58 protein-coding genes (2 of these 58 cut by a window edge) are annotated in these 55,390 nt (G+C 62.6%); 33 read left to right on the top strand and 25 right to left on the bottom strand.

Annotated features, from left to right (window positions below):
- A protein-coding gene (gene pstS / locus ISS99_RS18230; protein WP_284343694.1) for a phosphate ABC transporter substrate-binding protein PstS crosses the window boundary here: on the bottom strand, positions 1–851 show its 5' portion. 184 nt of this gene lie to the left of the window's left edge; the window shows 851 of its 1,035 coding nt (coding positions 1–851); the start codon lies at positions 849–851; the stop codon falls past the left edge of the window.
- Positions 852–976: 125 nt separating this feature from the next.
- Positions 977–1,639, bottom strand: coding sequence for a ribonuclease T (rnt, locus tag ISS99_RS18225; protein WP_204633970.1), 663 nt, complete (start codon positions 1,637–1,639; stop codon positions 977–979).
- 361 nt (positions 1,640–2,000) lie between these two features.
- Here rnt and ISS99_RS18220 point away from each other — a divergent pair, with 361 nt between their 5' ends.
- The 4 genes from ISS99_RS18220 to ISS99_RS18205 all read left to right on the top strand — a co-directional run bounded on the left by ISS99_RS18220 (position 2,001) and on the right by ISS99_RS18205 (position 6,629).
- Positions 2,001–3,692 (top strand): hypothetical protein, encoded by a 1,692-nt coding sequence (locus ISS99_RS18220; RefSeq protein ID WP_204633034.1) that lies wholly within the window; start codon positions 2,001–2,003, stop codon positions 3,690–3,692.
- A 127-nt stretch (positions 3,693–3,819) separates the two neighbouring features.
- Positions 3,820–4,263 (top strand): hypothetical protein, encoded by a 444-nt coding sequence (locus tag ISS99_RS18215; RefSeq protein ID WP_204633033.1) that lies wholly within the window; start codon positions 3,820–3,822, stop codon positions 4,261–4,263.
- A gap of 157 nt (positions 4,264–4,420) precedes the next feature.
- Complete coding sequence (locus tag ISS99_RS18210) at positions 4,421–5,104, top strand: carbonic anhydrase (RefSeq protein WP_204633032.1); 684 nt, start codon at positions 4,421–4,423, stop codon at positions 5,102–5,104.
- Positions 5,105–5,117: 13 nt separating this feature from the next.
- Positions 5,118–6,629: a SulP family inorganic anion transporter gene (locus tag ISS99_RS18205; protein ID WP_284343707.1), complete on the top strand. Its 1,512-nt coding sequence runs from the start codon at positions 5,118–5,120 to the stop codon at positions 6,627–6,629.
- A gap of 105 nt (positions 6,630–6,734) precedes the next feature.
- Here ISS99_RS18205 and nth read toward each other — a convergent pair whose 3' ends face one another.
- The 3 genes from nth to metG form a co-directional block, all read right to left on the bottom strand.
- Complete coding sequence (gene nth, locus ISS99_RS18200; protein ID WP_204633030.1) at positions 6,735–7,373, bottom strand: endonuclease III; 639 nt, start codon at positions 7,371–7,373, stop codon at positions 6,735–6,737.
- Entirely contained in the window at positions 7,370–7,981 is a 612-nt protein-coding gene (locus ISS99_RS18195; protein WP_204633029.1) for an RnfABCDGE type electron transport complex subunit B, read from the bottom strand. The genes nth and ISS99_RS18195 overlap by 4 nt, the downstream gene beginning before the upstream one ends.
- Positions 7,982–8,147: 166 nt before the next feature.
- Complete coding sequence (metG, locus tag ISS99_RS18190; RefSeq protein WP_204633028.1) at positions 8,148–10,247, bottom strand: methionine--tRNA ligase; 2,100 nt, start codon at positions 10,245–10,247, stop codon at positions 8,148–8,150.
- Between the two features lie 149 nt (positions 10,248–10,396).
- On the opposite strand from metG, the gene ISS99_RS18185 reads away from it, so the two are divergent.
- Genes ISS99_RS18185 through ISS99_RS18175 form a run of 3 tightly spaced genes read left to right on the top strand, consistent with a single transcriptional unit; the run spans position 10,397 to position 13,009 of the window.
- Positions 10,397–11,575, top strand: coding sequence for an MFS transporter (locus tag ISS99_RS18185; RefSeq protein ID WP_284343695.1), 1,179 nt, complete (start codon positions 10,397–10,399; stop codon positions 11,573–11,575).
- Positions 11,572–12,210, top strand: a complete 639-nt coding sequence (locus ISS99_RS18180; RefSeq protein WP_204633027.1) for an HAD family hydrolase — start codon at positions 11,572–11,574, stop codon at positions 12,208–12,210. The genes ISS99_RS18185 and ISS99_RS18180 overlap by 4 nt, the downstream gene beginning before the upstream one ends.
- Positions 12,203–13,009, top strand: coding sequence for a DeoR/GlpR family DNA-binding transcription regulator (locus ISS99_RS18175; RefSeq protein WP_204633026.1), 807 nt, complete (start codon positions 12,203–12,205; stop codon positions 13,007–13,009). The genes ISS99_RS18180 and ISS99_RS18175 overlap by 8 nt, the downstream gene beginning before the upstream one ends.
- A gap of 92 nt (positions 13,010–13,101) precedes the next feature.
- Here ISS99_RS18175 and ISS99_RS18170 read toward each other — a convergent pair whose 3' ends face one another.
- Both ISS99_RS18170 and ISS99_RS18165 read right to left on the bottom strand, forming a co-directional pair.
- Complete coding sequence (locus tag ISS99_RS18170) at positions 13,102–14,904, bottom strand: alkaline phosphatase family protein (protein WP_204633025.1); 1,803 nt, start codon at positions 14,902–14,904, stop codon at positions 13,102–13,104.
- Positions 14,905–15,211: 307 nt separating this feature from the next.
- Positions 15,212–15,676: a DUF2147 domain-containing protein gene (locus tag ISS99_RS18165; protein WP_204633024.1), complete on the bottom strand. Its 465-nt coding sequence runs from the start codon at positions 15,674–15,676 to the stop codon at positions 15,212–15,214.
- Between the two features lie 177 nt (positions 15,677–15,853).
- Here ISS99_RS18165 and apbC point away from each other — a divergent pair, with 177 nt between their 5' ends.
- The 4 genes from apbC to ISS99_RS18145 all read left to right on the top strand — a co-directional run bounded on the left by apbC (position 15,854) and on the right by ISS99_RS18145 (position 18,741).
- The gene (gene apbC, locus ISS99_RS18160) at positions 15,854–16,948 is read left to right on the top strand and encodes an iron-sulfur cluster carrier protein ApbC (protein ID WP_204633023.1); all 1,095 of its coding nucleotides are present in this window, start codon (positions 15,854–15,856) and stop codon (positions 16,946–16,948) included.
- The gene (locus tag ISS99_RS18155; protein ID WP_204633022.1) at positions 16,945–17,487 is read left to right on the top strand and encodes an NADPH-dependent FMN reductase; all 543 of its coding nucleotides are present in this window, start codon (positions 16,945–16,947) and stop codon (positions 17,485–17,487) included. Before apbC ends, ISS99_RS18155 begins: the two co-directional genes overlap by 4 nt.
- Positions 17,488–17,576: 89 nt before the next feature.
- Positions 17,577–18,143: a dCTP deaminase gene (dcd, locus tag ISS99_RS18150; RefSeq protein ID WP_204633021.1), complete on the top strand. Its 567-nt coding sequence runs from the start codon at positions 17,577–17,579 to the stop codon at positions 18,141–18,143.
- 85 nt (positions 18,144–18,228) lie between these two features.
- Positions 18,229–18,741 (top strand): hypothetical protein, encoded by a 513-nt coding sequence (locus ISS99_RS18145; protein ID WP_204633020.1) that lies wholly within the window; start codon positions 18,229–18,231, stop codon positions 18,739–18,741.
- A 55-nt stretch (positions 18,742–18,796) separates the two neighbouring features.
- On the opposite strand, the gene ISS99_RS18140 is transcribed toward ISS99_RS18145, so the two are convergent.
- Together ISS99_RS18140 and ISS99_RS18135 are read right to left on the bottom strand one after the other, a co-directional pair.
- Complete coding sequence (locus ISS99_RS18140) at positions 18,797–19,222, bottom strand: HIT domain-containing protein (RefSeq protein WP_204633019.1); 426 nt, start codon at positions 19,220–19,222, stop codon at positions 18,797–18,799.
- Complete coding sequence (locus ISS99_RS18135) at positions 19,219–19,893, bottom strand: dienelactone hydrolase family protein (protein WP_204633018.1); 675 nt, start codon at positions 19,891–19,893, stop codon at positions 19,219–19,221. Before ISS99_RS18135 ends, ISS99_RS18140 begins: the two co-directional genes overlap by 4 nt.
- Positions 19,894–20,080: 187 nt before the next feature.
- On the opposite strand from ISS99_RS18135, the gene ISS99_RS18130 reads away from it, so the two are divergent.
- The 4 genes from ISS99_RS18130 (at position 20,081) to ISS99_RS18115 (ending at position 23,561) form a co-directional block, all read left to right on the top strand.
- Positions 20,081–20,425, top strand: coding sequence for a nuclear transport factor 2 family protein (locus ISS99_RS18130; RefSeq protein WP_284343696.1), 345 nt, complete (start codon positions 20,081–20,083; stop codon positions 20,423–20,425).
- A 148-nt stretch (positions 20,426–20,573) separates the two neighbouring features.
- A complete protein-coding gene (locus tag ISS99_RS18125) occupies positions 20,574–21,233 on the top strand; it encodes a hypothetical protein (RefSeq protein ID WP_204633017.1) in 660 nt (219 codons plus the stop codon).
- Between the two features lie 182 nt (positions 21,234–21,415).
- On the top strand, positions 21,416–22,735 hold the full coding sequence (gene rimO, locus ISS99_RS18120) for a 30S ribosomal protein S12 methylthiotransferase RimO (RefSeq protein WP_204633016.1): 1,320 nt from the start codon (positions 21,416–21,418) through the stop codon (positions 22,733–22,735).
- Between the two features lie 13 nt (positions 22,736–22,748).
- Complete coding sequence (locus ISS99_RS18115; RefSeq protein ID WP_204633015.1) at positions 22,749–23,561, top strand: DUF3025 domain-containing protein; 813 nt, start codon at positions 22,749–22,751, stop codon at positions 23,559–23,561.
- A gap of 4 nt (positions 23,562–23,565) precedes the next feature.
- Here ISS99_RS18115 and ISS99_RS18110 read toward each other — a convergent pair whose 3' ends face one another.
- Entirely contained in the window at positions 23,566–24,534 is a 969-nt protein-coding gene (locus ISS99_RS18110; protein WP_204633014.1) for a sulfotransferase family protein, read from the bottom strand.
- A 106-nt stretch (positions 24,535–24,640) separates the two neighbouring features.
- Positions 24,641–25,144 (bottom strand): transcription elongation factor GreB, encoded by a 504-nt coding sequence (greB, locus tag ISS99_RS18105; protein ID WP_204633013.1) that lies wholly within the window; start codon positions 25,142–25,144, stop codon positions 24,641–24,643.
- A 158-nt stretch (positions 25,145–25,302) separates the two neighbouring features.
- On the opposite strand from greB, the gene ISS99_RS18100 reads away from it, so the two are divergent.
- A complete protein-coding gene (locus tag ISS99_RS18100; protein WP_204633012.1) occupies positions 25,303–26,787 on the top strand; it encodes a transglycosylase SLT domain-containing protein in 1,485 nt (494 codons plus the stop codon).
- Between the two features lie 11 nt (positions 26,788–26,798).
- Here the strand turns inward: ISS99_RS18100 and ISS99_RS18095 are convergent, their stop codons facing one another.
- The gene (locus ISS99_RS18095) at positions 26,799–27,236 is read right to left on the bottom strand and encodes a hypothetical protein (RefSeq protein ID WP_204633011.1); all 438 of its coding nucleotides are present in this window, start codon (positions 27,234–27,236) and stop codon (positions 26,799–26,801) included.
- A 152-nt stretch (positions 27,237–27,388) separates the two neighbouring features.
- Positions 27,389–28,234, bottom strand: a complete 846-nt coding sequence (gene asd, locus ISS99_RS18090) for an archaetidylserine decarboxylase (RefSeq protein ID WP_204633010.1) — start codon at positions 28,232–28,234, stop codon at positions 27,389–27,391.
- Positions 28,235–28,301: 67 nt separating this feature from the next.
- Here asd and ISS99_RS18085 point away from each other — a divergent pair, with 67 nt between their 5' ends.
- From ISS99_RS18085 to ISS99_RS18040, 10 genes are all read left to right on the top strand, one after another.
- On the top strand, positions 28,302–28,628 hold the full coding sequence (locus ISS99_RS18085) for a cupin domain-containing protein (protein WP_204633009.1): 327 nt from the start codon (positions 28,302–28,304) through the stop codon (positions 28,626–28,628).
- Positions 28,629–28,706: 78 nt separating this feature from the next.
- Positions 28,707–29,627 carry a 50S ribosomal protein L3 N(5)-glutamine methyltransferase gene (gene prmB / locus ISS99_RS18080; protein ID WP_284343697.1) on the top strand — a complete coding sequence of 307 codons (921 nt, stop codon included), beginning with the start codon at positions 28,707–28,709 and terminating at the stop codon, positions 29,625–29,627.
- Between the two features lie 55 nt (positions 29,628–29,682).
- On the top strand, positions 29,683–30,240 hold the full coding sequence (locus ISS99_RS18075; protein WP_204633007.1) for a GNAT family N-acetyltransferase: 558 nt from the start codon (positions 29,683–29,685) through the stop codon (positions 30,238–30,240).
- 99 nt (positions 30,241–30,339) lie between these two features.
- Positions 30,340–31,428, top strand: a complete 1,089-nt coding sequence (aroC, locus tag ISS99_RS18070; protein WP_204633006.1) for a chorismate synthase — start codon at positions 30,340–30,342, stop codon at positions 31,426–31,428.
- Positions 31,429–31,485: 57 nt separating this feature from the next.
- Entirely contained in the window at positions 31,486–32,493 is a 1,008-nt protein-coding gene (locus ISS99_RS18065; RefSeq protein ID WP_204633005.1) for a 2-hydroxyacid dehydrogenase, read from the top strand.
- Positions 32,494–32,622: 129 nt separating this feature from the next.
- Positions 32,623–33,651, top strand: coding sequence for an aspartate-semialdehyde dehydrogenase (locus ISS99_RS18060; protein WP_204633004.1), 1,029 nt, complete (start codon positions 32,623–32,625; stop codon positions 33,649–33,651).
- Positions 33,651–33,932 (top strand): chorismate mutase family protein, encoded by a 282-nt coding sequence (locus ISS99_RS18055; protein WP_239538169.1) that lies wholly within the window; start codon positions 33,651–33,653, stop codon positions 33,930–33,932. The genes ISS99_RS18060 and ISS99_RS18055 overlap by 1 nt, the downstream gene beginning before the upstream one ends.
- Positions 33,933–34,100: 168 nt before the next feature.
- Positions 34,101–36,428 carry a motility hub landmark protein FimV gene (locus ISS99_RS18050; RefSeq protein ID WP_204633003.1) on the top strand — a complete coding sequence of 776 codons (2,328 nt, stop codon included), beginning with the start codon at positions 34,101–34,103 and terminating at the stop codon, positions 36,426–36,428.
- A 121-nt stretch (positions 36,429–36,549) separates the two neighbouring features.
- Positions 36,550–37,317, top strand: coding sequence for a tRNA pseudouridine(38-40) synthase TruA (truA, locus tag ISS99_RS18045; protein ID WP_204633002.1), 768 nt, complete (start codon positions 36,550–36,552; stop codon positions 37,315–37,317).
- On the top strand, positions 37,314–37,958 hold the full coding sequence (locus tag ISS99_RS18040) for a phosphoribosylanthranilate isomerase (RefSeq protein WP_204633001.1): 645 nt from the start codon (positions 37,314–37,316) through the stop codon (positions 37,956–37,958). Before truA ends, ISS99_RS18040 begins: the two co-directional genes overlap by 4 nt.
- Before the next feature lie 88 nt (positions 37,959–38,046).
- Here ISS99_RS18040 and ISS99_RS18035 read toward each other — a convergent pair whose 3' ends face one another.
- Positions 38,047–38,448: an H-NS histone family protein gene (locus ISS99_RS18035; RefSeq protein ID WP_204633000.1), complete on the bottom strand. Its 402-nt coding sequence runs from the start codon at positions 38,446–38,448 to the stop codon at positions 38,047–38,049.
- Positions 38,449–38,875: 427 nt separating this feature from the next.
- Here ISS99_RS18035 and ISS99_RS18030 point away from each other — a divergent pair, with 427 nt between their 5' ends.
- Positions 38,876–39,502, top strand: a complete 627-nt coding sequence (locus tag ISS99_RS18030) for a hypothetical protein (protein WP_204632999.1) — start codon at positions 38,876–38,878, stop codon at positions 39,500–39,502.
- A 13-nt stretch (positions 39,503–39,515) separates the two neighbouring features.
- On the opposite strand, the gene ISS99_RS18025 is transcribed toward ISS99_RS18030, so the two are convergent.
- A complete protein-coding gene (locus ISS99_RS18025; RefSeq protein WP_204632998.1) occupies positions 39,516–41,165 on the bottom strand; it encodes an MASE1 domain-containing protein in 1,650 nt (549 codons plus the stop codon).
- 294 nt (positions 41,166–41,459) lie between these two features.
- Here ISS99_RS18025 and ISS99_RS18020 point away from each other — a divergent pair, with 294 nt between their 5' ends.
- Positions 41,460–41,753: a 2-hydroxyacyl-CoA dehydratase gene (locus ISS99_RS18020; protein WP_204632997.1), complete on the top strand. Its 294-nt coding sequence runs from the start codon at positions 41,460–41,462 to the stop codon at positions 41,751–41,753.
- A gap of 3 nt (positions 41,754–41,756) precedes the next feature.
- On the opposite strand, the gene ISS99_RS18015 is transcribed toward ISS99_RS18020, so the two are convergent.
- Positions 41,757–42,725, bottom strand: a complete 969-nt coding sequence (locus tag ISS99_RS18015) for a quinone oxidoreductase family protein (protein ID WP_204632996.1) — start codon at positions 42,723–42,725, stop codon at positions 41,757–41,759.
- A gap of 161 nt (positions 42,726–42,886) precedes the next feature.
- Between ISS99_RS18015 and ISS99_RS18010 the strand changes: the two genes are divergently transcribed.
- Positions 42,887–43,552: a response regulator gene (locus ISS99_RS18010; protein ID WP_204632995.1), complete on the top strand. Its 666-nt coding sequence runs from the start codon at positions 42,887–42,889 to the stop codon at positions 43,550–43,552.
- Positions 43,549–44,979: a sensor histidine kinase gene (locus ISS99_RS18005; RefSeq protein ID WP_284343698.1), complete on the top strand. Its 1,431-nt coding sequence runs from the start codon at positions 43,549–43,551 to the stop codon at positions 44,977–44,979. Before ISS99_RS18010 ends, ISS99_RS18005 begins: the two co-directional genes overlap by 4 nt.
- Before the next feature lie 45 nt (positions 44,980–45,024).
- On the opposite strand, the gene ISS99_RS18000 is transcribed toward ISS99_RS18005, so the two are convergent.
- The 5 genes from ISS99_RS18000 to ISS99_RS17980 form a co-directional block, all read right to left on the bottom strand.
- A complete protein-coding gene (locus ISS99_RS18000) occupies positions 45,025–46,059 on the bottom strand; it encodes a YncE family protein (RefSeq protein ID WP_204632994.1) in 1,035 nt (344 codons plus the stop codon).
- Between the two features lie 150 nt (positions 46,060–46,209).
- Entirely contained in the window at positions 46,210–48,384 is a 2,175-nt protein-coding gene (locus ISS99_RS17995) for a TonB-dependent siderophore receptor (RefSeq protein ID WP_204632993.1), read from the bottom strand.
- 65 nt (positions 48,385–48,449) lie between these two features.
- Positions 48,450–50,012, bottom strand: a complete 1,563-nt coding sequence (locus ISS99_RS17990; RefSeq protein ID WP_204632992.1) for a PepSY-associated TM helix domain-containing protein — start codon at positions 50,010–50,012, stop codon at positions 48,450–48,452.
- Positions 50,013–50,021: 9 nt separating this feature from the next.
- Complete coding sequence (locus ISS99_RS17985) at positions 50,022–50,276, bottom strand: hypothetical protein (RefSeq protein WP_204632991.1); 255 nt, start codon at positions 50,274–50,276, stop codon at positions 50,022–50,024.
- Positions 50,273–50,578, bottom strand: a complete 306-nt coding sequence (locus ISS99_RS17980) for a hypothetical protein (RefSeq protein ID WP_204632990.1) — start codon at positions 50,576–50,578, stop codon at positions 50,273–50,275. The genes ISS99_RS17985 and ISS99_RS17980 overlap by 4 nt, the downstream gene beginning before the upstream one ends.
- A gap of 165 nt (positions 50,579–50,743) precedes the next feature.
- Between ISS99_RS17980 and ISS99_RS17975 the strand changes: the two genes are divergently transcribed.
- Positions 50,744–51,124 carry a hypothetical protein gene (locus tag ISS99_RS17975; RefSeq protein WP_204632989.1) on the top strand — a complete coding sequence of 127 codons (381 nt, stop codon included), beginning with the start codon at positions 50,744–50,746 and terminating at the stop codon, positions 51,122–51,124.
- Here the strand turns inward: ISS99_RS17975 and msrA are convergent.
- From msrA to ISS99_RS17955, 4 genes are all read right to left on the bottom strand, one after another.
- The gene (gene msrA, locus ISS99_RS17970; RefSeq protein ID WP_204632988.1) at positions 51,121–51,804 is read right to left on the bottom strand and encodes a peptide-methionine (S)-S-oxide reductase MsrA; all 684 of its coding nucleotides are present in this window, start codon (positions 51,802–51,804) and stop codon (positions 51,121–51,123) included. The genes ISS99_RS17975 and msrA overlap by 4 nt on opposite strands.
- An 80-nt stretch (positions 51,805–51,884) precedes the next feature.
- On the bottom strand, positions 51,885–52,106 hold the full coding sequence (locus ISS99_RS17965; protein WP_204632987.1) for an RNA-binding S4 domain-containing protein: 222 nt from the start codon (positions 52,104–52,106) through the stop codon (positions 51,885–51,887).
- Position 52,107: 1 nt separating this feature from the next.
- Complete coding sequence (locus tag ISS99_RS17960) at positions 52,108–52,551, bottom strand: barstar family protein (RefSeq protein WP_204632986.1); 444 nt, start codon at positions 52,549–52,551, stop codon at positions 52,108–52,110.
- Entirely contained in the window at positions 52,548–52,982 is a 435-nt protein-coding gene (locus ISS99_RS17955; protein WP_204632985.1) for a guanyl-specific ribonuclease, read from the bottom strand. Before ISS99_RS17955 ends, ISS99_RS17960 begins: the two co-directional genes overlap by 4 nt.
- A 205-nt stretch (positions 52,983–53,187) precedes the next feature.
- Here ISS99_RS17955 and ISS99_RS17950 point away from each other — a divergent pair, with 205 nt between their 5' ends.
- Positions 53,188–54,858, top strand: coding sequence for a serine hydrolase (locus tag ISS99_RS17950; protein WP_204632984.1), 1,671 nt, complete (start codon positions 53,188–53,190; stop codon positions 54,856–54,858).
- A 52-nt stretch (positions 54,859–54,910) separates the two neighbouring features.
- Positions 54,911–55,390, top strand: partial view of an alpha/beta hydrolase gene (locus ISS99_RS17945; RefSeq protein WP_204632983.1) — the beginning only. The gene runs 1,152 nt beyond the window's last position; the window shows 480 of its 1,632 coding nt (coding positions 1–480); its start codon is at positions 54,911–54,913; its stop codon lies off the right edge, out of view.

The following is a 55,390-nucleotide window of genomic DNA, read 5'->3' as shown; positions in this document are numbered from 1 at the left end:
GCGGTGATCGGCCATGCCTGGGCGCCCGGGGCATTGGTCATCAGCACGTTGAAGTCCTTCGCGCTCTTCCAGTCAGCCGTATCGGCTGCGGCCTGGAAGGTGGCGGTGGTGGGCTCCACGACGTTGCCGGCCGCGTTCTTCATCTTCGCGTAGCCGAGCTTGTTGGTCACGGCGTAGGCGTATTCCACGTAGCCGATCGAGTTCGGGATCTGGTGGATATAGGCCGAGACGCCTTCGTTGCCCTTGCCGCCGATACCGGCCGGCCACTGCACGGCGGTGCCTTCACCGACCTTGCTCTTCCATTCGGGGCTGATCTTGGACAGATAGTCGGTGAAGTTGAAGCTGGTGCCCGAACCATCCGAACGATGCACCACGGTGATGCGCGAGCTCGGCAGGTGCACGCTCGGGTTGAGCTTGACGATGGCCGGGTCGTTCCAGGTGGTGATCTTGCCCAGATAGATGTCGGCCAGGGTCGAACCGTCCAGCACCAGCGCGCCCGGGGCGACGCCGGCGATGTTGAAGGCCGGCACGATGCCGCCGATCACGTCCGGGAACTGGCCGAGGCCGAACTTGGCGAGGTCTTCAGCCTTCAGCGGCATGTCGGACGCACCGAAATCGACGGTGCCGGCCTTGATCTGCGCAATGCCGCCGCCCGAACCGATCGACTGGTAGTTGATGTGGTTGCCGGTCTTCTCGGCATAGGCCGCCGACCACTTGGAGATGACCGGATACACGAAGCTGGAGCCGGCACCGGTGATGTCGGTGGCCTGGGCCGTCATACCGAACATCGACGCAGCGATCGCGAAGGCGAGCGTGCCGAGGCGGGACGGAAGTTTGAATGAGGTCAACACAGAGGCTCCTTTGGGAGGGTTAGCGGCAAGTGAACGTCTTGATTGCCGCTATTGCAGAGGCTGCGTGTTGCAATGAGATGAGATGAATGTTGCGGTTTGATGACAGTCGCAAATTCTTGAGGCCGTCAGGGCGGCAGCATCGCGCCCACGCGCTCCAGTTCCAGCACTTCCAGCGTCCGTAAACGATTGACGATACGGCAGAAAAGCAGGGCAGTACGCTCCGCGTCGTAGACCGCCGAATGGGCTTCGCGCGAATCGAAGGTGAAACCGGCAGCCAGCACCGCCTTGCTCAGCACGGTCTGCCCGTAGGCCAGTCCGCTCAGCGTGGCGGTGTCGAAGCAACTGAACGGATGAAAGGGATTGCGCTTGTGGGCAACGCGGCGCACCGCGGCGTTGAGAAAGCCCAGATCGAAAGCGGCATTGTGGCCGACGAGGACCGCGCGCTGGCAGTCGTTCTGTTTTACGGCCACGCGCACGGCCTGAAAGATGTGGTCAAGCGCAGAGCGTTCGTCCAGTGCGCCACGCAGTGGATTGCCTGGATCGATGCCGGTGATTTCCAGCGCCCGCGGATCGATGTTGGCGCCTTCGAAGGGTTCCACGTGGGTGGACACGGCAGGGTGGGGGTAGAGATTCCCTTCCTGATCCATGCCGACGGCGACTGCGGCGATTTCCAGCAGCGCATCGCGCTCGGAGTCGAAGCCACCGGTTTCCACGTCCACGATGACAGGCAGGAAGCCGCGGAAACGTTCGGCCATTCGGGCCGCGAGACTGTTGTTGAGTTGCTCCATCGGGGAAGCATACATAGAGCGGGGAACGGGGAACAGGGAACGGGGAACGTTTAGGTTGTTGGGGGCTGAGGCGTTTCGCTTCGCGGGGAACGTGTGTTGAAAAAAGCTGGATGACGGGTGTGCAGGTGGGATGCTCTTCCCTGTTCCCCGTTCCCCGTTCCCCGTTCCCCGTTCCCCGTTCCCCGTTCCCCGTTCCCCGTTCCCCGTTCCCCGTTGATGACGACCCACGTGTCTTGTCGTCGTTCTGTCACATAACATCCATCTAACGGTAAAGCTCCCGCCCGATGATGCGCGCATCCCGTCGGCCCTCCAGGGGAAATCTCGAGGACCGGTGGATTCATCAATAAAGCGGAGACATTACATGCGTTCCAAGATGCTCACGGTGGCCATTGCTGCCGGTTTGGGCTTGACCAGCGTTACCGCTGTGTCTGCTCAGGCTACCTCCAAGAAAGTCACCGTCAGCGCCGCTGAACTGGCGCAGATGAAGGCCGAGATCGCAGCACTGGAGCAGAAGGTTTCGGATCTGGAGTCGCAGTCGGCCGCACAGACGCAGGCACAGGCTCAGACGGCCCAGGCCGTGCAGACCACGCAGGCGCAGGTTCAGGCTACGCAGGCTCAAGTGGTGCAGGCTCAGCAGCAGGCTTCGACCAAGCTTGGCGACACCTTGGGCGGCTCCGGCGGCGTGAAGTGGACCTTCGGCGGCTTCCTCGCGGCTGAATCGGCGTACCGTTCGCGCGACACGGGCGATGACGTGGCCACCAAGTTCACGGCCATTCCGTTCCAGGGCGGCACCAGCAGCGCGCCGATCAACACCACCAGCGGCGCCACCACCAGCTACCCGGTGACCAACGCCAAGAACGACCAGTTCCTGTACAGCGCTCGCCAGAGCCGCCTGACCATCAAGGCGGAAGGCGACATCAACGACTCCACGCACGTCACCGGCTACTACGAGACTGACTTCCTCGGTGGCGCCCAGACTGCCAACATGAACGAGAGCAACTCGTTCAACATGCGCGTCCGCCAGTTGTGGACGTCGATCGATTGGAACGACCTGGGCCTGCACGCATTGGCCGGCCAGGCCTGGTCGCTGCTGACGCTGGACAGCGTCGGTATCACCCCGGGCAAGGAAGTGCTGCCTCCCACCATCGACGCTCAGTACGCCGTGGGCTTCACCTGGGCTCGCCAGACCCAGCTGCGCCTCGTGAAGGACTGGGACAAGATGTGGTGGTTGGGTATCTCGGTGGAAAATCCGCAGACCGCCGGCGTTGGCGCCGTGGCGGGTCCGGGCACCAAGGGCTACTCGGCGACGACCGCGACGATCGGTGCCGGCAGCCTGTATGACTCGCTCAACTCGGTGTCCCTCAACAGCGTTCCGGACGTGCTCGTGAAGTTCGCGGCCGATCCGGGTTGGGGTCACTACGAACTGTTCGGCATCTCGCGTGAATTCACCACCCGCGTCACGCCGACCACCGCCAATGGCGGCCCCGGCGCGACCAGCAACGCGACCGCGCACGGCGGCGGCTTTGGTATCGGCATGCTGTTGCCGCTGGTTCCGAAGGTGCTGGATCTGCAGGTTTCGGGCATGGCCGGCAAGGGCATTGGCCGTTACGGCACGGCTGGCTTGAACGACATTACGTACAACCCGAACGGCGGCCCGCATCCGCTGAAGGAAAACATGGCGCTGGCCACGTTGACCTGGCATGCCACCGACGCCCTCGACGTGTACGCCGCTGGCGGCCGCGAGCAGCAGGACAGCTACGTAACCAACGGCGCGAACGGCAAGGCGTTCGGCTACGGTTCGCCGCTGCTCGGCTACAACAACAGCGACTGCCTGGTCTACGGTTCGGCTTCCGATTGCACGGGTCAGACCCGTCAGGTTTCCGAGCAGACGATCGGCTTCTGGTGGAAGTTCTACCAGGGCAAGTTCGGCAAGGTGCAGTTCGGTACACAGTTCTCGCATGCTTCGCGCCAGCTGTTTGTCGACAGCAAGGGCAATGCACCGAGCGCTTCGGACAACATGTTCTTCACCAGCTTGCGCTACTACCCGTTCTAATCGGCTGGAAGCAAAGAGCTGGACTGGTTATCAGAAGGGAGTTCGACCTAGGGATGGAAAAACGGCGGGCCTATGCCCGCCGTTTGCTTTTTGCATTTCCCCGAAATGTGGGCGGCAATGTGAATGGATGATCAGCATTGCGATCGTCATTCGTGCAGTTTCGACTTGCGGCGCAGCACGCAATTCCGATAGCTTTACCCGCATGTTTTTGCGCAGCCGCTCTCGTTCCGTCTTCACTATGCTGTGCGCGTTCGTCGCGCTGTGGCTGGCGAGTGGCTGTATCACCGGGGTGCAGGCGCGAGCGAATGCACCCGCGCAGGGCATCGAGTTATCGGTGACGCTAGATGCCGGCAGTGCTTCCGCGCATAGCGGCTGGCAACCTGTTTCCGTTGAAGTTCCGGCCAGCCATGGCGTTGCGCTCGTCGACGACGATGCCGACGAAGAAATGGCCTTGCTTTCGGCTGCGCACGTCCATCTGGACTATCTCCCTTCGCGTGCTCCACGAGGCGTGAGCGCTTCGCCGCGCCCAGCGCCAGCCGCAGCCTTGTTGCGTCCTCCGCGCATCGCCTGATGCGCTCGGCGGCCTGCCAGCCGCCCGTCTTTCGATTCAAACGACAAGCGTATTGCGCACGCCCGGCGCACGTCGGCATGCACGCGCTTGCGGCATCGCATTCCTAATTTGAACGGCGGCCCGAACCGCCGCGACATCTTGCATCGTGAGGTTTTCCATGAAACGTCTGATTCGTGGTTTCGAACATTTTCGTGAACAGGTCTTTCCGCATCAGCGCGACGTGTTCCAGAAGCTGGCGTCCGGCCAGAGTCCCAGCATCATGTTCATCACCTGCGCCGATTCGCGCGTGATGCCCGAACTGATGTTCACCACTCAGCCGGGCGAATTGTTCGTCTACCGCAATATTGGCAACATCGTGCCGCCTTATGCCCAGCACGTAAGCGGCGTGGTAGCGGCCATCGAATACGCAGTAAGGGTGCTGAAGGTGGAGCACATCGTGATCTGCGGCCACTCCGATTGCGGCGCGATGAAGGCGTTGCGCAAGCCGGAGCTGGTGCAGAGCATGCCGTCGGTCGCGGCATGGTTGAAGCATGCCGACGTAGCACGCTACGTCGTGGAGCAGAACAGCGTCGGCTTGTCGGATGAGGAATGCGTGGCGTGTCTCACCCGCGAGAACGTCGTGGGCCAGCTTGAACATCTGCGCACCCTGCCGGCGGTCGCCGCGGCCCTTGCCAGCGGCAGCCTGAGCATTCATGGCTGGGTGTACGACATCGCCCATGCGGAACTGCAGGCATTTGATGCGCAACGAGGTTGCTTCGTGCTGATCGAGCCGGGCAACGATGAATTGCCCGAAGCTACCCCGCACGTGCGCTTTGCCACGGCCGTGGCTTCGGCTGCATGAGGAGTGCATCGTGATACGAGGATATTTTTCGCAAGGCCTGTTCGGCCGTGACTTGCTCGGTTCGATCGTGGTGTTCCTGGTGGCGTTGCCCTTGTGCATGGGCATCGCGATCGCGTCGGGGATGCCGCCGGCAGCCGGCCTGATCACCGGCATCGTCGGCGGCATCGTGGTGGGGGCGATCTGCGGATCGCCCTTGCAGGTCAGCGGGCCTGCCGCGGGCCTGGCCGTGTTGGTATTCGAGCTGGTGCGCGAGCACGGTGTGGCCGCGCTAGGGCCGGTGGTGGCGCTCGCCGGACTGATCCAGGTCGTTGCCGGCCTGAGCCGGCTCGGCGTGTGGTTCCGCATGATTTCGCCGGCCGTGGTGGCCGGCATGCTGTCGGGTATCGGCATCCTGATCGTTGCATCCCAATTGCACGTATTGATCGATGCCGTCCCCAAGGCGCGCGGACTGGAAAATTTTGCCGCGCTGCCGGCCGCGTTGCATGACGCAATCAGCGGCGGAGGCGGGAATCTGGCGGCTTTGCTGGTGGGCGTCAGTACCATCGCGATCATGCTCGCCTGGGAAAAGTTGCGCCCGGCATCGTTGCGCTTCGTGCCCGGTGCCTTGCTTGCCGTGGTCGCGGTCACGGCAGCGGTGCAATGGCTGGGCACGAGCGTGAACAAGGTGGAGGTGCCATCGAATCTTTGGGCGACCGTAACGTTGCCGGCGTTCGATAGCCTGGGCGGCTTGCTGCAGCCGTACACGTTGGTGGCTGCCTTCACCTTTGCCTTGATCGCGAGTGCGGAAACGTTGCTGTCGGCGGCAGCCGTCGATCGTATGCACAGCGGCGTGCGCACTCGCTACGATCGTGAACTGGCAGCGCAAGGCGTGGGCAACCTGATCTGCGGCGTACTGGGTGCTTTGCCGATGACCGGCGTGATCGTGCGCAGCGCGGCGAATGTGCAGGCAGGATCCGCGACGCGCGTGGCAACCATCCTGCACGGCGGCTGGATCCTCGTGTTTGCGACGCTGTTGCCGTGGCTGATGCGCATGACGCCGGTGGCGTGCCTCGCCGGCATCCTGGTCTATACCGGCATCAAGATGGTGAACCTCAAGCAGATAAAAAGCCTGGCCGTCTATGGCCGCGGCACCGCGCTGATCTATGTGGCCACGACACTGGCCATCGTGGCGACGGATTTGCTGGCCGGCGTGCTGATCGGTTTTGCTCTGTCGCTGTTGCGGCTGGCGATTCAATCGTCGCGGCTGAAAGTGGGCCTGGACGCGCACCATGAGTCGGGCACTCAGTTGCTGCAACTCGACGGTTCCGCCACCTTCCTAAAGGTGCCTGCATTGGCACGAACGCTGGAACGCGTGCCGCCCAATACGCGGGTATTGCTCGAAGTGGATCGCCTTCGTCACGTCGATCAAGCATGCCTGGAATTGCTGACCGACTGGGGGCGCAATGCGCCGGTACGCGGCTGCGAGCTGGTGGTGGATTGGCACGCGCTGCACCGGCGCGTTGAGGGTGTGCGCAAGGCAGCCTAGCGAGCTGTCGCGCTGTCTCATTTCGCCGTCCCGGAGCAGGCCGGGGCGGCGTTTTTTTATGGGATGAAAAAATAGAAGTCGCCGACTCCTTCGCGTCGCGACGGGTTATTTTTCCGGCGTCTTGTCTTTATATCGGCACAGATCCCTGATCACGCATTGCGGGCAATCGGGCTTGCGCGCCTTGCATACATAGCGGCCGTGCAGGATCAGCCAATGATGCGCGTCCTGCTTGAATTCCGCCGGGATGACCTTTTCCAGTTTGTCCTCGACCGCGCGCACATCCTTGCCCGGCGCCAGCCCGGTGCGGTTTGCAACGCGAAAGATGTGCGTGTCCACGGCAATCGTCGGATGGCCGAAGGCGGTGTTGAGCACCACGTTGGCGGTCTTGCGGCCGACACCCGGCAGGGCTTCCAATGCTTCGCGGGTGTCCGGCACGTTGCCGTCGTATTGATCGACCAGGATGCGGCACAGCGCCATGACGTTCTTGGCCTTGGCATTGAACAGGCCGATCGTGCTGATGTAGCGCTTGAGCTTTTCTTCGCCCAGGTCGAGGATCGCCTGCGCCGTATTGGCAACGGGGTAGAGCTTGCGGGTGGCCTTGTTGACGCCGACGTCGGTGGCCTGGGCGGAAAGCACCACGGCCACCAGCAATTCGAAGGGCGTGGTGTAGGCCAATTCGGTGGTGGGGTGCGGATTGAGCTCGCGCAGGCGGGTGAACAGGTCGACGACGTCCGCTTTCTTCACGCTTTGGGTTCCTGTTTTTTGGCGCGTGCGCGTGCCAGTGCATCGAGCACGCTTTGGCTGGAGCCTTGCGCGTGCACCTGTGCTTTGCGTGTCGCCAGTTCGGCTTCGCGCTGGGTTTGCTGGGCGGCCAAGCGTGCTTCGCGACGCACGAAGTGCTGGCGTGCGGCGTCCACGTGCGCCGGATCGTCGGCCTGTGCCGGCGACATGGGTTCGAGCACGATGCAGTCGACTGGACAGGCCGGCACGCAGCGCTCGCAACCGGTGCAGTCGTCGGCGATCACGGTATGCATCAGTTTGTTGGCGCCGACGATCGCATCGACCGGGCAGACCTGGATGCATTTGGTGCAGCCGATGCAATCGGCTTCGACGATGCGAGCGAGCGTGCGCGGCTTTTCGACGCCGTTGTCCGGGTTCAATGGCAGCGGTGCGCGGCCGAGCAGGGCGGCGAGTTTGGCAATGCCTTCGCTGCCGCCCGGAGGGCATTGGTTGATCTGGGCTTCGCCGTTGGCGACGGCTTCCGCGTAGGGGCGGCAGCCGTGGTAGCCGCATTGCTCGCACTGCGTTTGCGGAAGCAATGCGTCAATGCGGTCAGTGAGCGAAGTGGTCACAGCCGCACCTGCTCCCTCTCCCCTCGGGGGAGAGGGCTGGGGTGAGGGGGTGTTCTGGCAGTGATCTCCACGGTCACCTGAGGCATTCGATCGCAGTCTTTAAATCTTTCGCGAGGTTGGCCCCTCACCCCAACCCTCTCCCCCGAGGGGAGAGGGAGTAAATACATCAACGTACGGTGGCGCCCGGCTTCGCTCCCTGGTCGGCGTCGAGCAGGAACAGGTCGCTGCCGCCGTCGCCGGCCGAAAGAATCATGCCTTCGGACAGGCCGAAGCGCATCTTGCGCGGAGCCAGGTTGGCGATGAACACCACGTTGCGGCCGATCAGCTTTTCCGGTTCGCCGTAGGCGGCGCGAATGCCGGAGAAGATCTGGCGCTTGCCCAGCGGGCCGGCGTCCAGTTCGAAACGCAGCAGCTTGTCCGAGCCGTCGATGAACTCGCAGGCGAGCACTTTGCCCACGCGCAGGTCGAGCTTGGCGAAATCGTCGATACCGATGACGGCGGCATCTTGCGTGGCGGTGGCGGCAGTGTTTTCGGTCATGGGCTTGCTGTCTTTCTTGGCAGGTTTCTTGGTATTGGTTTCAGCTTCTGGCGCGGCGCCCAGCGATTCCTTCGAGGCTTCGACCATCGCTTCGATGCGCTTGGGATCGATGCGCGAAAGCAACGGTTCGAATGCCTGGATACTGTGGTTGTGCAGCGTTGCCGTGGCGGCATCGAAGTCGGCGATGGGAGCAGCCAGGAATTGCTCGGCTGCTTCCACCGTCGCCGGCAGCACCGGCTTGAGCAGGCCGCCGAGCAGGCGGAAGGCCGCCAGCGAGAACGAGCACACCTGGTGCAGTTCCTCGCGCTGGCTTTCGTTCTTTGCCATCAACCACGGCGCCTTTGTGGCGATGTGGCCGTTGACCAGGTCGGCGATCAGCACGAAACGGCGCATGGCCTCGGCGAACTCACCGCTTTCATACAGCGCCGGCACGCCTTCGTAATGCGAGATCAGCACGCGCCACAGTTCGTTCTGCTCTGCCGAGAACTGCGCGGCCAGGCGGCCGTCGAAAAACTTGTGCACGAAGCCCGCGGTGCGGCTGGCAATGTTTACCCACTTGCCGACCAGGTGCGAGTTGACGCGCTCTTCGAAGGCTTTCAGGTCCAGGTCCACGTCCACCGGCGTGTCGCTCAGCATGGTGGCGAAGTAGTAGCGCAGGAATTCCGGATGCAGTCCGGCGTCCAGGTAGGTGCGGGCCTGGATGAAGGTGCCGCGCGACTTGGACATCTTCGCGCCGTTCACGGTGAGATAGCCGTTGACGTGCAGTGCGGTCGGTGTGCGCATTTGCGCACCGTGCAGCATGGCGGGCCAGAACAGGCCGTGGAAATTGATGATGTCTTTGCCGATGAAGTGATGCATTTCGGCTTCGCTGTCCGCCGACAGGAAGGCATCGAACTTCAGCCCGGTCTTGTTGCACAGGTTGAGGAAGCTCGCCAGATAACCCACCGGCGCATCCAGCCACACATAGAAGAACTTGCCTGGGGCGTCGGGAATGGGAAAGCCGAAGTAGGGCGCGTCGCGGGAGATGTCCCAATCCTTCAGGCCGCCGTCCAGCCACTCCTTCAATTTCGCCACCACGCCCGGGTTGGCGACCGGCGCACCCTTGGTCAGCTTGCCGCCGAACCAGTCGCGCAGTAGCGATTCGAACTTGCTCAGTTCGAAGAAGTAATGTTCCGAATCGCGCAGCACCGGGGTAGCTCCCGATACCACCGAATACGGGTTGATCAGGTCGGTAGGAGCGTAAGTGGCGCCGCAGTTTTCGCAGTTGTCGCCATATTGATCGGGGGTGCCGCACTTCGGGCAGGTGCCCTTGATGTAGCGATCCGGCAGGAACATCTGCTTGTCCGGATCGAACAGCTGCTGGATGTCGCGCTTGGCGATATAGCCGTTGTCGCGCAGGCGCGCATAGATCAGCGACGCCAGCTCGCGGTTCTCGTCCGAGTGCGTGGTGTGGTAGTTGTCGTAGCTGAAGTGGAAGTCGGCAAAGTCGGCTTCGTGGCCGGCACGGATGCCCTTGATAAAGGCCTCCGGCGACAGGCCGGCTTTTTCGGCGGCCAGCATGATCGGCGTGCCGTGTGCGTCATCCGCGGCGACGAAATGCACTTCGCTGCCCATCATCCGCTGCGCACGAACCCAGATATCGGTCTGGATATAGCCCAGCATGTGGCCCAGGTGCAGCGGGCCGTTGGCATAGGGCAGGGCATGGGTGACGAGTAGGCGTCGGCTCATGGATCGCGGATGCTCCAGGTGGGCCGTGCATTATGGCACGCGGCGTCGGCTGTGCTTGGCGAAGGACTGCACGGCCGGGCGGATGCCGATTTGCACGTTTGTGCACGTTTATGTATATTTATTCGTGTTGTATGCAAGGCAGGCGACACGTGAAAACGACTTACGAATCCGCGGCTGTCGGCGGGAGCATCGCTTCGCTCTCCGCTGCGCGCTGGTCGACGCGGCTGATCTTTCTGGTTTCAGGCATGTCCATGTCGGCGTGGGCGCCGATGGTGCCGTACGTCAAGGCTCGTCTGCAGTTGGACGATGGGCAGTTGGGTACGGCGCTGCTGGCATTCGGCGGCGGCTCCATGCTGTCGATGCCTTTTGTGGGCTGGCTGACCCACCGGTTCGGCAGCCGCACGGTGATCGTGGCCGCCGGCTTGTCGATGTGCCTGGCATTGCCGGCGCTTGCGCAGGTGTCCGACATCACGATGCTGATGGCGACACTGTTTTATTTCGGAGTGATGCTGGGCGCCGTGGACGTGGCCATGAATGCCTACGCCGTCGAAGTGGAGCACCGAAGCAACGATCGGCTGATGTCCGGGTTCCACGGTCTTTTCAGCGTGGGCGGCTTGTCGGGAGCGGTTGTGCTGAGTGCCTTGCTGGCGCTGGGCCTGGGCCTGACCGGTGCCGCCATCGCGATTGCCGTCACCCTCGCGTCGATCGTGCTGTGCCTGCGTAACGGGTTGCGTGGCGAGGCATTCCCGGTCGACGCCGATACCGCCCCGGAGAAAAGCCGGCTCAGCATGCCGCACGCACGCGCGTGGTTGCTGGGCCTGATGTGTTTTGCGAGTTTTCTCGCCGAAGGATCGATGCTGGATTGGAGTGCAGTGTTCCTGCGCGACATACGCGGCATGGCACCGGCGTCGGCCGGCGTGGGTTATGCCTGCTTTTCGGTGGCGATGGCGATGGGGCGGTTTTCCGGCGATCGCCTGATTGCGCGTCGTGGCCCTGCATGGGCGGTGCGCGTGGGGGCGGGGCTTGCGGTGGCGGGTTTTCTGCTGCTGGCGTGCATACCGCTGACCTTGGCGGCGTTGTCGGGTTTCGTGCTGATCGGGCTTGGCGCCTCCAATATTGTGCCGGTGATGTTCAGCGCCGCCGGACGCCTCGCCGGCACGCCGCCAGCGGTGGCCATCGCTACCGCCACCACGCTGGGCTACGTGGGTCTGCTGAGCGGTCCGGCCTTGATCGGTTTCGTGGCGCGCGCCAGCAGCCTGCCCGCGGCTTTCGTCGCGGTGGCAGGATTGCTGGTGCTGGTAGGTTTGTCGGCGAGGGTGGTGCGATGACGGGTGTTGATACGGTCATTTTCGATCTCGGGAACGTGCTGATCGGCTGGGATCCGCGGCATCTGTATCGCCGGCTGATCGACGATGAAGCACAGATGGAATGGTTCCTGCGCGAAGTGTGCAGCAGCGAATGGAACGAACGTCAGGATGCGGGGCGTCCATGGGCCGAAGCCACGGCATTGCTGCGCGCGCAATTCCCCGAGCACGCCGACTGGATTGATGCGTATCACCTGCGCTGGCAGGAAACGCTGCTTGGCCCGATCGAAGGCAGCGTGACGCTGCTGGCGGAGCTGAAGGCGCGTGGAGTGCGCCTGCTGGCGCTTACCAACTGGTCGCACGAGACCTTTCCGATCGCACGACGGCTTTACCCGTTTCTGCAATGGTTCGAAGGCATCGTGGTGTCGGGCGAGGAGCAGTTGGTGAAACCCGATCCGCGGATCTATCGACGCTTGCTGGAGCGCTACGCGGTCGAGCCGGCGTCGGCGCTCTACATCGATGACTCCGCTCGCAACGTGGCAACCGCCGAAGCATTGGGCATGCGCGGCTGGTGGTTTCGCGACCCGCCAGGCTTGCGCCGTCATTTGGTGGAACTCGGCTTGCTGGAACGTCACGCGCAGGTGGCGAACGATGGTTAAGTCAGCCCCTCCCGCCGACGATCGCAACGTACTGCCGGAAGAGCGGCAGCAGCGGATCCTTGCACGGTTGCGCAGCGAAGGGCGCGTCGTGGCAGTCGAGCTTGCCGAGGTGTTCGAAGTATCGGAGGACTCGATCCGGCGCGACCTGCGTGAACTGGCAGCACGCGGCCTGTGCAAACGCGTATACGGCGGTGCGCTGCTGCCTGCGGTGACGCTGACGCCACTCAAGCAGCGGCGCACCGAGCATCCTCTGCGCAAGCAGGCGCTTGCACGCCAGGCCGTTGGCCTGGTGAAACCGGGGCAAACGCTGTTGATCGATGCGGGCACCACCAACGCCGCCATCGCTGCGGCATTGCCGGCGGGCAGCGGGCTCAGCGTCATCACCAATGCTCCGCACATTGCGCAATTGCTGTTGGATCGCGAGGGGTTCGAGGTGCTGCTGATCGGCGGCCGCATCAGCGCTTCGATCGGCGGCGCCGTGGGTACGCAAGCGGTGGAGCAGGTACGAAGGCTGCGCGCGGATCTGTGTTTTCCCGGTGCCTGCGCCATCGATGCCGCACGTGGCTTGTGGGGTTTCGACAGCGAAGAATCGCTGTTCAAGCGCGCCATGATCGAAGCCAGCGACGAAACCGTGGTCGTGGCTACCGATGACAAACTGGGTGCCGTGGCCACCTACCAGGTGGCTGAGCTCGCACGCGTTCAACACCTGGTGGTCGAGCATTCGGCCGACCGCGCCACGCGCGCGGCGTTCTCCGTGCATGGCGTGCTGGTGCATCGTGCGGACGCTGTGCCGGGTTGATGATCGGCGGCACGACGACTCCATCCGTGGAGTCGAAGCGCACTTTTGTCAGTGTGTTGACGTGCCGTCGCTGACGGTACGTCGCTTGCCTCTTATGGGCTGGTGATGGTGAGCGTCACCGGTCCGGCCAGCTCGGTGTAGCCGTTGTCATAGCAGTACCAGACGCTATAAGTGCCAGGGGCGAGGCTGGAGGTGTCGAAGGTCACCGTGCCGCTGCCGTTCGGTGTCGCCTGCCAGGTGGCCGACGAACCGTTGCCCGGGCTGCTGCCTGCCGCGTAGATGCCGATCCAGTTGGTGGCATTGAGCTGGCTGGCCGGCGTGGCGTAGTCGAAATGCACATAGGTGCCCTGGCTCACGCTGGGCATGCTGCTGGTCAGCACGGGTGTGCTGGTCGCCGTGCCGGCGATGAAGGCATCATTGATCGGTTGCGCGTATTGATCGTTCTGCGTAAGCGGAGCGAGACCCAGCGCATTTTCGACGGTGCGGCCGGTGCTGTAGTGGTTGTAGCTCACGTTACTGACAGTGCCCGACTGCACCGTTCCCGGAGAGCCGATCAGGATGGTGGCGAGATGGTTGCCGGTTTCCGACGCCGATTCGTCCCAGGTCAGCACGATCAGCGATTTCTGCTCCGTCCACGCCGGCGAATTCATGATCGGCTGCAGGGTTTGCTGCAGCCAGCCGTTCTGCACTTGCAGGCTGGTGGACGAACCGTCGCCGGAGGATTCGCCGTCGTAGTAGTCGTCCGCAGCTATCCAGGCGAAGTTGGGCGTGGTCGCGGCCGATTGCAGATCGGTGGTCAACTGCGTGGTGTCGAACAGGTGCGCCGCGCAGCGCGTGGGGTTGGAGGCGATATCGGTGAAGTTGATGAAGGGCGCGTCGTCCGGCTCGTAGTAGCTGTCGTTGTTGTTGCTGGTGTTGCAGGGTGTGCCCATGCCTTGCTCGTAGGCTTTCCAGGTTTTTCCTGCGGCTTCCAGTTCATCGCCGATGTTCTGCGCGGTGACGTGGATGTTCGGGTAATAGACCGCGCCCTGCACGAAGGTATTGCCGCCGGCGATCGCCAGGTAGTTTTCGTCGCTGGGGTGATAAACACCGCTGTAGTTGTCCAGCAGCACACCCTGGTTGGCGAGGCTGTTGATGAACGGCGCATCGGTGGTATCGCCGATCACCTGGCTGTAGTCGGTGTTTTCCATCATCACCACGAAGACGTGGTCGAAGGCCGGCACGCTGGAAGCGGGCGCCTGCAAAGTAGGCGCAGTGACCGGGGTGGATAGCGTCAGCGAGAGGTTGTCGGCATAACCGATGTTGTAGGACGCGCTGGTATCGGTAAATTGCAGCAGCACCGAAATCGAGCGCGTGCCGGCGGGTACGTTGCCGGTGGCCGTTTTTGCGACGAAGCCGCTCTCGTCGCTGCGCGCCGAGGCGTTGACGCCGGCCAGCTGCGCCGAGGTACCGAGCGGATGGCCGTTTGCATCCAGGAAGGTGGCCGTGACCACGGCCTGGCCGTTGTAGACGGTGTAACCGCCAAGCCAGCCCGACAGGTCATAAGTGACGTGGCCGCCATCGATGGCCGTGGCCGCGCTCGAGACATCCACATTCTGGCGCAACGCCGAATCGCCGTAAGGACCGTCGGCGATGAATGCATTGCCGCCGGAGCCGCCGGCCGGTTTGTTGAAACTTGCGATGCTGTAGCAGACGATCGACGGGCTGCCTTGGGTCACCGTCCAGCCCGGCACGGTGTTGACCGCCGACCAGTCGGCGGTGCAAGTGCCCGATTCGCCATTGCCATCCATCAGCAGATTGCCGCTGTCGGCAGCAAATGCCGTTGACGCAAGCAAGCCGCCAAGACACGCGGCCGCCAGTGTTCCCAACAGCATCGATTCACGCTTAGTGCGCATACGCATACTCCCTCCGCCCCAGGTTGGTTGTGAAAGGGCGGAAAGATGCAGCGTGCTGATTGCTGGGGCACGACGATTAGATGACAGTGCAGGCCCGCACGTGCGAAATGCGATGGCACGCGTTGCGAGAAGTGCGACGCGTGCGTGAGTGCTGCGTGAAATGCACGGATTGGTGAAGACGTCGCGCAGACATCCGTGATGTGTGGCTGCGTGTCATGTGCATCACGGATGTCGCAATGTTATCGATTGCAACGCGGCTGATTGCATCGACGATCGATGGCAACGATATCGATATCGTTGCAGAAGCTTACTGCTGGCGGATCCAGATTTGACTACGGCCGAGCAGCGCGAATCCCACGTAGCCGTGCACGTCCAGTTTCTGTCCGCCATCGGCCATGCTCAGTTTCACCTTGTAGACGGTGCCGCTTTGCGGGTCGAGGATCTTGCCGCCGTCCCAGGTGTCGCCATCGGCGCGTACGCCCCACATGATGGTCATGCCTTCGATGGGCTGGTCTTTCTTGTCGCCATCGCATTTCTTGCAGACCGGATGCGGGCCGTCGTCGGAAATCAGAACCTGTTGCACTTTGCCTTGCAGCTCGCCGCCGTTGTCGGTGATCTGGATGATCGATTTCACCTTGCCGGTCTTGTCGTCGACCTGCTGCCAGGTACCCACCGGCGTATCGTTGGCCGCGGCCCAGGCGATTGCCGAGCTCAGCAGCAGGCACGCTGCCAGGGCGAAATGAGGCAGACCCGGTTTCGACAGGTATTTCATCGTGAAGCACTCCCTACGTTGGCGTATGGAGAGCCTGCCCAGCCGCCCAGGGCGGGGTCAAGCTGCAATGCGCAAAGTCGTGTCGTTCACATTTGCGCCGAACGCGAGGCCCAGGCGCATCGGCATACGCGCGGGTACTGGCATAATTGACGACCTCCCCAGCCAAGCCTTTCTTCCATGACGCAGGCGAATGAAGCTCTGGTACGCCGGATTCTCGGCGACCTCATCGATAGCCACACCGGCGGCCCGCTGGCCGACGCCATTCGCGCGGTGGGCGTGGATGGCGCCAGGGTTTCGGTGGATATCCAGCTTGGCTACCCGGCAGCCGGAGCGGCAGAAGCTCTGGCGGCGCAGGCAAAGCAGGCGCTGGAAGCCGACCCGACGATCGACGCGGCGGCCGTGTCCATCGGCAGCCGCATTCACGCACACAAAGTGCAGGGCACCCTGGCGCCCCTGGGCAACGTAAAAAACATCATCGCCGTGGCGTCGGGCAAGGGCGGGGTGGGCAAGTCGACGGTGTCCGCCAATCTGGCCCTGGCGCTGGCTGCGGAAGGCGCCAAGGTCGGCATTCTGGATGCCGATATCTATGGCCCCAGCCAGCCGCGCATGCTGGGCATTCAAGGGCGGCCCGAGTCGCCCGACGGCAAAAGCATCACGCCGATGAGTGCGCACGGCTTGCAGGCGATGTCGATCGGTTTTCTGGTGGATGAGGAAACGCCGATGATCTGGCGCGGCCCGATGGTCACCCAGGCCATGATGCAACTGCTCGGCGATACCCGCTGGGACATGCTCGATTATTTGATCGTCGACCTGCCGCCGGGTACCGGCGACATCCAGCTCACGCTGTCGCAGAAGGTGCCGGTGGCGGGTGCGGTGATCGTTACCACGCCGCAGGACATCGCGCTGCTCGACGCGCGCAAGGCGCTAAAGATGTTCGAGAAGGTGGATGTGCCGGTGCTGGGCATCGTGGAAAACATGGCCACTCACGTGTGCACGAACTGCGGGCACGAAGAACACATCTTCGGTGCGGGCGGCGGCGAGCGCATGGCCGAGCAATACCACGTGCCTCATCTGGGTTCGCTGCCGCTGGACATCCGCATTCGCGAGCAGGCCGATGGCGGCACGCCGACGGTAGCCGCCATGCCGGATTCCGATCTCGCGGCACGTTACCGAGAGATCGCCCGCAACACGGCCGGCCGGCTTTCGCGCCAATCGCGCAACAAGTCGCTGGGGCTGGGCAAGATCGTGGTGCAGGGCACCCCGGCCACGTGAGCCGCGTGCGGCAGGTACTGTGCCTGAGTGGGAGTCTGCGCCAGGTTTCCTCCAATACCGCCGCGTTGCTGGCGGCGAAGGAACTCTCGCCGGCAACGCTGTCGCTCAGGCTTTATGAAGGGCTTGCCGCGTTGCCGCTGTTCAATCCCGACGCGGAGGGCGGCGAACTGCCCGTTCCCGTACAGCAGTTGCGCAATGTGGTCGGATGCAGCGACGCGTTGTTGATCGCCTGCCCGGAATACGCGCACGGTGTGCCCGGGGCGTTCAAGAACCTGCTCGACTGGCTGGTCGGCAGCCTGGAATTTCCAGGCAAGCCGGTGCTGTTGCTCAACGCCTCCGCGCGCGGCTCGCACCATGCGCAAGATGCGCTGTGCGAGGTCCTGCGCACCATGTCCGCACGGCTGCTGGCGCCAGAGCCGCTGGGGGTGGCCTTGCCGGGCGCCGGCTGCACCCCGGCGCAGGTCCTTGCGGATCCGCAGCGGTGTCTGGAACTGCGCACGGTGCTTGCCTGTCTCAGCGCGAACCTGGACGGCGCCTAGCCGACTGGCACAGGGGCTGCCAGACCATGTATTTTTAATCCTTTGCGCCCGGGGGAACCTGGCGCACACCCCGAATCACCGGAGTCCGCGTGAGCATCAAATCCGACAAGTGGATCCGCCGCATGGTGGAGCAGCAAGGCATGATCGAGCCGTACGAGCCCGGCCAGGTGAAGCTGCGCGACGGCAACAAGCTGGTGTCCTACGGCACATCCAGTTACGGCTACGACGTACGCTGCGCGCGCGAGTTCAAGATCTTCACCAATATCAATTCCACCATTGTCGATCCCAAAGCTTTCGACCCGACCAGTTTCGTGGACGTGCAGGCGGACGTCTGCATCATTCCGCCCAATTCCTTTGCGCTGGCCCGCACGGTGGAATATTTCCGCATTCCGCGCCAGGTGCTGACGGTGTGCCTGGGCAAGAGCACCTATGCGCGCTGCGGCATCATCGTCAACGTGACGCCGCTGGAACCGGAGTGGGAAGGCCACGTGACGCTGGAGTTCTCCAACACCACCCCGCTGCCCGCCAAGATCTATGCCAACGAAGGCGTGGCCCAGATGCTGTTTTTCGAGTCCGACGAGGAGTGCGAAACCAGCTACCGGGATCGCGGCGGCAAGTACCAGGGCCAGCAGGGCGTGACCTTGCCGCGGACCTGAACGCAGGGTTCAGCCACCTCATCCACCTTTCCGGCGCGGCGGTACACTTCGCTCGCCTCACCGAGACTATTCGCAGGAGATCCGCATGATCCGTTTTTCCACGTTGCCGAGCCGCGGCGCCGCCGTGCTTTTGATCGGCAGCCTGCTGGTGCTTGGCGGTTGCCATCGTGGCGCGAGCAAGGACAGCGTCCCGACCGCACAGACGCAAAGCCAGTTCGACATGACGATCAAGGCATACAAGAGCGGTCAGTTCCTGATCGACGGTGCCGTGCTCTCCGCGCTCGATGCCGGCAGCCACTTCGCCTATCTGAAAGACACCGGCCGTCTGCCCAAGACCGTGCTGCTGGTACCCAGCGACGATTCCAAGATCCGCAAGCAGCATTTGCAGTACATGGCGCGTCTGCAGCTCGATTACGGCTTCGTTGCCTACTATGACGATGGCGGCAAGCTGGCGCGCATCAATCCGGTGGAGACCAAGGCACGTGCGCTGGAGGACTATCACGCACCTGCCACCGGCACCAGCAGCGACACCAATAAGGATGCTGCCGGCACGCCTTATGGTGCCGCTGGCGGCGACCAATCGCAGTCCGGGCACTGATCCGGATTTCGCGTCACGTATCAAACGCCCGCACCATGCGGGCGTTTTTTTGCCTTCAGGCCGCGTGTGCAGCCAGTTGGTGCTGCAGTAGCGCTACCAGCGACTGCAGTTCGGCCTGCGTGTAAGGCTCTGCACGCCCGTGCCCCCACACGGGGCCGGGCCACGCGGCATCGCCCTCTTTGCGCGCGATCACGTGCACGTGCAATTGCCGCACGATATTCCCCAGCGCGCCGATGTTGAGCTTGTCGCAGGAAGCCACTTGGCGCAGCGCCGAGGCGGCAATGTTGATTTCCTGCCACAAGGTCTGCTGTGCTGCCATGGGCAGGTCCAGTATTTCCACCAGGCCGATACGGCGCGGCACGAGAATCAACCACGCATACCTGGCGTCGTTCATCAGCAGCACTTCGCACAGCGGCAGTGAGGTGACGTGCTGCGTGTCCGCTTCGAGACGCGGGTCGAGGGTGAAGTCGATAGCTCTCACGGGCGGGCCAGATACGTGTCGAAGAATGCCAGCGTACGTCGCCAGGCAAGGTGCGCACTGGCTTCGTGGTAATGGTTGGGGTCGATGTCCCGATTGAAGGCGTGTCCGGCGCCGGCGTACGTATGGACGTCCATTTGCGGGAGCCGCTCGCGATGCCTGGCAACGGCTTCCGGCGGAATGGAGGCATCTTCCTCGCCGAAATGGAAAATTACCGGAGCTTTGGGTTTTTCTTCCAGGAATGGCACGTTGCGCGCACCGTAATAGCTTACCGAAGGCAACCCTAGCCGGAGCGCCGAGAGCAGGGCCACCGTGCCGCCCCAGCAATAGCCCACTGTGCCGATCTTGCCTGCGGAAGCAATTGACTCAGCGGCGCTGGCCACGTCTTCCACGGCGCGCTCAAGTCCCAATTCCCCGACCAGTTGCCGTCCGCGCTGCATGCCGGCGTCGGTGTAATCGAGCTCGACGCCGGTTTCCAGGTGGTCGAAAAAGGCCGGTGCGACAGTGGTGTAGCCGGCGGCGGCAAACCGATCGGCTACGCTGCGAACGTGCGCGTTGACTCCGAAAATTTCCTGGATCACCACGATGCCGCCTTTGGGTTTGCCCACGGCTTCGGCCATGTAGGCACCGATGCACTGGGTGCCGCTGGTGGGGATGTTGATGTGATTGCCCATATCGCGATTTTGATCAAGGGGAAGCGATGATGCCGCGCGTGGAGAGAGTTTGCGTTGCACGCACCAGATCACGAAGATGAATCCGCCCGGTGGTTTCGCTCGGCGTAAATCTTTCCCTTGCTTGCCCTCGGAGGTAGTTGACGAGATGGATCACGATACACCCGTTTCGCGCCCGATCGAATTTCCCGTGCAGCAACAGCTCGAAGCCTATAACGCGCGCGATATCGATGCTTTCATGCAATGGTGGGCCGAGGATTGCCCATACTATGCGTTCCCCTCGCAACTGCTGGCCCATGGAACGGCACAGATTCGCGAGCGGCATCTTGCACGATTCCAGGAATCCAATCTGCGCGGGGAATTGCTTCACCGCAGTGTGGTCGGCAATCTCGTCGTGGACCACGAACGGGTAACGCGCACATTTGCCGAGGGGCCAGGGGAGGTCGAGGTGCTGGCGGTCTATGAAGTTTCGGAGGGAAAAATTGCCAAGGCCTGGTTCAAAATAGGTGCGCCGCGGCTGCATTCGGAGCGCTAGGTAGATTGGCGCTGTCCCGGGTGCCCCCGAGGTACTTGATATATACCGGGCGCTCCGGGGTACAAGTGATTTGCCTCAAGTCCTGGTGCCGCTTTTAATCCAATGTGTACACAATCGTTTTTGTATGGTCATGCGCCTGGGGGAGCATATGAGAAAGTTGGAGGCAGCATTTTTAGTGGCATCTCTCATGATTGCATCGTGTGCAAACGATACATCCAGGCCAATCAGCAGCGCTCAAGAATTAGTGCAGGCTGAAATTCTGACGTCTCAAGACTGCCTTACTACCATGTGGAAGAGGCTGCTTCCTTTGATGGCAAAAAATAACAGCTATATAAGCATCGAAGACATGGAGCAAGTGGCGGGTATAAAGATGCAGCACGTGGCCAAAGTGAGCCCGACTGACACCGTTGGCATTTACCAGCAACTGGTAAATCCATCGGTAGATGGCACTTTCTCGAGCCATCTTTCTCTTAAGGTAGAGAGGTATGAAGACAATCTCCCGCCTGACGAGATCTTTTCCACTTGGCGGGCCATGCAATGGCAACCGGGTTCCATTTCGGTGGTCGACCTTTCGTGCAGCTCCACACTTTCTGTAAAACAGGCTGAGAAAGATTTAACGGCGTTAGGTTTGCAGCCAGCGGGTACGTTGCACAAGGGAATCCAGCGTGCGGAGGTTTTCGTCAACGACTGGAATGAACAGGTTTATCTTTATTACACAATTCCCCTGATAGTTACTCCGCCGGTTGCCTCAATACGCATTGTCGGCCAAAAAATCCCCAGGAAGCCGCCGATCAAGTGGCCGGAGTGAGTTAAAAAACGAAGAGTGGAAAGATTCCGGATGGGCTTATTTGACCGGGCGCCGGTTATCGTCGCGCAGAGGAGTGAGAAGGGGCATTAGGTCCCGCAATCGAAGACTCTGGGCAGTTCGAGCGCAGTCTTGGGATTCCAGCTATAATTTGTGGTTTGTCAACCTTTTATGGTCCCCAGGTCATGTCCAAGGCCACCCAGAAAATCGGTTTCGTTTCACTCGGCTGCCCCAAGGCGCTGGTCGATTCCGAGCGCATCCTTACCCAGTTGAAGGTCGAGGGATACGAAATCGTGCCCAGCTACGGCGCGGCCGATGCGGTGGTGGTGAACACCTGCGGCTTCATCGACGCAGCCGTGCAGGAATCGCTCGATGCGATCGGCGAGGCGCTGCACGAGAACGGCAAGGTGATCGTCACCGGTTGTCTGGGCAAGCGCTCGGAGCTGATCCGCGAGTCGTATCCGGACGTGCTGGCCATCACCGGTCCGCAGGATTACGCCAGCGTGATGAACGCCGTGCATTCCGCTCTGCCGCCCAAGCGCAATCCGCTGCTGGACATCATTCCGGATACGGGTGTGAAGCTCACGCCCAAGCACTATGCCTATCTGAAGATTTCCGAAGGTTGCAATCATCGCTGCAGCTTCTGCATCATTCCTTCGATGCGCGGCGACCTGGTCTCGCGTCCGGTGGACGAGGTGCTGGTCGAAGCCGAAAAGCTGGTGAAAGGCGGCGTGAAGGAGCTGTTGGTGATCTCGCAGGACACCAGTGCCTACGGTGTGGACGTGAAATATGCCGAGCGTACGTGGCGGGAAAAGGCTTATCGCACGCGCATGACCGAGCTTTGCGAAGGTCTTTCCGAGCTTGGCGCCTGGACCCGGCTGCATTATGTGTACCCGTATCCGCACGTCGACGAGATCATGCCGCTGATGGCGGAAGGCAAGATCCTTCCGTATCTCGATATTCCGTTCCAGCACGCCAGTCCGCGCATCCTCAAATTGATGAAGCGTCCGGGCAATATCGACAAGACGCTCGAGCGCATCCAGAACTGGCGCAAGCTGGTGCCGGATCTCACGCTGCGCAGCACCTTCATCGTCGGCTTTCCGGGCGAAACCGATGCGGAATTCGAGGAGCTGCTCGACTTCCTGCGCGAGGCGGAATTGGATCGCGTGGGCGCTTTCACCTATTCGCCGGTGGACGGCGCCAAGGCGAACGAACTCCCTAATCCGGTTTCCGAAGAATTGAAGGAAGACCGCCTGGAGCAGTTCATGGCGGTGCAGGCGGAGATTTCCGCAGCCAAGCTGCAGCGCAAGATCGGCCGCACGATTAAGGTGCTGGTCGATCATGCCGGAGCGGATGGCGCCGTGGCGCGCTCGGCTGCCGACGCACCGGAAATCGACGGTGTCGTGCACATCGCCAACGGCCAGGCATTGAAGGCGGGCCAGTTCGTGGACGTGGTGGTCGAGTCGGCCGACGAGCACGACCTGCACGCCAGCCTGGTCAACTGATTGCGCACCAGCCGTGCGCTACGTTGCGCCAGCGCGAGAGGTGGTCGATCCGGCAGTCTTTGCGCTGGAGCCTCTGCGCGACTGGCATGCCTTTGGCGATTGGCTGCACGCTTCGGATTGGCCTTCGATTGAAGCGCTCAATGCGCGTTGGCCGCACGATGCCGGTGAGCGCTTCGTGGCCCAGACGCGCGAGCTGCTCGACGATGGCCTGCATTACGAAGAACGCATCGCAGGCCGTGGCCTGATTGCCACGCGCGAACAAAATTGGCACGACTTGTTCAACGCGATGATCTGGTTGCGCTATCCCGCCTTGAAGCGTGCGCTTAATCGACAGCAGGCGGCGGACGTTGCGCGTTTGGGTTCGCGCGAGCGTTCGCGTCCGCAATGCGCGCAGACGCATTTCGATGAGGCCGGCTTGATCGTAGTGTTGCGCGATCCAGAATTACTGGCGTTGTGGGATGCGCATCAATGGTACGAATTGTTCTGGCGTCAACGCGGCAAATGGCTAGACGGCTCGATCGCTCTGGCGGTGTTCGGGCATGCCCTGCTGGAGCATGCGCTGACGCCGGGCAAGTTGCTGGTCGGCAAGGCGCTGGTGGTTTTGGCGGGCGGCGAAGCGGGGATCGAGGATGCCGTGCGGCGTTGCGCCGATGAGATTGCAGCAGGGCATTTGCTGCGCGATCCGCAGGAGCTACGCCCCTTGCCATTGTCTGGTATTTCCGGCTGGCACGCAGAAAGTGCTGGCGAAGCCTTTCACCTGAGTGCTGCCTGCTACCAGCCTTTGCGCGAAGGCAGGTGTTATCCGGAGCCGTTGCGGATGCCGTGAGGGCTCACGATTTTGGTGGCACGTGCGAGACGAGGTTCTTCAAGATGTTCTCGTAGGCTTGCAGCTTTGCCGTAAGCGCACTTTCCGCGACCTGGTGCCTGGTCAGCAGATGGTCGAGGTGCGGCGCATACAAATCCGAGATATCGCGCATGGTCAACGCCGAATGTTCCAAGGCCGTCCAGTCGCTGCGTCCATGGGCCACGGCCAGGCAGTTTGCATAAAGCTCTGCCGTCAGCGAGGGCATGCCGTCGAATGATGGTTCGGTGCCGGAAAGGGGCGTGGCGACGTGGTGACGATGTTTCGTATGCAGGAAGGCATCGATGTCGGTCGCTGCTGTTTCTTCACTTCGGGGCCAGTGCAGCGAAAGCGCTTCGGATACGCCATGCAGCGTGCTGCGCCAATCGGCAAGCAACTGATCGTAGGTAATCAGTGCGCGGACGCAGCCGCGCGTTTCCAGTAGGGCTTCGGTAACGTAGTGGGACCACAGCAGGAAAACCGAGTCGCGCGGCCATTTTTCGCGTGTGTGCAGCGAATCGGCCACTTCCCTGGGGTCGCGTATGACGAGCAGGCATTGCACGGCATAGCCGGCCGACTGGAAGGCCTCCACCCAGGCCGGGGCGGTGAGGCACAGGCGCGGATCTTTTAAAGCGACCAGGCGATGCGGCGCGAATTCCTTCTGGATGACGGCCTGGATGCACGCCAGCATGTCCCGCCCCGGCGCTTGCATCAGCCAATCCGGCGGTAGCCGTCGTACGTCGAACCAGGTTCGTCCAAGAGCGTCCAGCAGATGGTGGTTCGCCTCCAGGGCATCGAAGTGTTCCCAGAAGCCCTCGGAGTTGCCCTGGCCGGGCAGCAGAATGTTTTTGCCGATGTGTGCGCCAAGCAGGTTGATGGCGCGGGTGACGGCGGAGGTTCCACTGCGATGCATGCCCAGAATGAGCAGGGCTCTGGGGCGTTGGGTGTGGCTTGTCATTTCCTGGGCAGCTTTCCCCGCGCGGGGTGGTCAACGTGTCAGTTTCGAGACAGTTTGCTTGAACGTATCGAAACCGGCTTGGTTGACGTGCGTGGGGTAGGCTGGCTCAGCCAGGGTATTCCACCCCGACGACGGCAAAGCGCGTTCGCCCGCCAGGCAGTTCGGCTTCGAACTCGTCGTCGAGCTTCTTTTTCATTACCGCGCGGGCCAGTGGCGAATCGACGCTGATCCAGCCGAGCTTGGCGTCGGTTTCGTCCGGGCCGACGATCCGGTAGCGCAGGCTGTCGCCGCTGTCGACGTTTTCCAGTTCGATGGTGGCGCCGAAGAAAACCGTTTCGCGATCCGTTGGCGCGCCTTCGGCCACTTTCAGCGAAGGGATGCGCTTGCTCAGGTAACGCACCCGGCGGTCGATTTCGCCCAACTGCTTCTTGCGATAGGTGTATTCCGCGTTTTCCGAGCGGTCGCCTTCGGCCGCCGCGGCGGCAAGCGCCTTGACCACCTCGGGACGAAGCACGTGCCAGAGATGGTCCAGCTCGCTCTTGAGCTTTTCGAAGCCTTCGCGCGTGATGATGGCGGTGGAGCGTGGGGCAGGCGGGCGCCAACGGGTCATGGCAGTAAGACGATTACCGACGATGGGAATAGGGGTGAAGTTTGCCGGGGCCACGTGCAGGGCCGCCAGCGGCCAGGCATTGTAGCGGGGTGGAAAGAAGTTGTTTGCGTTTGTCCGGCCCGCTATGGTTGCGCCTTCATTGCAGGTGTATCGCCGACATGCCGAACCACTCCGTTGCCCGTTCCCTTCGTCTGGTTTTTTTGGCCGCGGGGGTGACGCAACTGATTGGGTGTGCAGCATCTGGCAAGGTAGCCAAGCCGCCGTCGGCTTCCGTCAACGCGCTTTACGCGCAACTGGACCAGGCCAGCCAGGGCTATGAAACCGCGCTGCAGCAGACGCGTGCCGGCAATGCGCAGGCCGCGCAGAAAACCCTGGATACGGCGCTCGATCAGCTCAAGGATGCCTCGGCGCATTGCGGCACTACGCCCGGCTGCGATCCGCAGCGCTTCTTCTCCGTGTTCGACCATCTGCTGCGCCTGAAGGACGGCAGCTTTATCGGCGACGAAACGCCGAACGAGGGCGAAGGCGAGGATGTCGGTGCCGCACCGGTTGCCGGCCAAGCGGGAGCCGAAAACCTGCCGCAGGCCCAGCGCAGCGTCACCTTGCTGCGCGGCCACGCGCTTTCCGAGCTGATTGCCATGAACGGGCCGGTGAAGGCAGCGCTGGAAATGTGGCTTACCCAATGGCGCGGCAACCTGATGGATGCCTACGTCAATTACCAATACCTGCGCCAGGAAATGTGGCCGCAATATCAGCAGCAGGGGCTGCCGGAGGCGTTGCTGTTCGGCATCATGGCCAAGGAATCGGGCGGCAAGGTGCATGCAGTATCGCGCTCGGGGGCGGCGGGGCCGCTGCAATTCATGTACGCCACCGGGCTGCGTTTTGGCCTGGGCGATCAGGACGGTTTCGACACGCGTTTCGATCCGGCCGAGTCGGCGCGTGCCAACGCCGAGTACATGGACGAGCAGCTGAAGGTTTTCAACGACAATCTCGAATTGACCCTGGCCGCCTACAACGGTGGCGAAGGACGCATGAAGCGCCTGGTGGGCGAGGACACGTCGGTGAGCTTCTACGACCCGCGCATTTACGGACAGGTATCGCAGGAGACGCGCGACTACGTTCCCGCCGTGCTGGCGGCGGCTTGGCTGTTCCTGCACCCGGATAGCTACAACCTGCGCTTCCCCCGCGTGGATGGCCAATCCGGCAGCGTTACGCTGAAGCGTGCCACTTCGATTTCCGAACTCACGGTCTGCCTGGGTTCGGCCAACGATATGCCGGACGGTTGGTTCCGGACGTTGCGCAACCTCAATCCGCGGCTGGATCCGCAACAGGAACAGCCGGCAGGAGCGGTGCTGCAGGTGCCCAAGCAACTGGAGCAGGCGTATGCCGTGCGCTGCGTCAACGGCCCGTGGCCGATTCTCGCGGCAGACCTGCACAACGCCGTGGTGCCGGTGTTCCCGGATCCGCCGCCGGCTTCAGCCGATCCGGTGGTGCATTACACGGTGCGCAAGGGAGACACGCTTGCCAGCATTTTGCGCAAGCACAGCAACTGCTCCAGCGAGGGGGCGGTGGCCCGCATGAACAATCTCAAGTTCAATCACGTCAAGGCCGGGCAGGTGTTGAAACTGCCAAGTTGCCGCTGACCTAGGTTTCTTTACGCCGCGGCCCCTGAGCGCATCCACTGGGCCATCGCGTCCCGTTCGGCTCCGGCGTCGCGCAGTTCGCGCAGCACGCGCAACAACTGGCGATGCTGGGGCTGCAGGCTGGTGTACGGCGATTCCTTGGTTTCGTGGTAAGCCACGGCCAACCACAGCGCGATGCCGCGCAAGGCAACCTCCGCGTTGTCCGACTGGGCGCGGCTGAAGCCGATCTCGGTACCCTGGCCCCACGGCATGTAGCGCTGTTCCGGCGCGGTGCCGTAGAGGTGGGGGAATTCGCACTTGGAGGCCTGGCCGACTTCCCGCAAGGTCATGATGGCCAGCCGGGAGCGCGTGCGCACGGGCAGGGCGACGATGCTGCGTTCGATGAGCTGGAACTGGCGCTGCAGCTTGCGGGCGCGAGTCATCGCGATCAGGCGGGTGACAATCTGCATGAGACCCCTCGTCAGACAGTGCCGCACAAGCGCGCGGATTAGGCGCGGAGCATAGCGACGCTGAACGTAGGGATGCGCCGAAAACGTCACAAAATGACGACGAACGTCAAAATCTTGCATGTCAGGCCAGGCGAAAACGCCTTGGTGACGCGCTAAGTGTGACGCAGTTCACCTAATCGCTCGCCGACCTTGATGGGTTGCTGCGGCACCAGGGCGTCGAGTTCGGCGACACCTTCGGGCAACAGCACGATCACCGTGGAGCCCATGTTGAAGCGCGCCATCTCGCTGAAGCGTTCGAGCGAAATGTTCTGCCCTGCAAACGATTTGCGGCGAATCGAGGACGCATACGGAGGTATCACCAGCCCGTCCCACACGGTAGCCACCGAGGACACCAGGATGGCACCCACCATGACGACCGCGAATGGACCGTGCTCGCCTTCGAAATGACAGACCAGCCGTTCGTTGCGCGCAAACAGGCGCGGGATCGCTTCCACCGCAAACGGCGCGACGCTGAAGATCCGGCCCGGTATATGCACGGTCTCCTTCAGCTCGCCGCGCATCGGCACGTGGACTCGGTGGTAGTCGCGCGGCGAGAGGTAGATGGTGACGAAGCGCCCGCGGCGGTAGGGGGCTGCGGCGGCTTCGTCGCCAAGGAGTTCGGCCGCCGTGTAGTCCTGGCCTTTGGCCTGGAAAATGCGTCCGTCGACGATGGGGCCAGCCTGGCTGATGCGTCCGTCGGCAGGCGAGATCAGGGTGTCGGGCGCCGGGTCGGCGCGGCGGGCATCGGGGCGAAGTTTGCGCGTGAAGAACGCATTGAAGTGAGGGTAGGCGAACGGATCGGGCTGCGCCGCTTCGGTCATGGCGACCTGGTAACGGCGTACGATCTGGCCGATGAGAAAGTTCTTCCAGGGCACGAAGGTCCAGCGCGTAGCCCAGTACACCACGCGCGACAGGGCGCGATGGGGAAGGATGTATTGAAGGAATACCTTGAAAGTCATCCACCAAGTATAAGGAAAAGGAAGCGAATCTCAGACAGGGGGCTGGTTTCGTTTCCGGGGAGGCCGCATGCAAGAACGAATGACGCCAGGCAGCGCCCTGGCAGCGCTCGACCAGGCCAGGAAAACATCGGCTGGCATGTTCCGCCACGGCTCGCTGGAAGTAGAAATTTTCCAGCCCTGCGGCATCGATACCCAGACGCCCCATCGGCGCGACGAATTGTGCGTGGTGATCGCCGGCAGGGGCTATTTCGTGTGCGGCGACGTGCGACGGGCGTTCGGCCCCGGCGAGTTGCTGTTCGTGCCGGCCGGCACACCCCACCATTTCGAGGATTTCAGCCGGGATTTCAGCGCCTGGGTGATGTATTACGGGCCGAACGGCGGAGAGGCTGCGTGAGTCGACGGTATGAATCGGCATGGGGCCAACGATGAGCAGTCGCTATACTTCACAATCCCCAAGCCGGACCGTGCCTACGTGACTGCCGAACTCGCCTCGATCATCGACTTTATCCGCTATGGCGCCAGCCGTTTTTCCGCTGCGGGGCTGACCTTCGGCCACAGCCACGACAACCCGATCGATGAAGCCACGCACCTGGTGCTGGCCAGCCTGCACCTGCCGCCTGACATCCCGCCGGCCTACGGTGCCGGCAAGCTGACGGCCGAAGAGCGGGTGCGCGTGCTCAATCTGATCGAGCGACGCATCAACGAGCGCCTGCCGGTGGCCTACCTGGTAGGCGAAACCTGGTTTGCCGGCCTGAAGTTCAAGAGCGACCGCCGCGCGCTGGTGCCGCGCTCGCCGATTGCCGAGCTGATCGAGTCGGGCTTCACGCCCTGGCTGGATGGCCGGCACGTGGAGCGCGCGCTGGACCTGTGTACCGGGTCGGGGTGCATCGGCATCGCCATGGCCGAATACAACCCGCACTGGCAGGTCGACATTGTCGACATCAGCGACGATGCCTTGTCGCTGGCGCGCGAAAACGTGGCTTTCCAGCACGTCGGCGATCGCGTGGACGTGGTCCGCTCGGATCTGTTCGGCGGCCTGCAGGGGCGCAAATACGATCTGATCGTTTCCAATCCGCCCTATGTCACCGAAGACGAATACGCCGCATTGCCCGGCGAATACAGCCACGAGCCGAAACTGGGCCTGACCTCCGGCGAAGACGGGCTGGATATCTGCCTGCGCATGCTCGACGAAGCCGCCGATCACCTGACCGAAGAGGGATTGCTGATCGTCGAGGTGGGCGAGAGCGAGCACGCGCTCAACGCTCTGCTGCCGGAAGTGCCCTTCGTGTGGATCGAGTTCAAGGTCGGCCCGATGGGGGTGTTCGCGCTGGAGCGGCGCGAGCTGGTCGAGCATGCGGCGGCAATTCGCGCGGCAGCGGTGGCCCGTCGCTGAGTCTGGCCGTAGATTCGCCAAAAGGCGGATGCGTGCCCATCACGAGGAGAGGCTGGTGGAATTGACCACGGGGCGATTGCGCCTGGATATTTTGCGCGACAGCGATGCGGATGCGCTTTTTCGCTATCGCTCCGATCCATCCGTGGCGCGCTATCAAGGCTGGTGCCCGGCCTCGCCGGACGAAGCGCTGGCCTTTATCCGCAGGCAGCAGAATCTGTCGCTGGACCAGCCCGATGGCTGGCTGCAGTTGGCGATACGTCGCACCGGCGAGGATGTACTGATCGGCGACCTTGGCCTGCATCTACCCACGGAACAGGATGGCTCCTACGAGTTCGGCATCAGCATTGCGCCGGCTTGCCAGGGCAAGGGCTATGCGCGCGAAGCGGCAGGAGCCTTGCTCGATTTTCTCTTCGGCAGCTTGAAAGCCCATCGCGTGCACGCATCGATCGACCCGCGCAACCTGGCCAGCGCGGCGTTGCTGCGTTCGCTGGGCATGCGTCAGGAAGCGCATTTTAGGGAAAGCCTGAAATGGCACGGTGAGTGGGCCGACGACGTGATCTTTGCGCTGCTGGATCGCGAATGGCCGGCGAAAAGCGCGGTAGCCGGGCATTGACCGTCCAGCCGTGGCAAGATGCGGGACCGGCCGGCGGTTCGCACCTCTAGCGATGCGGGCCAGGCGCCTGGTCCCCTCCCTTTGCTACTGGTTTTTCCCGTGTCCAGCAATTCCACCGGCAAGCTTTTCACTGTGACCACGTTCGGCGAGAGCCATGGCCCGGCCATCGGGTGTGTCATCGATGGCTGCCCGCCAGGCATGTCGATCGACACCGAGGCATTTCGTAACGACCTGGAGCGCCGGGCCACCGGCCGCAGCCGGCATACCTCGCAACGGCGCGAGGCCGACGAGGTGGAAATTCTTTCCGGCGTTTACCAGGGCCAAACCACGGGCACGCCGATAGCGCTGCTGATCCGCAATACGGACCAGCGCAGCAAGGATTACGGCGACATTGCCGACACCTTCCGTCCCGGCCATGCCGATTACACCTACTGGCAGAAATACGGTATTCGCGATCCGCGTGGCGGCGGCCGCTCGTCGGCGCGAGAAACCACCATGCGCGTTGCGGCTGCGGTCATAGCCAAGAAATGGCTGGTCGAACGCCATGGCGTGCAGGTGCGAGGCTATCTGGCCCAGCTTGGCGAGGTCGCGCCGCAAGGTTTTGACTGGAACGCGGTCGAGCAGAACCCGTTTTTCTGGCCCTGCGAGGCACAGGTGCCGGAGCTGGAGAAATACGTGGATGCGCTGCGCAAGTCCGGCGATTCGGTCGGTGCGCGGGTGAACGTCGAGGCAGAAGGCGTGCCGCCGGGCTGGGGCGAGCCGATCTACGGCAAGCTCGACGGCGACCTGGCCGCTGCATTGATGTCGATCAACGCAGTCAAGGGCGTGGAGATCGGCGACGGCTTCGACGCAGTCGCCCAGCGCGGCAGCCAGCATCGCGATGAGATGCATATGGACGGCTTTACGTCCAATCATGCCGGTGGCATCCTGGGGGGCATCAGCACGGGGCAGGCGGTGCGTGCCTCGATCGCCCTCAAGCCGACTTCCAGCATCCTCATTCCCGGCCATAGCGTGAACCTGGCCGGCGAGCCGGTGGAGGTGGTGACCAAGGGGCGCCACGATCCTTGTGTCGGCATCCGCGCCACGCCCATCGCCGAGGCAATGATGGCCCTGGTGCTGATGGACCATGCCTTGCGCCATCGCGCGCAGTGTGGCGACGTGGGCGAGATGAAGCCCCGAATCGCCTGAATGGGTTGAATCCCTTCCCGGTAGGCAGGGAGGGACAGTTCTTCCACGGTGTTTTCGATGAGCAAGCAACAACGTGTCTGGGTTTCGCGCCCGCTGTTTCCCGAGGTGCTGGCCACCTTGGCGCAGCACGTCGACTTGTGCGTGGAAACCAAGGAGAGCAAGCGCACGCCGGAGCAACTGCATGCCAAGCTTGCCGACGTCGACGGTGCGATCGTCGGCTTGAGCGATCGCATCGATGCGGCGGCCATTGCCGGCCACCATCGCTTGCGCGCGGTCGCCAATCTGGGCGTCGGCTACAACAATCTCGATCTTGCGGCCCTGACCGCCGCGGGAATCATTGCGACCAATACGCCTGATGTACTGACCCAGACGACGGCGGACTATGCATGGGCTTTGCTGTTGGCGGCTGCGCGCCGCGTCAGCAGCGCCGAGCGATGGTTGCGGGCCGGACGCTGGCGCGGCGGCATGCGCTTCGACGACTGGCTGGGCGTGGACGTGCACGGCAAGACGCTGGGCATACTCGGCATGGGGCGCATCGGGCAGGCCGTGGCGCGCCGTGCGAGCGGCTTCGACATGCGAGTGATCTATCACAACCGCTCGCGTCTTCCCGAAGCGGTCGAGCGCGACTGCCGGGCAACCTGGGTGGATAAAACTGCGCTGTTGCAACAAGCCGATCACCTGGTGCTGGTGCTGCCGTATGGCGCGCAAAGCCACCACGCGATCGGCGCTGCGGAACTGGACATGATGAAACGCACGGCGGTGCTGGTGAATATCGCGCGCGGCGGCATCGTCGACGACGCGGCGCTGGCCGTTGCCCTGCGCGACGGCCGCCTGGCCGCCGCTGGCCTGGATGTGTTCGAGGGCGAGCCTGCCGTCAACCCGGCCCTGCGCGAACTCGACAACGCCGTGCTCAGCCCGCACATCGCCAGCGCCAGCGCCGATACGCGCCGGGCCATGGCCCAGTTGGCCGCCGATAATCTGCTGGCAGCGCTGGGGTTCGGCCCTCAGGCAGGCCATCCGCCTTCGTGGCTCAACCCCGAGGCGCGGGGGCGGGCATGTCGATGAAACGTGATGTCCCTCACGTTGACGAGGCCGCGCCATGTCGTTCGCATGCCGTGCAGGCTAGATTCCCCGGACGGGGATCTGGTGCTGTTGCGGCGACTTTCCCAATCCCTTGAATCAAGTGACCTGAAGATGAGCAAGAAGAGTAGTTACAAGGTAGCGATGGTGGGCGCGACCGGCGCCGTGGGCGAGACGCTGCTGAGCATCCTGGCGCAGCGCGAATTCCCGATCAGCGAACTGGTGCCCCTGGCCAGCGAACGCTCCGCGGGCGGCAAAGTGGAATTCGCCGGCAAACAGGTCACCGTGCGCAACCTGGCCGACTACGACTTCAGCGGCGTGGACATTGCCTTCTTTTCGGCAGGCGGCTCGGTGAGCCGCGTGCATGCGCCGCGCGCCGCCGCAGCCGGTGCGGTGGTCATCGACAACACCTCCGAATTCCGCTACCAGGACGACATTCCGCTGGTGGTGAGCGAAGTGAATCCGCATGCGATCGCGCAATATACCCAGCGCGGCATCATCGCCAATCCCAATTGCTCCACCATGCAGATGCTGGTGGCGCTGGCGCCGATCCATCGCGCGGTGGGCATCGAGCGCATCAACGTCGCCACGTACCAGTCGGTGTCCGGCGCCGGCCGTTCGGGCATGGAGGAACTGGGCAAACAGACCGCCGCGCTGCTCAATTTCCAGGATGTGGAAACGGGCAAGTTTCCCAAGCAGATCGCCTTCAACGTGATCCCGCACATCGACGAATTCCAGGCCAACGGCTACACCAAGGAAGAAATGAAAATGGTGTGGGAGACGCGCAAGATCCTGGAGGACGAATCGATCCAGGTGAACCCCACGGCGGTGCGCGTGCCGGTGTTCTATGGCCACGCCGAAGCCGTGCACGTGGAAACCCGCGACAAGATCACCGCCGAGCAGGCGCGCGAGCTGCTGGAAAACGCCGAGGGCGTGGTCGTGCAGGACGAGCGCAAGCCTGGCGGCTACCCCACGCCGGTAGGCGATGCGGCGGGGCAGGACCCGGTGTTCGTGGGGCGCATCCGCGAGGACATTTCGCATGAGCGCGGCCTGGATCTGTGGATCGTGGCCGACAACATTCGCAAGGGCGCGGCACTCAATGCCGTGCAGATCGCCGAGCTGCTGATCGAGGATTACCTGTAATGCAACGCAGTGTGCTGGTTTTCGCCGTGTGCCTGTTGGCAGCGGCCGGTGCCTGGGCCGATCCGCCGCCCTCGGCCAATGTCCAGGCGGTTGCCCGCGCCAACCAGCGCATTGCCCAGCACCAGACCGAAGTCGACCATTTGCAGAAGGATGTCGGGCAGCAGGAAGTGGCCAGCCACGAGGCCGCCGAGCGCTTGCAACAGCAGGACCGTACCATTGCCGAGCTACGCCAGCAGCTCAAGGCAGCCCAGGAGGCGGCCAAGCCTCCTGCCAGGCATTGACGGCCGTCACGTCAGGCAAAATCGGGCCCCGGTGTGAGGGGTTCCGGACAATTCTGGTATTGTTGATTGACGTTTATCTAACTAAAGTGACGCCTTCTAAGAGGAAGTCACCGCAAGCTGCGGTGATTTTTGACTAAAAGCGTCCGAGTTGTCTCGGGGGAGCACGCGATGAATCGTTCGTTGAAGCTGTCGATACTGATGGCGCTTGCGCTGGGCAGTACTCAGGCAGCCGCCGTGGAACTGGGTCAAGCGCACGTGAAATCGGCGCTGGGACAGCCGTTACTCGTAGACATTCCAGTTACCCAGGCATCCTCCGACGAGTTGCAAACCCTGCGCGCCCAACTGGCGTCGAGCGATGCTTTCGCCAAGATCGGCGGCGAGCGCCCCACCATCCCGCTGCAGTTCAGCGTGGCGGACGAGGGCGGGCACAAGGTCATCCGCGTGACCAGCAGCAGCCCGGTCGACGATCCCTATCTCGACCTGCTGGTGGAAGTCACCAGCGGCACCGGCAGCACGGTGCGCGAGTTCGCCATCCTGCTCGACCCGCCGGGTCGCGGCCAGAACGCGACCAGCAGCGCGCCGACCCGCCGTGCGGCGGCCAGCAGTGCCTCCTCGGCCGGCACCACCCCGGCAGCGCGCCAGCAGCAAACCTCCGCGGCGGCATCGGTTCACCATCACGCTGCCGAAGTGAAGAAGGGCGAGTTTGGCCCGGTCGAGAAGGGCACCACGCTTTCGCACGTTGCGGCAGAGACGGCCCCCGGCGGCGTCGACGTCAACCAGATGATGCTGGCGTTGAAGGCGGCCAACCCCGATGCGTTCTACCGCGACAACATCAATGCCTTGAAGGCCGGCGCGGTGCTGCGGGTACCGTCGCGCGATGACGCCTTGACCACGGCTGTTGCGGCGGCCCTGGCCGCAGTGCGCCAGCAGAACAGCGATTGGCGCAATGGCGCGGTCAGTGCGCCGGTAGCGGTGCAAACCGGCGGCACGCGCTCCAATGCCTCGGTTGCACCGACCCAGACCAGCAACGGCGACAAGCTCTCCCTGGTTCCGGCCGCGGGCGAGGGCCAGTCTGCCGGCGGCGGTAACGGCAAAGGCAACGCAGCCATTCGCCAGGAATTGCAGCGCAGCCAGGAAACGCTCAGTTCGCTGCAGCAGCAGAGCAACGACCTGAAGTCCCGCCTGAAAGACCTCGAAGACATCAACGGCAAGAACCAGCGGCTGTTGTCCCTGAAGGACAACGAGATCGCCGATCTGCAAAAGCAGCTCGCCGCGGCACGCAAGGGTGCTGCAACGCCGCCTGCTCCGGTTGCCGCCGTTCCTGCGCCGGCCCCTGCTCCCGCGGCGGTTGCCCCGGCCAAGCCGACACCGGCGCCGGCAGTCGCGGCATCCACTCACCCGGCCGAATCCGCTGCGCCGGTCGCGGCGGCAAAATCGGCCAGCACGGCCGCACCCGCCACTGCTGCCAGCGCACCGCATACCGCAGCCGTCACCACACCGCTGAATGCACCCGCCAAGCCCAAGCCGGTCGTGCATCCGCCGGTGAAGCACGCCGCTGCCGCTGCTGAGGAGCCGTGGTACACCCAGACCTGGGCGATGGCCCTGGGCGGTGGTGTCGTCGTTCTCGCCTTGATTGCCCTGCTTGCTCGCCGCGGCAAGGGCGGCAAGCCGGCCAAGACAAAGAAATCCGAACCGGTCGCCAACAAGGGGTCGCTGGCCGATCGCTTCGGTACGGCCGAAGCGGACGACCTGGGCTTGGGGGCGCCGCATTCCGATCCCGACCAGGACGAATTGCTCGACCAGCTCGCCGAACATCCGGATGACATTGAGCTGCACCTGGAACTGGTCAGCCTGTATTACAGCCGCCGCGACGTAGAGCATTTCGAGGCGGCGGCCGAGGCGATGCACGCCCACGTCACTGATGCCACCCAGGCGGAATGGCAGGACGTGGTGCACATGGGCGAGGATCTCGCTCCCGGCCATCCGTTGTTCGCACACGCGGACATTCCGCCGTCGACCCATGACGAGCAATCGCCGCTGCATCACTTCGATCTCGACAGCTATGGCAACGACAAGCCTGCCGCCGATGCCGACGCCACCGTCATCAAGCAGGCACCGCCGCCGCTGCCATCGAAGGTCAGCGAGTACCATTTCGACTTCGATCTGACCCCTCATCACGCCGAGCCGGCCGCTGCCGCGACCAGCCAGGCTTCGGCAGCCGTGACCCCGGAGCAGGAGCCGCTGTCGACGTGGAAGTTCGACGAACCGGAAGAGGCTGCCCACCAGGACGAGCACGCCGCATCGCACGCCGCCGGGCACGAGGAAGATTTCGGCGAGCTGCACGACGACCCGATCGACACCAAGCTGGACCTGGCCCGCGCCTACCTCGACATGGGCGATCCGGACGGTGCCCGCGCCATGTTGGAAGAAGTGCTGCACGAAGGCAGCCAGATGCAGAAAGATGTGGCGCAAACGCTGATGGCCAAGATTCGCTGATCGGCATTCGCTTGCACGAAACACCGATCGGGCCGGCCATGCCGGCCCGATTTTTTTTGTAGCCCAGGAGCAAACGGCACTACCTGCTACCCTTGTTCGCCTCGCAGTTCTCCAGATCATCATGCGCATAGCCCTAGGCATCGAATACGACGGCACGGACTTTCTCGGCTGGCAACGGTTGAGTCACGGCTCCACTGTGCAGGGCAGCGTTGAGCGCGCGTTGTCCTTCGTTGCGGCCCAACCGGTTGAAATAACCTGTGCCGGCCGTACGGACGCTGGCGTGCATGGTCGCTGCCAGGTCGTGCATTTCGACACCGAGGTACAGCGCGACATGCGTGGCTGGGTACTGGGAGCCAGCTCGAACCTCCCGACCAGCGTCGCGGTACTCTGGGCGCAAACGGTGCAGGAGGATTTTCACGCCCGTTTTTCTGCGCGCAGCCGCCGTTACCGCTACACCATTCTCAACCGCGGCATCCGGCCGGCACTGGATGCGCGCTACGTAACGTGGGAGCGCCATGCGCTGGACGCAGAACGCATGCACGCGGCGGCGCAGGCATTGATCGGCGAGCACGACTTCAGCGCTTTCCGCGCCATATCCTGCCAGGCGGCGCACGCGCGGCGCGAAGTGAAAGCCTTGCGAGTGTGGCGCGAGGATGCCCACGTCATCGTGGAGATTGAAGCCAACGCATTTCTGCATCACATGGTGCGCAATATTGTCGGCTCCCTGCTGCCAGTCGGGCGCGGCGAGCAGTCGGTCGAGTGGATAAAGGCCTTGCTGGATGGGCGAAACCGCGAAGTGGCGGGGCCTACGGCAGCGGCTTCGGGGCTGACCTTTATCGGTCCGCGTTATGAACGGCGTTGGGATTTACCCGCCGAGGTGAGCGAATGACTCGTATCAAATGTTGTGGCATGACCCGCGTCGAGGACGCTTCGTATGCGGCTGAACTGGGGGCGGATGCCATCGGTGTCGTCATGACCGCACGCAGTAAGCGGCAGGTATCGCTGCGGCGTGCGCGAGAAATCGTCGAGGCGATGCCGCCGTTCGTCGCGACAGTGGCGCTGTGCATGGATGATGACGCGGGATTCGTGCAGGAAGTCATCGATATCGTCCGGCCTTCGCTGCTGCAATTCCATGGCCAGGAAAGCGACGAATGGTGCGCGCAATTCGGCCATCCTTATCTGAAGGCGATTGCGATGGGGGAGGGTGCGTCGGCGCTATACCAGCTGCGCGACCATCCGCATGCGACAGGCCTGTTGCTCGACGGTCACGGCCTGGGCGAAGCCGGAGGCAGCGGCAAGACCTTCGATTGGTCGCTCATGCCGAAGGATTCACACCAGCCGCTGATTCTTGCGGGCGGGCTGACACCGGCGAATGTCGCTGCGGCGATCCAGCGGGCGCGCCCCTGGGCGGTGGACGTATCCAGTGGCATCGAGTCTGCGCCAGGGATCAAGGATCCGGCGAAAGTGCGCGACTTCATCGGAGCCGTTCGAGGAACCGGGCGCGTTGGGCACGATGCTGCTCATCGCTGAGGCACGGCAGGAATCTGCGATATCACCGTAAAAAAAGCCCCGCAAGATGACTCTGCGGGGCTTTCTCGTTATTGCGGGTGTACCGCTTTCAGCGGCGCTTGACCCGCTTGCGCGTGGCCTTCTTGGCGGACTTCCTCGCCGGCGCTGCCTTCGCCTTTTCGGCGCCTTCGATCAGCAGGCTTTCAGCGGTGACACCGCGCTTCTTGATGGCTGCGGCAAACCACAGCGGGCGCTTGCCACGGCCCGTCCACGTTTGGCTGGGGTCTTCCGGATTACGGTATTTGGGAGCAACGGTACCGCGCTTGCCGGTTTTGCTGCCGCGGACCGGATACACATCGGCAAGGGTAAGCCCGGCATTGCTGAGCAGCGCGTCGATCTTCTTCCTGACTTCCTGGACCTGACCGGCCCTCGCTTCCTGCATCTGCGATTCGGCGTTCGCGATGAGCGACTTGAGTTCTTTGGGAGAAAGGGATTTTAGATCGATCGGCATGAAGAATCCTGATATCGGTGTGCTTGGATGTGTAGGTTATAAAGATTTGCCGGGTGATTGCAATGAACGTGGTCTCATTTAATGAACGCGACATTTAGTTTTGTCGGTAAATATTTTCGCATCCGGCATTTCGATAATGTCTTAAATCAACGGTGCGATTTAGGCGCGATTCGAAAACGCCAGCGCTGACCAGCGAATATCGCAAACCATCGAATGCGTTTACCCAGGTGCATGAATCCAGTGCACGATTTTTCGATAAATCGCCGCCGCGCAAGGCCTGATTGGCTTGCGAAGGAGGCCTGATTTTCTTCAGAAAGGCCTTCAATCGGGATTTTGCAAGTGCGAATGCTTATGCATTATCGACACATTCCTCGATGCTACATTCCGGGCGGCACTTGGTGCCGCAACCCAGCAAAGAGGGGGTTTTATGTTCCGCAAATCAAATGAAATGGTTTCGCGCAAAGCGATCGTCGCCGCATTCGTTGCCGGCCTTTTGGCCGTATCCGCCTCGGCGAGCCAGCCGCCTTCGACGGGTTTGGGACAAGCCTGGCCGAATGCACAAGATGTCAGCGCGAGCCCGCACTATCACGTCTACGTGTTCGTTCGCGATGGCATTCGTTACGTGCAGGTCAACGATTTGAATGGAACGGTACGTGGAGCCGTGGCCGTCGCCAATCACGTGGTGTTGGTATTGCCCGTGGGCATCGATGCCGGGCACGTCACGACGTCTTCGTCCGCAAGCCCAAAGGCCGCGAGTGCACAGACCGTTTATGACGATGGTGCCACGCAAATTGTTGCATCGCCCGCCAGCGACGGCTCGCTGAATTTGCAGGTGGCTGAAACGAGTCCGTGCACGAACTTCGATTGCACGGGTCAGGTTGTCACCAACAGCGATAGTCCCTGCACCAATTTTGATTGTACGGGTCAGGTTGTCACCAACAGCGACAGTCCCTGCACCAATTTTGACTGCACGGGTCAGGTTGTCACCAACAGCAATAGTCCCTGCACCAATTTTGATTGCACGGGTCAGGTCATTTCAAAGAACGGCCGTTGATCGGAGGCGTTGCTCAGCTTAGATAGAGCTCCAGTGCGGGGGAAGCGTTTTGCGACTCCCGCACTTCACGGGTCGAGTTGTGGATCAATGCGGTGATCTGCAGCGCATCCGCGGATCGCTTGACGTGAAGCTCGCCGTCATAAAGGCGGGCGAGATCGCGCATGGCGGCAATGCCCAGCCCGGTCGTTCCCAGCTTGGCGGCCAAGGAAACATTCTCGTGTTTGGGGATTGGGAGTTCTTCGGCAACGTCGCCTTCGGCGATACCCTCGATGCGCAGCACGGCCCAGCGTTGATTGCCCGCGAAGCCGCCGCGCAGCGTGGCGGTAATGCTGGACCAATGCCGCTGCTCGCTCGCGTACACCACCGCTTCGCAGGCCAACCGATAAATGGTCGCGTGGACGCCTGGCGACAGCTGGCTCAGACCGCGGCCTTTCAGGGCGAATCGATAGACTATGCCGGCTTCATCCAGCGGTCGCGCGATCGTTTCGCGCAGGGCGGCAGGCAGGCCGCGCTCGCGCCATGCGGTGGGGTGCATGGATTCCGCCAGCCGGTACATCTGGTGCTGGGTCGTCGCCGTCTGCCGGTAATAGCTCTGGCCCTCGGCCAATGGAAGAATGTGCTTGAAGCGGTTCAACAGCCGGGTTTGCGTCAACTGCATCGTGCCGCTCAAATGCTCCAGCGACTGAGCCGTTTGGCGCATGCGCATTTCACAAAGATACAAACCCTGCTGCGCAAGCTTCATGGCTGCCTTGGCATCCAGACGTTCTTGTTCTTCGACGGCGTTCTGGGTGGAGATGTGCGCTCCCAGCACGAACAGGCAAGTGGAAGAAAATGCGATGAAGGCCTGCGCCCCGGCCACGTCAAGGGCGCCGGGATGAGACTCCAGGCTGAGGAAGTTGCAGACCATCGCAGCAGCTATGCCAAAGGCCGCCGCACGCCAGCCGTGCTTCATGGTGAGCCACGCCGCAGGCAGGAACGTGGCCATGCGGATGACCTGCTGCGCATCGGGCGATGCGCGGTGATTGAGCCAGGCGAGCACGGCAAGCGCAGGGAGCAGTAGCACCACTAATTCCAGCGTCAGCCTGCTCCTGGCCCATTGCGCCAAATGCGCAGATAGCGGCATCGGCCTTTGCAGCTTGATAGTCAACGCCAGCGGCAGGATGGTCAGGATGCCGGCGTAGCGTCCAAGAAATATCTGCACGATTTCCAGTCCGCCGATCTGCGCAGAAGGCAGCGCGGCAGCGGCGTTGGTGGCCATCACGGCGAAGGTGGTGAGGGCCCAGACCGCGGATGCAAGCGCCGCGCACAGCAGCAAGATATTGACGTTGACCCGGCGCTTGCTGGGAACGAGCGAAAGCCTTTCCCGACACCACCAGACCACCGGCATGACGTAAAGAATGGAGGGGATGGAATTGAGCAGGGTCCAGGTTGGACCAAACGAATTCCGATACGGATAGTTGCCATCGATCAGCGGCATGATTTCCGCGCCGACCAGCACCGGCCAATAGCGGTACGGCAGCAGCAACAGGCAGCTCAATCGCAGCCCGCAGGTCAGCGACCAGATGCCGTTCGAATAAGGTCGAAGCAGTTCGTACGCTGCGGTGTACAGGACAAACACCGCCAGTGGCCGCAACCATTTGCTATCTAGGATTGACTTCACCATCGCCGCAGCTCCCGGTCCGAGATGGCCGCACTTCAGCCGTCCATGAGCGGTATGACATCCGGCAAAAGACGTACAGGTAGCGTCAGTAAAGCTTAGACTGTGCCATCCGGGCGGAAGCGGATTTGGCGCGGCAGATCGCCAAACGGCCGAGGCTCCCGGAGGCACTTGATCATACGCGCCGTCGCGGCGCAAAAGGTGAAGCCCGATGGCGGCCACGGCCCGGTAGCGGGCGGCGAGAGCTAAGCCCTTGCTTCACGTGAGATAATCGTCGTTCCCGCAATGCCCCCAGTCGCCATGACCCTCCCTAAAGACGCATTCCGCCGGTTCCAGGAAGAACTCTCGGCCCTCGACAAACAGATCGAACAGCGGACGGAGAAGAAGCCGTCCAAGAAAGAGGCCGCCTTGTCTGCCATGGAGCGGGCCAAGGAAGAGTTCCTGGCGCTCCGCCAGCGTCACAATCTGACCGTGGCGGACGTGGTTGCCTTCTTTCCGGAAGAAGAGGGGATCGCCTACCTGCAGAGCCTGATCGCGCAGACGGAAGCCAAGCCGCGCCGGGGGCGCAAGCCCAAGGCCCTCAGCGAAGGCTAGCCGTCAAGGTATGACGACAACCCTGCCGCGCGTTCCGCGGGCAACGGCAGCATAAGCCTCCCGGCCCTGCGCAAGCGCGTAGCGGTGGGCGATGACCGGCGGCTCGAGCTTGCCGTGGTCGAAGCCTTCGGCGATGGCCAGCATCAATGGCGCGGACTGGACAACCCCCAGCTTGGCGCTGTCCGCCCCCAGTAACTGGGTTTCGTTGTGGTAGAAATCGATCAGATCGAACTCCACGCGGCGACGGCCGGTGGCGCTGATCTCCACCACGCGGCCGCGTCTTTTCACCAGCCCCAATGCGGTGTCGAAAGCGACGCCGCCGACGCAGTCGTAAACCACGTCCACGCCCTGGGCAAGGCCTTCCACGCCACGTACGCCCGCGACGCTGTTCTCATCGAAAGGCACGTAGTCATCGATGCGCTTGCCGGCAGGCGAGTCGGAGTCCAGTGGAGACCGGTCGACGGCAATGATGCGGCAACCCAGCGATCGGGCGATCTGGGTGACTGCGCCGCCGACGCCACCCCCGGCACCGATGACCGCGATGGTTTCGCCTTGACGCAGCTGCGCGTAAGTGATCGCGCCCAGCCAGGCCACCGCGAAATTCACGCCGACCGCAGACGCCTGCTCATGCGTCAGTGACGCGGGTTTGTGCACCAGCGCGGCAACCGGCACTCGGATGTATTGCGCGTGCGTGCCGTCGAGCGTGAAGCCGATGTCGCCGCCGGTGCCCCATACCTCCGCCCCCAGCCAGGCAGCCGGCCCGCGTTCCACCACACCGCTGAAATCCCGTCCGGGTATGCGTGGCAGCGTCGTGTGCGAGAAATGGCCGGCCACGTTCTTCACGTCGCTGGGGTTGATCGATGCGGCGTGGATTCTCACCAACGCCATGCCTTCGCCGATCTCGGGCGTGGCTACGTCGAGGTATTCCAATACGTCGGGATCGCCGTGGCGGCTGAACTGAAGCGCTTTCATGAGGGGTCTCGCAAAGAGTGGCCGGAGCCGATAGCCCAGTCTAAAAGAGCGCGCGTATGGCTGCGAACGGTGCCTCCGTAAGACCCCCCTAAGCTAATCTCTGCACAATGATCCGTTGGGGCGCCAGGTTCCAACCTCGCCGGGCGAAGGTAATTCGAGTCATGCACATCATCCTGGTCGAAGACGACCTGCAACTGGGAACGGCCATCAAGCATGCGCTGGAGCAGCTTTCCTACGCGGTGACCTGGCTGCGCGACGGGCGCGAAGCCTTGCTCGCCTTGCGCGACCAGACCGCGGATCTGGTGCTGCTGGATCTGGGGCTGCCTGGCAAGGACGGCCTGGAAGTGCTGGCCGAGGCGCGCCGCGCCCACGTCAATACCCCAGTGATCGTGATGACCGCGCGCGATGCGTTGGAAGCGCGCGTACGCGGACTGGATGCGGGGGCCGACGACTACCTGGTAAAGCCGTTTCACGTCGATGAACTCGGCGCACGCATCCGCTCGCTGACGCGGCGCGCGCAAGGACTCGCCGCCAACCGCATCGACGTCGGGGTGATCAGCCTGGACATCGGCACTTCCGAAGCGGAATACCGTGGCAAGCGGGTGGAACTGACCCGCCGCGAATTTTCGTTGCTGCGCATCCTGATGGAACGTGCAGGCCGGATCGTGCGCCGCGAGCATCTGGAAAATTCGTTGTATGGCCTGGACAACTCGGTCGGCAGCAGTGCGCTGGAAGTGCAGATCCACGCCTTGCGCCGCAAGCTCAGCTTCGACGCCATCCGCACCATCCGCGGCGTGGGCTACATGATCCCCAGGGACCCGACGTGAGTCCGCTGAGCCTGCGCGGCCGCCTGCGCTGGATGATCATTGCGGTGCTGGTTGCGGTGCTGTTGCCGCTGGGCTTGTACAGCTATCGAAGCACCCTGAAGGAAACTCGCGAACTGCTGGACGGCCGTCTTGCCCAGTCCGCGCGCACACTGGACGTGCTGATCCAGAACGGCGACGTGGACGCGCTGCACAAACCGGGGCAAGGGCCATTGATCGTGCCGATCATCGGCCGCGCCGCGGAAGAGCAGTTGTTGCATACCCGCACGTATGAGGCGGAAGTGGGTTATCAGGTGATCGACATGCGTGGCCAGATGCATCTGACCACGGCGAATTTCGCTCAATTGCCGCTGCCGCACACGCTGATTTCCGGCTTCGAGAATTATTTTTTCGAAGGCTACGGCTGGCGCGTCTTCACCCTGGTCGATGATGCCCACGGTGTCGTCATCCGCATGGGCGAACGCGATGACAGCCGCCGCGACATCACGCATGCATTGTCCGTGGACCTCGGGCTTACGCAGTTGATCGGTTTGCCGTTGCTCGCCTTGTTGGTCGGGTGGGCGGTAGGGCGCGGGTTGCGTCCGCTGCAACGGTTGACCCAGGCATTGGCATCACGCGCGCCGGGCAGCCGCCAGCCGATACAGCTGGAACACGCACCGCTGGAACTGCTGCCAGTCGTAGATGCCTTGAACTCGCAATTGGAGCGCCTGGAAGACGCACTCGAGCGTGAACGGCGCTTCAGCGCCGACGTGGCGCACGAACTGCGCACTCCGCTGGCATCGACCATGATCCACCTGGATACCGCCACTTCCGGCGAGTTGCCGGCCGGCACGCGGTCTGCGTTGTCCAGCGCACAGCAAGGGTTGGCGCGGCTGGCGCGCCGCATCGAACAGTTATTGGCCCTGGCGCGGTTGGAGGCGGGTGCAGCGTCGGGCCAGCGCGGCGAAGTGGATCTCATCGAGATCGCCATGAACGTGATCGACGAGCTGGCGCCGCTGCTGGGTGAAAGCGGCGTGGATTTCGCGTTTCTCGAACACGACGGCGTGCTGAAGCTGCAAGGCTATGAAGCGGCACTCGCCGCCTTGCTGCGCAACCTGATCGAAAACGCGATGCATCACGTGCCGGCCCGCGGCCAGGTGCAATTGTCGCTGGAGCGTTACGGCGACAATGCGGTCATCGACGTGACCGATAATGGTCCGGGCATTCCGGCTGAGCGTCGCGCCAGTGTTTTTGCTCGCTTTCATCGCGAAGCGAGCAGCAGCGGCGACGGCTATGGCCTGGGTTTGTCCATCGTGCAACGTGCAGCGCAACTGCATGGCGCACGCATCGAATTGCTGGATGCGCCATCGGGGCGCGGCTTGCGCGTGCGCGTGGTGATTCCCTTGTCAGGAACGGCTGAAGCGCCTGCGGTGTCGCAAGGAACGGTGTGAACGAGAGCGGATGGCGAGCAACGCCATCCGCCGCACGTCCCGAACTCAGGGCTTGCCGACGGTGAGAATGGCGAAGCTGTCCGGTACCAGCTTTTGGTGCCCGCGTGCATCCTTGCCGCTGCCCGGCTGCGCTGCCGACAGATAGATGAGGTGCTTCTGCGGGTCCAGCGCATGCGTGCGCGCGCTGACCTGGGTCGGCACGGTGGCGACCACGCTGTAATGGTCGGGATCGTCCTGATGGACGACGGTCAGCGTGCCGCTTTCGCCGTTGGAGCTATAGACCATGCCTTGCGCCGGATCGAAGGTCACGGCATCCGGGCCATCGCCGATGGCAACCGTTGCCACGCGGTGACCGTCAACCGCATCGAGCACCGTCATCGTGCGGTTGTCGCACACCGAGAACAGGCGCTTGTGCACGACATCCATGGCGAGGCCGCTCGGCGATTCGCAAGGTGCCAGCGACCAGGTGTTGAGCACTTTGTTGGTGCGGCTATCGATCTGGGTCAACTCGGATTTGTCTTCGATGTTGACGTAAAGGTGGCCGCTGCCGTCGGCCACGGCGAATTCCGGCTTGCCGGGCAGGGCAATGGTCCCGATCACCGCATTCTTGGCCGGATCGATCACGCTTGCGGTGCCGCTTTTGCCGTTGAGGGTAAAGACGTGATGCGATGCCGGGTCGTACACGATGGCATCGGGTTTCTGGCCCGTTCCGGCGATCGTCGCCACGGTCTTGAGGGTGTCCAGGTCGAACACCGTGACGCTATTGGCCTTGCCGTTGCTGGTGAAGCCACGGTGCAGATCCTGTGCAATGGCGATGCCATGCACGCCGCTGGTGCCGGGAATGGTGCCTACCTGCTTATCGGCATCCACGTCGACCGCCAGCACGCGATCGCCGCGGCTGACAAAAAGATGCCGGCGCTGGGCGTCGAAACTGAGGTAGTCCCAACCGCCGGGGCCACCCAGGTGCAGCTGATGGATGACCTTCAAACCGGCGGGTACGGGGGCATCGGCGGCCATGGACGATGTAGCGGCCATGGCCGTCAATGAAGCAAGCAGAGCGACGAACAAGGGGCGATGCATGGGGCAAGCTCGTTCTATGAGGTAGACCAAGCTTGCCCCGACTTACTTATCGCTTCCTTAGAACCGGCTGCGCGCAGGTCGCAGCCCAGCTCGTGGATCAGCGCCATGGCTTCCCCCGACGGCCGTACCGGCGTTGCTGCCGTTGGCGTTTTACAGGGTAAACGTAACGCTTGCCCTGACGGTGCGGGGCGTGCCTTGGTTGAGGATGAAGCCGAAACTGGTCAGCCAGTATTTTTCGTTGGTGAGGTTGTCGATGCCCAGTCGATAGGTGACGGGGTGGCCGGCGTAGGCCGTGGTATAGCGTGCCCCAAGATTGAAGCTGCGGTAACCACCGATGAAATTGCTGTTGTCGGCTTCAATGGCTTCCTTGCCTACGTAGCGGCCGCCTGCCGTGAGGAACAGTCCTGGCACCTGCGGCACGCGGTATTCCACATACACGTTGCCCTGCAGTCGCGGTGCGCCGTAGGCGCGCTTGCCATTTACGTCGGGAGCGGCCTGGACGTTGGTGGCGTCCAGGTACATGACCCCGCCCATCAGCGTCCAATTTCCGCCCAGGCTGGCTTGCGTAGAAAAATCGAGACCTTGGTAGCGCGTCTGGCCATTCTGTACGTAGACGTTGTCGCTATTGAGATACTGCAGGCCGCGTTGAACCCGGAACAGTGCAAGATTCGCGCTCCACGTATCGAAATTCGTTTTGGCACCCAATTCGAATTGCTTGCTCGTGGTGGGAGAAAAGGTCTGATAGGCATTGGCCGCCGTTTCCGGCGCGCTGGCGGCTTGTTCGAGCGACTGCACGTAGCTGGCGTACAGGGTGACGGGGGCAATCGGCTTGTACATCACGGCTGCGGTGGGTGTGATGGGGTTTTTCTCGTAGCGTGCCGTGGGTTGGGCGCTGCTGGCCGAATAGGCGGTATCGATGTACTGCATGGAGCGCAGGCCGAGCAGAGCGGACCACTGCGGAGAAAAAATCACCGTATCGCTGGCGAACAGCGCGCGTTGAGAAGTGGTTTCGGCCAGATATGTCGCACGGCTGATCGGTGTGCCGGGATTGGCAAACAGCGAAGGGGCGAAGATATTGCCGTAGCCCAGTATCTGTTGCCCTGCATCGGAATTGAAATATTGCGGGTAGTGTTCGTCCAGTGCCTGCCACGAAGCACCGAATACCAGATCGTGCCGGATCGAACCGGTCGCGACCGTGCCGGTGAACGTGCCCTGCCACTGTTGATAGTTGTAGCGCGAGTAGCCCAGGTAGTTGAGATCGGTGTAGCTGCCCTGGTTGTCGGTGATGATCAGCGCGCTGTCGCGATTTTCGCGGGTTTGCCTGGCGTAGCTGTAATCGAGTCGGAAGCTCCAGTCGGACGAGATATCCCACTTCACGCCGGTGTTGGCGACGCGGTAGGTGGTCTGGTACCCGGTATAGGGCTGGCTGACCCGTTGATCGCCTGGAAGCGGCGCTGGCACGCGTACCGGTTCGGCGACAGGAAAGCCGAAATCCTGGCCCAGGATGATGCCGTAATAGGCGCCCTGCACATCGCGATCCTGATAGATGCTATTGAAATGCCAGTGCAGGTTCGGCGCGATGTCCTTGGTCAGCGCCAACGAGGCTGCATTGCGGCGTATGTGTCCGCCGTGCACAAAGGTGTCGCCATCTTCGTGCACCAGATTGATGCGATATCCCCAACCGCCCTGGCCGCCAAGCGTTCCGCCGAAGTCCGCCGCTTCCCGCAATACGCCGTCGGAGAGATAGCCCAGCGTGAAGCTTGCATAAGGCTTGGGTGTGGGCTGCTTGGAAACGAAGTTGAGAATGCCGCCAGGTTGCCCGAATCCATACATGAAGCCACCGGGTCCTTTCAACAATTCGACCTGGCTGAAAGGTTCCAGCGGCAAGTCGCTGCCCCAGTTCGGTATCGACAAGCCATCCATCTTGTAACCGTTGAGCAAATCAACGGGGAGCCCGCGCACGGCAAAACCGGAAGATTCGCCCGCATAGCCGCTTGCCAGCGGCGTAACGCCGGCATCCGTGGCAAAGGCTTCGTTGATGTCGATCGCTTGTCGGTTCTGGATCAGATCCGAGGTTACCGCGTCGATGCTGAAAGGCGTGTCCAGCACGCTGCGCGTTCCTAGCGCACCCGTATCGGCCTCGCTGACGCGATAGATATCCAGCGGCTGCGAGGCTGTCACGCTCACCTGCTCGAGTACCTTGGCCTGCTGCGGATCGCTATCGTCCGCGTGTGCCGTCCCGGTGGCCAAGGCATACAGAACGAGTGCCGCAAGGCGGCGAGGCATTGAAATGGAAGACGCGCAACGGCGATAGGCCACGGACACGTGGAGCTCCTTGAGGTGATTGTCCGGCTGGCGACGGCTTGCCGATGAGAAATGAAAAACGCGAGTTACGGTGTCGCGGAAAGCGCCCACACGCTGCGCGGATCGCCATCGCGTGCGCGTCGGGCGACGGCGCGCGTCAACGCGGCAAAGACCAGCCCAAGAACCAGGCCGGTCAGATCGACACCGAGCACCGCCATGCTTTGGGGGAGGCGGGTGTGGATCAGTGCAGAAGCATTCGCTGCAAGGTCGGCACAGGCAACCGCGATCGTCAGCCCGCTGATGGTTGCAAGCAATTCCATGGCCGCGCGGGCGACAGGGCGCACGCATGCATGCGCGCATGCGATGAAAAACAATCCATAGCACGCGATGCGTTGAGGTATTGCAGCATCGAAGCCGAGATGCGAAGCCGCCAGCGTGGCGGCGAATGCGCCGGAAATGCCCAGGCAGGTTCCCATGCAGACGCCGATCGTCGCACGCGCCATGAAGCGCGTGCGTCTTGGCTGATCCAGGTGCCGGCGTTTACGCCGCGATTCGATCCACAGCAAATTGCCGGAATAGAAAAGGAAGGCGCCGGCCAGGCCGAGTGCAAAATACAGCCAGCGCACCAGGCTTCCACCGAACGTGCCGAAATGCAGGCCGTAGATCGCCGAATAGGTGATACCGTTGATGTCGTGCAGGCTGCCAACGTGAGTTGCCAGCACTTTGCCGTCCGCAGCCGAAAGGGCCACGGTGCCATAGGTGCCCAAGGTGTGCTGCGAAAGGCCGCGTACTTCAGCCACCGCATTGCGCTCGCCATAGTGCACGAAGTGCAGATAATCGGGTTCGAAACTGCTTACGCCACCTGCCAGTGCAGCCTGTTTGGCGCGGGCGATCAGGTCGTCCGGAGGCAGCATCGTGGCGGCGATCTTGCTGGGGGCCAGCTCGGGCGCCGTGGCCACCGCTTGCACGAAAGAACCATTGAGCTTGCCGTCGAATGCAATGGTATCGAGCGCGGCAAGCATCAGCGTAAACAGGCACAGGATGGAGCCGGTTACCGCAAAAATCGCGTGGAATGGCAGGCTGATCACGCCGATGGCGTTGTGTGCGTCTTGCCACAGGCGTTTCAGATTGTGGCCTGCACGCATTGCGAACAGATCGCTCGCGAGATGGGGCAGGTGGATCAGCAATCCCGAAATGAGCGCCAGTCCGTACAGCACGCTCACCATGCCCATCAGATAAAGGCCGACCACAGGAATGCCCAGCGAATCGTGCAAGGCATAAACGAAGTCGGCCAGATCGCCGCGACGGGCTTCGTTGCCAGGCGCGTCCATTCCGCTGAACGTTGCGAAGCGCGCCCCGCGATCGTCCTGCCAATAAGCATAGGCAGCATGCGAGGCATCGGTGGGAAGCACGATGCCGAAGTCTTCCCTGGCTTGCGGATGTGTTGCGATCAGCCGTTCGAGCAACGCATTGACGGGAACCTTCGCATCTGGCGCGCTGCGCCACGGCGGATTTTGCCAAGCGGCGATGGCGTCGTGGAAGACGGTCAGCGCGCCGGCATAGAACGCCACGAACAGCGCAAAGCCGGCGAGCAATCCGGTCCAGGTATGTACCGTCTGGAACGTGCGCAGGGTGGCGGTTTTCATCATGTGTCTTCCTTAGACCGCGTGCCCAGCCAACCACAGCGCCGCGAAGCCTGCTGCGTTGGCGCCGCCGAACGTAAGCCACACGCGCATGGCGCTGCGAAAGGCGAAGGCGCCGATCATCAGCGACATCCACAGCGGGAAAAACAGGATCAATGCGGGGATCAGCCAGTCGGCACCGTTGCCCGGCAAGGCGAGCAGCAGCAAGCGCAGCGTCACCGCAGAAAGCGGAAGCCCGAGCAGGACGCCAGCCAGGCAGCGACCGATCATGGCCGTGCGATCCGCTTGGAAACAGGTTGCCTGCCACGCCACCAAGCCAGATAGGGCAGGGTCACCCACGCGAGCATCAGCGTGGTCATGGAACCGGCCAGGCCGGCGGCGGACCCGGAGGCCTGCCACCAAAGCGAGGTGCTCGCGCAGATGGCCACCCATCCTGCCGTACCCGAGCCTTTGGTCAACGGTTTGGCCAGCAACCGTTGATGTCCGGAAGCGAGGTAAATCAGCACTGCGCCCAGAAAGCCCAGCAAGAATGCGCAGAAGATCGCCACGTTGCCTGTATTCCCATTCGTCATCCGCCAACGCACCGCGCGAGGCAATGCTCCAGTCCACGTGGCGATAGATATTAATGAGAATTATTCTCAATAATATCTGGGCAACTGTCAACCGCATGCCGATGGACCGTTGGCGACAACCGGCGCAGGCTTGCGGCTAGGGCGAATCCGGCATGGCGGACGTTGATGGAATCGAAGGGCGTGTCAGAGCGTATGACCAACCCCGAACAACGCTGGCGCCCGATCAGCCTGTTGCCGGCATTCCGTTTTGCAGTAGGCCGGGCCGCCAAGACTGCGGCGGAGCAGGCCGGGAACATGCGCCTGGCCATCGCCCAGCCGGATGCCGTCGACCGTTTTGAATTGGCCCGCATGCAGCTCGTTTATCAGGACACTGCCTTGAACGTCGCAATGTGCCGGGAACAATTGCAACGCTGGCGCGAAGAGGACGTCGCCTCCGATCAGCAGGTCGCGCTCGACCTGTTGGACGAGATCGTCCAACAGTGGGCCGACGATACGCAGACGGTGCTCGACGCGATCAAGACGCTCATGCACCCGTCGCGGGGTTAGAGCTTGATCTCCACCACCTGCTGCTCGGGCTGGTAAAGGCCGGGGTAAAGCTGCTTCAAATGAGCCACTTTCGGCGCATCGTTGATCACGATATACGCGTCATCCGGATGATGGAGCGCATAGTCCTGGTGGTAGGACTCGGCGGGATAGAACGCCTTGAGCGGTTGCACGAGCGTCACGATGTTCGAATCGAACACTTTGGCGGCGCTCAGTTGTGCGATATACGCCTGCGCGATCTTCTGCTGGTCCGGCGTGGCATAAAAAATTTCGGAACGGTATTGGGTGCCTGCATCCGGGCCCTGCCGGTTGAGCTGGGTGGGGTCGTGCGCGACCGCAAAATACACTTTCAGCAGTTCGCCGTAACTGATCACGGCCGGATCGAATTGAATCTTCACCGACTCGGCGTGACCGGTATCACCTTCGCTGACGTCGTCGTAGTGCGCCGTATTGGCATCGCCGCCACTGTAGCCGGCCCAGACACGGCGAACCCCGCGTACGTGCTCGAACACCGATTGCATGCCCCAGAAGCAGCCGCCGGCCAAGACGGCGGTCTCGGTGCCGTGCTCGGAGGTTTTGGGGGAATCGACGCTCGGCTCGGGAAGGTTGGCGTTACCCGCCGTGGCGGTACAGGCGGCCAGACTGGCGAAAGCGAATACGGAAATCAGGCGGGGCGCTTTCATGGGGAGCTCCGTGGATGGCTGATGCTTTCGTATTCGCTGTTCTCGAGGATGCGGTTACCTACGGCTGGTCCCGCACCGCGTCAACTTTCGCTCACGACCCGGATCTCCACCTCGTCGACCTGCACGGTCTGTCCAGCGTGGATCTTGCACGTCTTGCGCAACTCCTGCTGCCCATCCACGTAGACCGCACCGCTGGCGACGATCAGTTTTCCCTGGCCGCCGCTGTCGCACAGCCCGACCAGTTTCAACAGTTGATTGAGTTCGACGTAATCGCCGTCCAGTTCGAAATCGATGTGTTCCATATCAGTGCTGTGATGGTGATGGGAAAGCGATGGGATGTTCGGGCAGACTGAGAAACGCGAAGAAGGGGCGGTTCTGGCCGATGGCGAAATGGGCCGATTCGTGCAGGATGCCCAGCAAGGTATCGAAGTCCTTGGCGGCGGCTTCGCGCAGGTCGTTGGCATGATCGAGCAGCAAGGCGTGGCCGATGCCGTGCAGCCAGCCCAGGTCGCGCAAACTGTCCACCAGCGCATCCCAATTCTGGCCGAATCCGGCCGGCAACTTGAGGGCGATGGCCAGGCGGCGCAGCAGCTCGCTTTTGTCGCGGCAGCCGGCCAGGTCTGCCCGGCACACATAGAGCCGGCCTTCCTCGGCGGCATCGGTAAGCGCCGGGAAGTCGGCCGCGTCCACGAAATAAACGCCGCCGTCGCCTGCCTGTGTCAGATCGAGCGCACCTTCCTCGTTCATTGGTATACCTGGACCTGGAACGGCTGGAAGCTGCGGTAGTGATCGCCGGTGTAATAGAACACCGTGGGCGGCGTGCCGCCGGTAATGATGCGTCGCGTACCGCGCGTGCGGGCATCGGGTGTTTCGACGGTGTACTCGTGATAGTAGCCGCGCGGCTCTTGCGGCAGCAGGCCTTCGTAGTTGCCGAACACGACGCCGTCCTGACTGTAGGGGAACGGTCCGTTGTGCAGGATGAGGCCCAGCGTCGTGCACGCTTCGGGTGGCATGAATGAAGGCAGGTTCGTATTGGCAGCCGGACAGTTCGGGGCGGCCAGCGAAACATTGCCATGGGAGATCATCCCCGGCGGTTGTACCGGGTGATGATTCCAGTAAACGAGGGTGCCGATGACCGCCACCAGCAAGGCCAAGGGAATGAAACGTGATAACGACATCGCGGACTCCGTGCTTGCGATCGGTCGCAGTGTAGTGCCTTCCGTCCCTCGAATTGATATCCGAACACCTCGGGCGATCAGCGAAACGTGCAACTGCAGCCAACGTCTTTCGTGCTGCGTTGCGGCGGAAGACGTGTATGACTTCGGATAGGTGGTCGAAAGTCACGAGCAAGCTAGACTGCCGTTTTGCCCAACCGGAACCGACATGCCACTTTCTTACTCGCCCTTGCGCCTGGCCACGTGCAGCGCACTGCTGGTCTTTGCGTCGGCCATGCCGGCCTGGTCCATGCCGGCTACCCCGGAAGGGGCGGCCGTCACCTCGACGCAAGCCGATCTGCCTCCGATGCTGCAGAATTTCGGTACTTACGTGGACGGCGTGCGCAAGACCTTCAACGTGCCGGGCATCGCCGTGGCGATCGTAAAGGACGGCAAGGTGGTGTTCGAGCAGGGTTATGGCCTGCGCGAAACCGGCAAGCCCGACAAGGTGGATGCGCACACTTTGTTCGCCATCGCCTCCAATACCAAGGCGTTCACCGCGGCGGCTCTGCAGATGCTGGCCGAACAGGGCAAGCTGGACATGAACGGGCGGGTGACCGACTACCTGCCGTGGTTCCAGATGTCCGATCCCTATGTAACGCACGAAATGCGCGTGCGCGATTTGCTTGCGCATCGCAGCGGGCTCAGCCTGGGCGCGGGTGACCTGCTGTATTGGCCGCCGTCCAGCTACACCACCAAGGAAGTGGTCGAGCGCTTGAGCAAGGTACCGCTGGCCAACGGTTTCCGCAGTCACTATGCCTACGACAACATTTTGTTCGCGGTGGCGACGCTGATCATCGAGAAGGTCTCCGGCCAGTCTTACGCCGACTATTTGCGCCAGCACATCTTCAAACCGGTCGGCATGGACGAGTCGCTGGTCGACATGACTTACCTCAAGCCCGGCATGGATGTGGCGATGGGCCACGCCTTGTACAACTTCAAGGATCTCAAGCCGGTTCCTCCGATGGCCTGGCTCAACGACCCGGGCGCCGGCGGCATTTACGCCAGCGTGGACGACCTGGCGAAGTGGATGAATGTACAACTGGCCGGCGGCGAGCTGCCGGGCAAGAGCGAGGACGGCAAGCCGCTACGGTTGTTCTCGCAGGACAGCCAGAACCAGATGTGGACGATGCTGACGCCGATCCCGGTGAACAAACCGCCGATCCCCGAGTTGCAGCCGCTGATGCCGAATTTTTCCGGCTACGGCGAAGGCTGGTTCCTCAGCGATTACCACGGACAGAAACTGGTCTGGCATACCGGTGGCTGGCCGGGCATGGTTTCGCGGCTGACCTTGGTGCCTGGGCAGAAGCTCGGCGTGGTGGTGTTGACCAACCAGGAGTCCGGCGCCGCTTTCAATGCCGTCACCTATCGCGTGCTGGATGCGTATCTCAATGCCGGCAACGAGACCGATTGGGCGGCGGTTTTCGACAAGGCGGTGCAACACGCGCACGCTGATGCCGACGACAGTTGGAAGAAGCACGAAGCGGCACGCAATGCGAACAGCAAGCCCTCGCTGCCGCTGGCGGGATACGCCGGCACGTATCGCGATCCGTGGTACGGCGACATCGTCATCAACGACGAGGGCGGCAAGCTGCGTCTGCGCTTCAGCAAGACCAGGCAGCTCGTCGGCACGATGGAACCTTGGCAGCACGATACATTCATCGTGCGCTGGGACGACCGCGCGTTGAACGCCGATGCCTTCGTCAACTTTGCGCTCGACGTGGACGGACACGTGCGCGAGGTGCGCATGCAGCCGATTTCACCTTTGACCGATTTCAGTTTCGATTTCCAGGATCTGCGGCTGGTGCCGTTGAAAGATGCCCAAGCCAAGACTGACTGATTCGCGTTCGATGTGAGATTCGGTGCACGTAGCCAACAGTAAGGGGACACTCATGCGTCATCGCCCGTTTGTATTGACCGCACTGCTCGCAGCCGGTGTGCTGGCAGGCATTGGTGCCTGGGCCCGGCAGGACGTGCAGAGCGTCCCCACCCACCGTTTCTTCCACGTGCGGCTTGGCGCCGATGAAACGCAGCCGGTATCGGGCCGGCTGCTGCTGTTTGCCAAGGATGCGGCGACCGCCAAGGCCGATTCAAAAGATGGCACCGTCAGCGAGGTCGATGCCAATCCGTTCCACGCGTCGCAGACGGCCATCGCCGCGGAAGACATCGATCGCCTGGTGCCGGGGCAAACCATCGATATCGATGCCGATCGCGTGGCGTTCCCCGATGCCTGGTCGAAGTTGCCCTCCGGTGACTACGTCGTGCAGGCAGTGCTGGACGTGCATCACGACTACAACTACCTGGGCCGTGCGGGTGGCGACATCGAGAGCGGGGTGGCAACCGTCCATCTGCCGACCGCCGATATTCCCACC

The sequence above is a fragment of the Dyella mobilis genome, from assembly GCF_016904945.1.
In the GTDB taxonomy this organism is placed as follows: domain Bacteria; phylum Pseudomonadota; class Gammaproteobacteria; order Xanthomonadales; family Rhodanobacteraceae; genus Dyella_B; species Dyella_B mobilis.
This window is presented reverse-complemented; position numbering and strand designations above follow the sequence as displayed.

Bases quoted from the DNA above. Each gene is read 5' to 3' on its own strand.
- ISS99_RS18025 (WP_204632998.1), bottom strand. From the start codon at position 41,165: ATGGTGAAGTCAATCCTAGATAGCAAATGGTTGCGGCCACTGGCGGTG.
- ISS99_RS18095 (WP_204633011.1), bottom strand. From the start codon at position 27,236: ATGCAGATTGTCACCCGCCTGATCGCGATGACTCGCGCCCGCAAGCTG.
- ISS99_RS18100 (WP_204633012.1), top strand. From the start codon at position 25,303: ATGCCGAACCACTCCGTTGCCCGTTCCCTTCGTCTGGTTTTTTTGGCC.
- ISS99_RS18055 (WP_239538169.1), top strand. From the start codon at position 33,651: ATGCAACGCAGTGTGCTGGTTTTCGCCGTGTGCCTGTTGGCAGCGGCC.
- ISS99_RS17980 (WP_204632990.1), bottom strand. From the start codon at position 50,578: ATGACGAATGGGAATACAGGCAACGTGGCGATCTTCTGCGCATTCTTG.
- ISS99_RS17990 (WP_204632992.1), bottom strand. From the start codon at position 50,012: ATGATGAAAACCGCCACCCTGCGCACGTTCCAGACGGTACATACCTGG.
- ISS99_RS18170 (WP_204633025.1), bottom strand. From the start codon at position 14,904: ATGCGCACTAAGCGTGAATCGATGCTGTTGGGAACACTGGCGGCCGCG.
- msrA (WP_204632988.1), bottom strand. From the start codon at position 51,804: ATGAAAGCGCCCCGCCTGATTTCCGTATTCGCTTTCGCCAGTCTGGCC.
- asd (WP_204633010.1), bottom strand. From the start codon at position 28,234: ATGACTTTCAAGGTATTCCTTCAATACATCCTTCCCCATCGCGCCCTG.
- ISS99_RS18125 (WP_204633017.1), top strand. From the start codon at position 20,574: ATGAGAAAGTTGGAGGCAGCATTTTTAGTGGCATCTCTCATGATTGCA.
- ISS99_RS18040 (WP_204633001.1), top strand. From the start codon at position 37,314: ATGACTCGTATCAAATGTTGTGGCATGACCCGCGTCGAGGACGCTTCG.
- rnt (WP_204633970.1), bottom strand. From the start codon at position 1,639: ATGGAGCAACTCAACAACAGTCTCGCGGCCCGAATGGCCGAACGTTTC.
- ISS99_RS18065 (WP_204633005.1), top strand. From the start codon at position 31,486: ATGAGCAAGCAACAACGTGTCTGGGTTTCGCGCCCGCTGTTTCCCGAG.
- ISS99_RS18050 (WP_204633003.1), top strand. From the start codon at position 34,101: ATGAATCGTTCGTTGAAGCTGTCGATACTGATGGCGCTTGCGCTGGGC.
- ISS99_RS18135 (WP_204633018.1), bottom strand. From the start codon at position 19,893: ATGGGCAATCACATCAACATCCCCACCAGCGGCACCCAGTGCATCGGT.
- ISS99_RS18145 (WP_204633020.1), top strand. From the start codon at position 18,229: ATGATCCGTTTTTCCACGTTGCCGAGCCGCGGCGCCGCCGTGCTTTTG.
- ISS99_RS18060 (WP_204633004.1), top strand. From the start codon at position 32,623: ATGAGCAAGAAGAGTAGTTACAAGGTAGCGATGGTGGGCGCGACCGGC.
- ISS99_RS18110 (WP_204633014.1), bottom strand. From the start codon at position 24,534: ATGACAAGCCACACCCAACGCCCCAGAGCCCTGCTCATTCTGGGCATG.
- ISS99_RS18175 (WP_204633026.1), top strand. From the start codon at position 12,203: ATGGTTAAGTCAGCCCCTCCCGCCGACGATCGCAACGTACTGCCGGAA.
- ISS99_RS17975 (WP_204632989.1), top strand. From the start codon at position 50,744: ATGGAATCGAAGGGCGTGTCAGAGCGTATGACCAACCCCGAACAACGC.
- ISS99_RS18010 (WP_204632995.1), top strand. From the start codon at position 42,887: ATGCACATCATCCTGGTCGAAGACGACCTGCAACTGGGAACGGCCATC.
- ISS99_RS18035 (WP_204633000.1), bottom strand. From the start codon at position 38,448: ATGCCGATCGATCTAAAATCCCTTTCTCCCAAAGAACTCAAGTCGCTC.
- ISS99_RS18210 (WP_204633032.1), top strand. From the start codon at position 4,421: ATGAAACGTCTGATTCGTGGTTTCGAACATTTTCGTGAACAGGTCTTT.
- ISS99_RS18220 (WP_204633034.1), top strand. From the start codon at position 2,001: ATGCGTTCCAAGATGCTCACGGTGGCCATTGCTGCCGGTTTGGGCTTG.
- ISS99_RS18000 (WP_204632994.1), bottom strand. From the start codon at position 46,059: ATGCATCGCCCCTTGTTCGTCGCTCTGCTTGCTTCATTGACGGCCATG.
- ISS99_RS17985 (WP_204632991.1), bottom strand. From the start codon at position 50,276: ATGATCGGTCGCTGCCTGGCTGGCGTCCTGCTCGGGCTTCCGCTTTCT.
- ISS99_RS18020 (WP_204632997.1), top strand. From the start codon at position 41,460: ATGACCCTCCCTAAAGACGCATTCCGCCGGTTCCAGGAAGAACTCTCG.
- greB (WP_204633013.1), bottom strand. From the start codon at position 25,144: ATGACCCGTTGGCGCCCGCCTGCCCCACGCTCCACCGCCATCATCACG.
- ISS99_RS18215 (WP_204633033.1), top strand. From the start codon at position 3,820: ATGATCAGCATTGCGATCGTCATTCGTGCAGTTTCGACTTGCGGCGCA.
- ISS99_RS18015 (WP_204632996.1), bottom strand. From the start codon at position 42,725: ATGAAAGCGCTTCAGTTCAGCCGCCACGGCGATCCCGACGTATTGGAA.
- ISS99_RS18085 (WP_204633009.1), top strand. From the start codon at position 28,302: ATGCAAGAACGAATGACGCCAGGCAGCGCCCTGGCAGCGCTCGACCAG.
- ISS99_RS17960 (WP_204632986.1), bottom strand. From the start codon at position 52,551: ATGAACGAGGAAGGTGCGCTCGATCTGACACAGGCAGGCGACGGCGGC.
- ISS99_RS17965 (WP_204632987.1), bottom strand. From the start codon at position 52,106: ATGGAACACATCGATTTCGAACTGGACGGCGATTACGTCGAACTCAAT.
- ISS99_RS18165 (WP_204633024.1), bottom strand. From the start codon at position 15,676: ATGAAATACCTGTCGAAACCGGGTCTGCCTCATTTCGCCCTGGCAGCG.
- truA (WP_204633002.1), top strand. From the start codon at position 36,550: ATGCGCATAGCCCTAGGCATCGAATACGACGGCACGGACTTTCTCGGC.
- metG (WP_204633028.1), bottom strand. From the start codon at position 10,247: ATGAGCCGACGCCTACTCGTCACCCATGCCCTGCCCTATGCCAACGGC.
- rimO (WP_204633016.1), top strand. From the start codon at position 21,416: ATGTCCAAGGCCACCCAGAAAATCGGTTTCGTTTCACTCGGCTGCCCC.
- ISS99_RS17955 (WP_204632985.1), bottom strand. From the start codon at position 52,982: ATGTCGTTATCACGTTTCATTCCCTTGGCCTTGCTGGTGGCGGTCATC.
- ISS99_RS17950 (WP_204632984.1), top strand. From the start codon at position 53,188: ATGCCACTTTCTTACTCGCCCTTGCGCCTGGCCACGTGCAGCGCACTG.
- ISS99_RS18030 (WP_204632999.1), top strand. From the start codon at position 38,876: ATGTTCCGCAAATCAAATGAAATGGTTTCGCGCAAAGCGATCGTCGCC.
- apbC (WP_204633023.1), top strand. From the start codon at position 15,854: ATGACGCAGGCGAATGAAGCTCTGGTACGCCGGATTCTCGGCGACCTC.
- ISS99_RS18180 (WP_204633027.1), top strand. From the start codon at position 11,572: ATGACGGGTGTTGATACGGTCATTTTCGATCTCGGGAACGTGCTGATC.